Genomic DNA, 57671 nt, shown 5'->3' on the forward strand with positions numbered 1-57671 from the left:
GGATGGCTAATCCTGAATTCACGCCTGTAGAGTAGAAGGAGCCGACTCCCTACGTAGAAGCAGGAAGTAAGTTTTAAGTGTCCGAGATGTCATTCTTGTCCGCTTTATGTCAATCTTATGTAGCAGACTCTTCCTCGCCTATCTGCGTTACCAGGCTCTTCCTGGGAACGAGTAGAAAAGACTGAAATCTTTACTACAAATTCATTTTTGCGACCTCACCTGCAACCACATTAACAGTTTGTTGAATTTGAGTTCCATCAACCTTTAACTGATAAGTTCCTGGAGAAAGCTCGATCGCCCCAAACCATCCTTTACCATCCGCTCGGAGTTGACGCACCTTGCCATTACCATCGATCGCCTGTAATGTCAAGCTCGCACCGTCGCAAGTTCCAGCGCACTGTTGCAAATTGCCCGCGATCGCACCCATAGTCGGCCGCGACTTCCAAGGCATATCGGGAATCGCAGCCGGAGTAGGCCACACAGGCTGAGTTTGAACAGTTCTGCCCGTAGCACCGTCAACGTATTGACTAGGGTGGGACAGGGCGTTATAAAACCAATCATTACTCTGGGACACGAATTTCCAAGGCTGACGGGGCAAATCGCCACTACCGCCCGATCGCAGTTCGACATTAGCATAGACGTTGCTGCTAGCGTAGGAATACAGCACCGTGCCTACGACTTGATTTCCTTTGGCAGATGGCGCTTCGGCGCGGCGAATCTGGGCTAGGGTGTCTTCAATGTAGTTGAGATAATTACCAGGTCCGATCGCAATTTGGCGGTTGTATTGGTGGTCTTTAGCGTACTCGATCCAATTATCGTAACCGCGCTTCTGCTGTGGTTTGTATTCCCGCTGATAGGTCATCGGCATCGCCATGTCGATAATACCTTCTTCCAGCCAAGCGCGCCAATCCTGCAAAACTTCTCTGTAGGGTTGCGTTTTATACCAACCTTCATCATTTTTCGGGCCGTCGCCCCAGGCGATCGTCGCCGCCGTCACTTTCACTCGCGGTTTAATGGCTAGGGCTTCTACATAAAGCTTGCGCACTAATTCCGTCACGCGATCGCGTCGCCACTGCATCCAGGCGGTATCGCTTGGTTTCGGTGTACCAGTGCGCCCAGTTTGCTGGTTAAAACGGGCGATCGCCGTCGGATTGTAGCCCCAATCCGGCCCGCCATAGCGCACGTAATCCAACTGTACGCCGTCCACATCGTAGCGCTTCAGCAAGTCCAAATAGACGGAAACAGTATAATCCAAGGCATCTGGATGGCCAGGATCGAGAAAACCTTTCGATTCCCCACCGTAAGTCAGCATCGCCCAATTGTCCCTTCCTGGAGCATTTGGTCCGTGTTGTTGCCAAATGTGATTGGGAGGAAGTTTACCGCCGGAAACTACTGGTAGCGTTACCATCCAAGCGTGGACTTCCATGCCTGCGGCGTGGGCTTTGTCAATCAAATCTTGCAGTGGATCGAAACCGGCTGGAACGTTAGGATCGAGGGTGCGTGGTTCGATCGCACTGGTGTAAAAAGCATCACCACGGCGACGAACTTGGGCGACGATCGCATTGGCGTTAGCCAGTTTAGCATCTGCAATCAATTTGGTGACTTCTTGAGGTGTTTTGAAGCCCGGATTAAATGCGTCCACCCAGAAAGCTCGAAATTCCGAAGTTTGGGTTTGTGGGGGGGGATTTGCTATCGCGCGATTCGGAAACCAGTGTGATAACCAGCCTGGAGTCAGGAGAAAACTGATTGTTAAGCCGATCGAAAACAGGCTTGACAAAAAGAATGTTTTGGATTTACGCATCAGAATTGTGTGAGAGAGCGTTTAACTGTCTGTTACGGACTATTGGTTTGAGAGTCCGGTTGACATTTTCGCACAATGTTATATTAAGTGGGCAAATAAGTAAAATCCTTATTGCAAAACACACGGTATGCAGGAAAAGGCGATCCTGCCTCTTACTCCCTTCCCCGTAGAAGATTTTATTTACTTCCTCTTTCTTCCTTCGTGTCCTTCGCGTCTTCGCGGTTCAATAACACTCATCCAATTTAGGCGAAAATAAGCTCAAGTAGAGATAGACTTTTTCTCAACAAATGATATCACCACATTTTCCAACACGAACCCTTCCGGCTGACAAAAACACAACTGCCAGCAATCTCCTAGAAAGAGTAGACTTGTTGCGCCCAGAAGCAACCCGGAAGTTGCAACAAAACCAGAGAGGAGAAAAAGGACAATTTTTAACACCTTCATCCGTGGCAGTTTTAATGGCGAGAATGTTTGAATTTAACTGTCCCGATATATCGCTGTTAGATGCCGGTGCTGGTATTGGTTCGCTGCTAGCAGCAGTTGTTTGCGAGCTATGTCAGCGCCCCCAAAAACCTCGCACCTTGCACATTACAGCTTATGAAATTGACATTATTTTGATTGAGTATCTCAAACAAACTTTAGACTGGTGCAGTAGAGAATGTCACAGTGCAGGTATATCTTTTACCTATGATATTCGTCAACTAGATTTCATTCAAGACGCTGCTGATATGTTACACCCTAATCTATTTAAACAGGCATTAAAGCTCGAATTTACCAATGCAATTATCAATCCTCCCTATACCAAGATTAATGCTAAATCCCAAGTCCGAAGTTTGCTTCGTTCTATAGGAGTAGAAACCAGTAATCTCTACGCTGGTTTTATAGTTGCCACCGCTCACTTACTCAAACCAAAGGGTGAATTAGTATCGATTACTCCGCGTAGCTTTTGCAACGGTTTATACTTTCGAGATTTTCGCAAAGTATTGTTACAAATGATGGCTTTACGTCAATTACACATCTTTGAATCGCGACGGTTGCCCTTTGCCGATGATGCAGTTTTGCAAGAAACTATGATTGTTCGCGCTACCAAACAAATAGAAAAGCCAGATACTGTACTTGTCAACTCAAGCACAACTGCTGGCGATGACCTAATTTCATCTCACTCACTGCGCTATGACGAGCTAGTTAATCCTAGTGATTCAGAGCAATTTATTCGTATTTTGCCAAATTCAATAGACCAGAAAATAGTCTATAAAATGGCACAATTTAGTTTCACTCTCAAAGAACTATTTTTAACAGTTTCAACAGGCAAGGTTGTTAATTTTAGGGTTTTATCTGAATTGCGAATAGAACCAGATTATGGTACTGTTCCGCTGATTTATCCCGCCCACTTTTCTGCTGGTTATGTTGAATATCCCACACTAACGAAAAAACATCAAGCTTTAGCAGTTAACGATAAAACTGCTCCTTTGCTCGTTCCTAACGAACATTATGTTTTGGTCAAGCGTTTCTCATCTAAAGAAGAGAAAAAGCGAATCGTGGCAGTAGTTTGGGATGCTGACAAAATTAATAATTCTAGGGTGGGTTTTGAAAATCATTTGAATTACTTTCACAAACAGGGACGCGGACTAGACCTCATCCTCGCGCGAGGATTGGCAATTTATCTGAATTCCAACCTTGTAGATGGGTTTTTTCGACTCTTCAGCGGGCATACTCAAGTCAATGCTACAGATTTGCGGAGTTTGAAGTATCCTAGTCTAGAGCAATTACTCTTACTTGGTAATCAAATGGGAGAAATATTTCCGACACAATGCGAAATTGACGAACTTGTCGAAAAACAACTACTGAACGCAATAAATTAGTTATAAAATCACCAAATGACTAGCGAAAATCACATCAATGAAGCTTTAGAAATACTTGCAGCACTTGGCTTTACAATCCAGAACGTCCGGTGAATAGTCCAAAAACGGCATATCAGATTGAAGAAAGTGCTTTAGAGCTACTGCGAACTTACGGGAGTTCTGATTGGGATAAAAATGTCCGCACTTACCTCGCCTCTGTCGAAACTCTCAAACAAAGATATGCACAAGAGCGAGAAATGGCTCGGATTCCAATTACCATCGAAGGTGATATCAAAACTCTTTCGCCCGGAGGTCATAACGTCTTAATATCAAAGATTGTGAGTGAGTTTGCTTCTCGCTTTACTCCGGCTGGCAAGCTGCTTTATGTCGGAGATACAGATGAAAAATTTGCTCATTTCAACGAAGCATCGCTCACTGCATTAGGAGTGACAATAGATGCTCACGGTAAGATGCCAGATGTAATTGTTCACTTTACGGCAAAAAACTGGTTGGTATTGATTGAAGCTGTGACTTCCCACGGGCCCATTAATCCAAAACGTAAAGCTGAACTAGAAAAGCTTTTCAAATCTTCCACAATTCCTCTGGTGATGGTGACAGCTTTTCTCAGTCGCAAAGCAATGGCAGAATATTTATCTGATATTGCTTGGGAAACTGATGTTTGGGTAGCAGAAGAGGCTACTCACCTGGTTCATTTTAACGGTCAGCATCTGTTACAGGCTTATTCGACAAATCAAAGCATTTCTGAGGCGCAATGATGCTAAGATACAAAGCTTATATTGCGACCGTTGGTATCGCAATGCCATATACTGTGATGCAAGCGGTTTCAGTGACCGGAAAATGCCGATCGCACTCAGTAAATCTCATAAGCAACTAGGTAAAATATCTTGGCAATGGAAAAAAAACATAACGCTGGATTGTGGGTATCAGTATTGTATTTCGCCCAAGGTCTCCCTTACACCGTTGTTAATTTAATGTCGGTGATTTTTTTGAAAGGTTTGGGAACCAGCAACGAACTGATCGGATTGACAAGTCTTTTGTCTTTTCCTTGGGTGTTAAAAGGTTTGTGGGGCCCCGTAGTTGATTTGTATTCAACTAAGCGCAAGTGGATTTTAAACATGGAAATCCTTTGTGCTTTTTTGTTCGCTTTCCTAGCTTTTGGTGTGTTAACACCCCATCCTATCATTATATCGCTGGTCATTTTTACGGCGATCGCCTTTGTTTCGGCTACTCACGACATCGCCATTGACGGATTTTATTTAAACACGCTCAATAAAGACCAACAAGCACTATTTGTCGGCGTTCGCAACACGGCTTATAGAGGTGCTGTCATTGCCGGTAGCGGTGTCTTGGTTTTCTTGGCTGGTAAACTAGCAGAACAGTATTTAGTGACGGGAAATGGTACCGATACCAAAGTATATCAAGACATTCAGTTATCTTTTTTGGGTTCGTCTTTTAACGTGACTGCCCTTAGCTACGGATGGGCGACAGCTTTTGGCATTTGTGCCATTATGTTTGTGCTGATTTATCTGTTTCAACGGTGGTATCTGCCCTATCCTAGAAATTATGCGGAGGAAGCGGGCGCACCTCGGCAAACCACCAGTTTTCTGGAGTCATTTATAACCTATTTTCAGCAAGATAAAATTGGTTGGATTGTCGCTTATGTCTTGATTTTTCGATTGGGCGATGCCTTGACTTTTAAAATGGCTCCTCCATTTTTAATGGATAAAGTGGAAAAAGGAGGATTAGCAGTTTCTACCTCGGATATGGGCTTGTTATCTGGTACTTTAGGGGTAATGTTTCTGTTAGTTGGAGGGCTGTTAGGGGGCTATTTGATTGCGAAACAAGGACTGAAAAAATGGATGTGGCCGACGGCTATTCTGCAAAATTCTACTAACGTGCTGTATTGGCTGTTGGCAATCAATCAACCGGGGATTGAATGGGCTTATGTCGTAAATTCGATCGAGCAATTTACCTATGGGCTTGGCGTAGCGGCCTATACAGTGTTCTTGATGCGGACTGTTCGCCCGGAATACGAAGCCTCCCATTATGCAATTACCACAGCCTTCATGGCCGCCGGAGTGCTGATTCCGGGGGTTTTTAGTGGCTACTTGCAGGCGAATCTTGGCTATCAAAATTATTTCTTGATGAGTGCACTGGCTGTGATTCCAGGTATGATGACAATCTTCTTTTTGCCACTAGAAGATGAATCAAAATTAGCACCTATGCCAAGACCTGGACTGGACGATCCAGATTAATTAGTAAAGGGCAGGCTGGTTGCCTGCCACACAATCAATATTTGGGGAGGTTTCTATTAAATGGAGATGAAATCCCTAGCTGTCAGAGTGTTGGCTTGAGGACCAATGAAACTAGCAAGAACTTCACCAGTGCTGGTAAATTGGATCAGAGTTGAAAAATCGCTGGCATTAACTGTCAGTTGGTTAAAGGTAAGACCTTTGGTCAAACCGATTAAATCTTCACCCTGTTGAAAGTCGATTATTGTGTCAGTACCAGCCCCTATTCCTAACACGAACACGTCGCGTCCCGCGCCGCCAATTAACAGATCCGAACCGACTCCCCCAACGAGGGTGTCGTCGCCTGTATCCCCGTTTAAATTATCATCTCCTTTGCCGCCGAATAGCTGGTCATTACCACTACCGCCAGTAATGATATCATTGTTACGATTGCCAGTGAGAGTATCGTTTCCCCCGTTGCCAACAATCACATCGTCCCCGGCAAAACCGGAGGCTGTATTGTTGGCATCGTCGCCTACTAAGTTATTAGGTTGAGAGAGAGCTAGAGCAGCTTGCATTCCACTAATAATTCCCAAAAAAGAGGCTCCGGGTGTGAGTCTCAATTGCTCTGTGGTGCTGCGTGATTTCAGTGCTGCTCCCTGTGCTGGTAAGGCAAAATCTAAGCCAGCTAACAACTCTAAATAGTCGGAATCTGTGAAAGTAAAGTCAGGGCTGCTCAACTGGTTGACCGAGATTTCTGTCTGAATTAAACCTGGAGGGGGAGTTGTTAAGAGGCCTGATTGACTATGTTTATCTAGGACTAAGAGTGGATTGATAACCGGATCGGTAAATGTTTGTAAAATAACTTTTCCGGGCAGAAAAGCTTCTCCACCTAAACTCACAAAGTCGCCACTGACAATGTAGTGAGTTACATTTTTGCCTGCGCCCGCTTTTTGGGTAAATGTATTGACTGTATTTCGAGCAATTCCGGGGGAATTGAAAGTGACAACATCTCCGATCGCGGATGTGAATTCGGTGGCTGCTAGCTGGGTTAAAGCACCGCCCAAGCTGTGTCCCAGAACGTCTGGTGGCAAGCGGTTTGGGTTTTTTGTGGTATCTTGACTGATTTGTGTCAGCCAATTTCCTAATGCTTGTTTGTTGGCTTCAAATTGGTTGAAACCCACACCGCGCGTGTCTCCGAGTGCAACATCGTCGATCGCCGTATCACCGCCCCGAAATACTAAAACTGGCGGTTTGTCTGGGGTGGTGGAGATTAAGCCGATCGCGTGAAATCCCGTTGCTGGATCGTCGAAGGTGCGATCGATTCGATAGCCGGCTGCGGTTAAACCACCTTGAACTACAGATTGTAACTGGGGGTTGTCATCTATATAAACTAATCGCTTGGCTATATTTTCGTAAACTGCGGGGGAAGAAGGCATATTTTTGTTATTTCCTGTATTTTGATTGGGGATTGCTGTTGGAGCTACTTAATTAAGTTTACACTAGCGATCGTTTAAGTAGAAGAAAGAAGCAAGAAAGAAGAAAGAATCAGCAAGAAGGAACTATGTTCAGACAGCAAGCTTTTTAGTCACCTGTATCTTGCATTTAATTAAGTAGATTTACTTATGCACAATTTTCACTTGGGACAAGAAGGAATGGTGTGTCAATCAGGACTTTAGTCATTATCGCTCCCGATGATGAGGACTAAAGTCTTCAAGAGGAATCAGAAATTATCTAAATCTGGACAAAATCTGGCCGCGAAATCTGACTTGCAGATACGCCAGTAATATTAGCAAGAATGGAGCCATTATTCAGGAGACTAATTAAAACTCCGTCATTGCCTTGAGTAATTTTAATCTGAGCAAAAGTTAGACCCCGCGATAGTGCAATTAAATCTTGAGAGTCTTCAAAATCTACGATCGTATCTGAGCCCCCACCGGATTCTAATACAAAACGATCGCGTCCACTGCCACCAATTAAAACATCGTTGCCCAACTCGCCTGCAATCAAATCGTCTCCGTCGCCTCCGTTTAAATAATCGTTATTTCTGCCGCCGTATAAGAAGTCGTCTCCGCCACCGCCAGTGATACTGTCGTTACCTCTATTACCCCTGAGAGTATCGTTACCGCCGTTGCCGATAATCGTATCATCTCCACTGCCCCCGGTGGCTGCATTGTTGCGATCGTCTCCTAATAAATAGTTTGGTTGTAGGGGAGCTAAACCAATTTGAATTTCTTTGATGAGTTCCACCAAAGAGAATTCTGGAGATGTTCTTAAACTTTCTGCACCTGCTCTGGTTCTGATTGCTATTGACACTTCTGGTAGGGCAAAGTTCATCGCCGCTATAAATTCATTAAAATCGGAGTCGTTGTTATAGGTAAATTCTGGACTGTTCAAGTCTTCTACAGAAATTTGCCTTTGGAAAAAACCTGCGGGGGGATTAGTGAGCAGCTTTTCGGAACGATGCTTGGCTAAGACAGTTAGTGGCTCAATATTGGGGTCTGTAAAAGTTTGAACAAATACTTTTCCTGGTAAAAATTGTTCGCCAAACAGGCTGATGATATCTCCGCTGACGATGTAGTGATTAACATTTTTGTTGCCAATTCTGGTCAGATTTTTATTGAAAGCATTGACTGTAGTCTTTGAGACTCCGGGAGAGTTGAAAGTAAATATATCCCCAGTAATCGAAGTAAATTCTGTGGCGACTATTTGAGCTATGGCACCGCCTGCACTGTGACCGATCGCATCTGGCAATAACTGATTGGGATTTTGAGATTTATTTTTCCCGATTTCTTGGAGCCAGTTTTCGATCGCATCTTTGTTGTTTTCAAATTCGGCAAAACCAATGTTGCGCGAGTCGGAAAATATAGCATCGTCGCCGATAAAGTCCGTGCCCCGAAATACCAGAACGGGGGGGGTTTTGGGATCTACTGCACCGAAGCCGATCGCATACAGACCTGTTTGGGGATCGTCGAAGATGCGATCGATATAGTAGCCGTTAGTGTCCAAAAAACGCGCCACTAGATTTTGCGAGTCTGGTCGATCGTTCAAATAAACAATTGATTTGGCTAGAGCTTCATAAACCGCAGGGGAGGAACTCATAATATTATGTTTGGTGTTTGTTGGTATTGATGACCGCCCAGTCAGCGACCTAATTGTGCATTTAAATTAATTATAACCGATCGCATTTATATGGTATACTTTAAATTATCCAGTTCCAAATTAAGATTTTTGCGCTTATGACTATCATTCGTCAATACATTGCTCCATTGATAGCGGTATTAGTATTTTTCGCTGCCCTCGTAGCAGTCAGCGCTCGCATCTTTTTGCCGGCTGACATGGCGGCCCCAGCACCGATTGAGGAAGTGAGTCAACAAAAGCAAGCGGCCTCGGTGCATCAGATTTTGTTGGGCTTCAACTATTCCCCGAACTGTGTTGGCTAATCAGATGTCTGGGGATCTGATACCGGGCTATAGGCTGCGATCGGGTTCTGGACTCGATCGGGCAATTTTGGTAAAGTTTATGCACCGGACCTACGGAGAGCTTTACCCAGATGGGGAATTGGGACATTTGGCTCAAACCGTTGAGCAATATTTTTCCAAGCAGACGCCGCTTTGGTTGGTTGAGTGTCAGAACAACATGGGGGAAGAGGAAGCAAATTTATCGGCACTTCCGTCTTCTCAACCAAAGCCGAAATCTCAAGTTCAAAATCTCAAATCCGCTGTGGGATGTTTGTGGTTGGGAAATGCGATCGACCAATGCAGCGGGGAACGCTACTCTCACATTTTTCTGCTTTATGTATCACGGGAACACCGCCGTCTGGGAATCGGTAAGTCCTTAGTTAATCATGCGGAAAATTGGGCAAAAAAAAGGGGCGATCGACAAATTGGTTTGCAAGTATTTATCAGTAATCAGCCAGCATTGAATCTTTATCAAAAATTAGGATATAAAAGTCATTCCCTCTCGATGATAAAATCTCTATAATTGGTTAGTTGTTATTCGTTATTCCTGATTGGGGGCAGACAACAGATAACTGCCAACCCATAACCGCCAACCCATAACCGCCAACCGACAACCGCCAACCGACTGAGTTGCCCAGGAGCATCCTCAGTGCAGTAAAGTTTTTTTATGCACAATAACGACTACCCGATCGCCATTGATACTGACCTGGAACTGGAAAGCTATTTGGATCAACTCGACGAATCCGAACCCCCGCTGCCAGATCCAGAGGAAATGCTCCTTTTGCTCGAATCTCCAGAAGCTCAGCACCGAATGACGGCGGCGCGGGCTTTTTGCGAATTGCAAGACGATCGAGCAATTCCACATTTAATTATTTTGTTGAGAGACGGCTGCCCCTTAGTGCGGGTGAGCGCGGCCTATGCCTTGGGCAGAAATCCGAGTCCCGATGCTGTGGAACCCCTGATTGACCAACTAAACCGCGATTGGAACGGTTACGTTCGCAAAGGAGTAGTTTGGGCTCTGGGCAATTGCCGGGATCATCGCGCTTTAGTACCTTTAATTGATGCTTTGAAAACTGATATTTCAGCGGTGCGTTTGTGGGCCGCCAGTTCCCTCGGTCAGATGGCAAAGGTTGGTTACTATGTGGTGATTGCTGCGATTCCGCCGTTGATTCAATCGCTGCGGCGAGATAGTGTGTCTGCTGTGCGAAGTAATTCTGCTTGGGCGATCGGGCAACTAGCCCGCGAATTGCCGAATAATGTAGTGTATGCCGGGGCGATCGATGCTTTGATTGAATCTTTAGAAGAAGACGAAGATATGGGCGTGCGAGAAGATGCTAAATCTTCGCTGTTGCGAGTCGGCGATCCGCGCGGTTTGCAGATAATTGAAGACTTGGAAATGGAAGGAAATTTTTGAAATAATTAGTACAATAAAATACTATAGCCCTTCTCAGTCATCTTCACATTCTATGGTTGCCCAACACTTCTACATCTCCCCCGAAGACTACCTAGAAGCTGAGCGTGTCAGCCCCATCAAGCACGAGTACCGTCGGGGGCGTGTCTACGCGATGGCTGGGGCTAAAAAACCCCATGTGGTTCTCAGCTCAAATTTGAGTCGGCTTTTAGGTAATCATCTGGATTCAACTCCATGTTTAGTGATGGCATCGGATATTAAGGTGAGGCTAGAAACGGCAGACTGTTACTATTACCCCGATGTTGTTGTGACTTGCCATCCAGAGGACATCACGACCACCGAAGATTTTATCCGCTACCCTAAACTGATTATTGAAGTGTTATCAAAATCTACGGCAAATTTTGATAGTACGGAAAAGTTTGCCGATTACCAAACCTGTTCCACATTAGAAGACTATGTGTTAGTCAGCCAGACTCAGCAACAAATCGTTCATTACACCCTTAAGGATGGTCTATGGCTGCGACATGAAGTGACAGATAGAGTAGGGGTAGAGCGATCGCAGTTTCTCTATTTGCCTAGTGTGGATTGTGAGTTAACTCTGCCAGATATCTATCGCAAAGTACCAGGTTTTGAAGCCTAGATAGATATACTCACCACCCGCTTCCGCGAACAAGAAAAGCCGTCCTAGAACAACGGGGTTTTAAACCCAGTTTTCTGATAAAAAAGGATGCTCCCCTCAGATTTCGGATAAGTCCTAATGCTAATCTAACAAGTCAGGTTCCCGACGCACTATCATATTCGCTGAGGCGTAAACCTGCGATGTTTTTGCAGTCAAAGGTGGCGTTGTTGCCGGGGTGGCGTTCGATTAATTCGATGATTTGTCCGGCGGGGTTTTGCAGGAACCACTGAGTTAACAAGCTGGAATTTAGAGGCTGCTGGGATAGGGGTTTGAAGTTTTTATTTTCCCATATTATAGCAGCATTTTGCACGTTTTCAACTCGAATCGCGACGTGGTGAACTGCTTCTAATCCTCTTTGTTGTTGGAAGCGGTATGTTTGGTCGCCTGCTGCGTGGGGTGCATCTAATACGACTAAGCCGCCGGCTGGCATTAATAAGGTCATTAAATGCAGCCACAAATCCGAGGGAATATTAATGTTTTCCGCACAAAAGTTAATGGGAAATAAGTCTGGTCCTTCGACTGTTTTTGCGCCGAATGGGCGGAAAGATTGGGCGTATTTTTCTAAGGCTGTGCGACTGGGAAATGTGATGACAAAGTGGTCGATCCAAACAGGTTCTTCGTACAGGTTTGTCTCAAAATTCCAGTTGGTTAAAAATTCAGGAGTTGTAAATTCTGGGTGGAGTTCCAGTAAGCCATTTGTTTCGATGAAAGGTGAGTCAAAATGGCATTCAAAGTTGCGATGGACTTCTGGGGTTTTCAGCTTTAACTTTTTCATGTGTTTGACCCGATGTTGACTAGGCAAAACTGCGAACTTTTTCTACAGGCTGAACAGGATGCACAATTTATGCTTTACATCTTAAAACTAACACAAATTTTAATATTTGCCAGTAATTCGCCTGTTCATGTGCCGATCGCATTTCCAGCCAGCCACGCCGTAGTCCAAGCACTTTGGAAGTTGAAACCACCTGTTACGCCGTCGATATCCAAGATTTCCCCAGCAAAGTAAAGTCCCCGACAGCGGCGACTTTCCATTGTTTTGAAATCGACTTCTTTTAAGTTAACGCCCCCACAGGTGACGAATTCTTCCTTAAATGCGCCTTTTCCTGTTATCTGATATTCGCCTTGGACCAGCTCTTGGAGGAGTTTGTCGAGGGTTTTATTGGAGATATCAGCCCAGCGTTTTGGCTCGTCAATGCCGATCGCACTTGTCAAACGTTCCCACAGGCGACGCGGAATCGGAAACGGACAACTAGAGACAACCAATCGGTGGGACAACTGGGACTTCACCCCTAACAATTGCTGTCGCAAAACTTCTGGGTTGTACTGCGGAAGCCAATTTATTAACACAGGAGCTCGATAATGGCGATCGTGCAAAAATCTAGCACCCCAAGCCGAAAGTTTGAGTACAGCAGGCCCACTCACACCCCAGTGAGTAATTAATAAAGGTCCGCTTTGTTCTAATTTTGCTCCTGGCAATTTTACCTTAGCATTAGCAACAGAAACTCCAGCTAAATCTTGAATTCTGCTATCATAAATGTTAAAAGTAAATAGAGAAGGAACAGGCGGTTCGATGGTGTGACCTAAATCTTTTGCCCACTTGAAACCAGAGGGATTGCTACCAGTAGCCAGAAGCAGGCGATCGCACTTTAATTGCTCCCCCGACTTCAACTCAATTTCAAACCTAGGGGCGGTGTCCCCGCGGTCAGTGAGCGAAGCCGAACTGTGCGGGCCCTCCCCGATATCCGATGTTAATTGCTTGACCGAAACTACCGCATCACCAGTGCGAATTTGCACCCCAGCATCCTCAGCGGCCCGGATCAAACAATTAACAATTGTCGCAGAATCGTCTGTCACCGGAAACATTCGCCCATCTGCTTCAGTTTTCAATGTAACAGAATGACTAGCAAACCATTCGACAGTATCCCGCGGTTGAAATCGAGTAAATGCACCGCGTAGAGCTTTCCCTCCTCTGGGGTAATTCTGTACTAAAATAGCGGGGTCAAAACAAGCATGAGTTGCGTTGCAGCGGCCCCCACCAGAGATGCGAACTTTTGCCAGGAGTTGCCTCCCAGCTTCTAATAAAGTGACGCGGGCTTGGGGGTACATTTTAGCACAGGTAATTGCACTAAAAAACCCCGCAGCACCGCCACCGACGACTGTAATTTTAAGGCTTCGATTTGACAATTCTTTTCTCGCTTATGCTGGTTCAAAATCGGATTTTTTTGCCCCGCAAGTGGGACAAACCCAATCATCGGGGATATCCTCAAAGGCAGTACCGGGAGCTATTCCCGATTCCGGGTCGCCGACTTCTGGGTCATAGACGTAATTGCAAATTGTACAGACGTATTTTTGCATTGATCCACTGAGTTTGAGCTCGTAAATATCTATATTGTACTTGACAAAGTAACATTAGTATTATAATGATACCAATTTTAAAAAAGAATGCAACAGTAGTCCTGTCCCTCCCCTTTATAAGGGGGGGTTAGGGGGGGTCAAAGATTGTTACACGATTTTAGATAAATGGTATAATTTTCCCATAGCACCCTTGTTTAGGCAACTTTTCAACTATTACACATTCAGTTTTTCCCAATCTACCATCTAAAATTGCACAAGCCCCCAGAACCGAAGTTCTAGAGGCTAAACTCTATCTTTTATTAATTTACCACTTTCTGGGAACTAGACTTTGACTAAAGGCTTGGTCCAAACGCCATGTTCGTCTTCTTCGTACTGCTGATGAATAGTTTCCCATGCGGTGTGTTCCGCTTGTATAGAGTCTTTGCTTTCATCAAAGGCGGCGTTGTAGGATTCCATAAATGTTTTTTGAGCTGCTTCCGACAGGTGCGATCGCACTTCTGGAGACAAATCTGCCGGACTACTACAACGACCTGTGCAAGCTCGTGGCAGTGTCATTTCGCTAATAGCTATTTCTTCGCCACCCGCACTTTCTAATAATAGTTGAAATTCCCCACTTCTGTCGGCCGGAACTTCTGCCATTACCAGGAATTCTCCTGCTTCCACGCGGGTTTGATAAATAGTTGCTTTGTCTTCGGGCATTCCCAAAGCGACTAAGGCCGAGACTAAACCAGCACCCGCAGAACCGGCGATCGCCCCACTAGCTGCACCCAACAATACAGCACCCAAGGGGCCCGCCGATACTACAGCACCGACAAAGGGAATAAATAACACGCCAACACCTGTTAGCAAACCCAAAAAAGAACCGAATAACGAACCAAAAATTGCCCCACTGCGCAAGCCACCTAAAATTACATCTTTTTTAGTCAGAAACCCAGCAATTTTAGTTTTGGACTGAAAATTTTTCCCCATTACTGAAATGTGGTCGCGGGACACACCGCGATCGAGCAGCCGTCTAATCACACCGTCTAATTGTTCTTCTTCTTTAAATACGGCTGACACTGTACGTTCTGCTAAATATGCTTCTGTCATTTTTCGGACCTTCAGTTTTGGTTGATTAGTTACGATTTTTAGTATATGATTACATCCTAGGCTAATCGCATCGACCTTGAGATAGAGGTCTCTAGCTAGCAGTTCTCTGGGTACTCTATCAAAGGAGTTAAAATTTAATTAAGCTGATTCAACCTGTCAGAGCGTGGTTTTTCTGAAGATTTATATAGTAGAGTAACTCAATTTTTATAGGTTAATTAATGCAGCTAGCACCTTTATTTCCAGTTGTTCACCCGATTCTCAAAACAGCTTTTCCCGGATGCTTGTGGACGGGAGATGTCAACAGTCGCAAAATAGCCCTAACTTTTGATGACGGACCCCACCGACAGCACACACCTCAACTCTTAAAAGTTTTAGACACATATAATATTACAGCTAGTTTTTTCTGGCTGGGTTTTTGCGTTGACAGACACCCAGAAGTGGCTAAACAAGTTTGCGATCGCGGACACTGGATCGGTCTCCACGGCTACCAACACGTAGCCTTTCCCAAACTCAAACCACAGGAATTAAAGCAAAGTTTAGAAGATACGCAAAAAGCTATTTCCAAAGCTTGCAATTTAGACCCAAAATTAATCCGCGATGTGCGGCCTCCCAATGGCTTTTTTACACCTCAAACACTCCAGTTATTAAAACAGTGGGAATATCGGCCTGTGATGTGGAGTGTTGTCCCGGAAGATTGGGTGCGGCCGGGGGTTTTGACAGTTGTCAACCGCGTCATGGAGCAAACTGGAAACGGTTCAATTATTGTACTGCATGACGGTTATTGCGGTGGCGAAGATGTGGCGGCGGCTGCGGCAAAAATTATTCCCTTGCTTTTGGCAAGAGGTTACAATTTTGTTAGTATAGAACAACTTTGGCAACAGGTCAAAAATTAACTCATTTCAGCATTAATTCATGAAAAAAGCACTGTTTATGGCATCTATTGGTTTTTTGAGTGCCGGAAGGGCGATCGAGCTGATGCCGGCTGTCGTTATTGCACAGCCTCCAATTGTAGCACAGCAGCCAGTTAGGGACAACTCCATACCCATTCGCACCTCCCAACCCCCTCAAATCCAAATCATCAACCTGGGAGCAGAACCGCGACAGCAAATGCGTTTAAAACCCGCTCTGAATGTCAAGCAAACAACCTTGATGACTCTCAAAATGGGCATGAAAATATCTGCTGGCGGTCAGTCTACCCAGGAAATAAAAGTTCCCACATCGGTGGTGACTATGGAAACAGAAGCTACTAAGATTGATGCCAATGGCGATATTCACTATCAGTTTTCTTACACGAAGGCAGATGTCACGAGCGATAGTACCAATGCTCCCCCTTCTGCCCTGGAAAGTATGCGTTCCGCTATCAAAAAACTGGTAGGATTGAAAGGCTCTTTCATCATGGACAGTCGCGGTTTCAGTAAAGGAGGTGACTTTATTGTGCCAGAAGGAGCTGACAATAACTTCAAGCAAATAATTAGACAAATGTCTCAATCTATAGAGCAACTTTCAGTGCAACTGCCAGCAGAAGCAGTCGGCAAAGGAGCTAAATGGAGATTGGATTTTCCGCTAAATTCTAACGGAATTAATGTCAACAATATTGCTACCTATGAATTGATGAGTTTTCAAGAGGGAGTTGCAGTTTTGAATATAGGTTTAGAACAGCAAGCAAAACCCCAAAGTGTCAACTCGCCCCAACTTCCGGCCGGCTCTAATATAAATCTCCAATCTTTGGCTTCTCAAGGTAGGGGAGAATCCACAATCCGGTTGGATAAATTAATGCCTGTTCGCTCTGCTGTTTCTATGAATTCCAATAGCGAAATGAGTGTTAAAAGTGCTGGTAGTCCTCAAGAATCGACAATAAAAACTCAATTAACGATGGAGATTACTTTAGATTCTCAATAAGTGCTAAATCAGGGTAGAATACCTAATACTATGTAAACCTTGCGTAAGTTTCGATCGCAAATGTGGTGACAAAGGAGGATGCTGTATGGTTCGATCGCACAAAAGTCAAGCATTCATTGCTTTCCTGGTAGCTTTGGGGATAATCCTGGGAAATTTGCTGCTTCCGGGCACAAATCTAAGTCCGGCATTTGCTCAAGCTAAATTCAAGGATGTGAAAGACCATTGGGCTCAAGCTTGTATCGAAGATTTAGCGGATAAAAAAATCATTACCGGCTACTACGAAGACGGCACTTTTCGACCAAATCGCCCTGTCAGTCGCGCTGAATTTGCGGCGATGCTTCGCAAGGCTTTTCCTGATGCAAAAACTGTCCGTAATCCCATTACTTTTGTAGATATTCCTACGAATTATTGGGGCTTTCAAGCTATTCGAGAAGTTTATCAAACAGGCTTTATGTCCGGTTACAGTGGCAGTATTTTTAACCCAACTTTGAATATTTCTCGCTGGCAAGTTTTAGTGGCTTTAACCAGCGGATTGAAATATACACCCACTGGACCTGCGGCTGAAATTTTGGATGCAACTTTTGAGGATGTGCGGGAAATTCCAGAACCAGTAAGAAATGCGATCGCCGCCGCCGCCGAAAAACAACTGGTGGTCAATTATCCCGCCGTCAAACAACTAGAACCAACTCGCAACGCGACTCGCGCCGAAGTAGCAACTTTCCTGTGTCAAGCAGTTGCGAAACCAGGACAAACAGCCTTAGTTCCCTCCCAATATGTCGCCCAAGTTCCACCTAATGTTGGGCCACCTAGAACCACAGAAATCTCGGAATTAGAGAAAGTTCGGGCGGAATTTTCCTTTGTGAGGGAAGCGGAAAATGCTAAAAATATGCGAATTAAAATTATCCGCGATGGTCAAACTTTATTGGAAGAACCTGTGCTAATTCCGACCCGTTCTCTAGTAGACTACCCAGACAGAAAACCCAGCGAAGAAGTTTCAGAAGGGCGGTTTTTATCACTGCGAGTCAGGGATTTTGATGGGGACAAGGAACCGGAAGTGTTGGCCGAGTTGGTCTCCACCAAGAGCGGCTCTAACTGTTGCAATTATTCGTTTATTTATCGCTACGACTCGGCGACCAAAAAATACACTCATATCAAGCATTTCTGGGGCAATGTGAGCTATGAAATTGTCGATTTTGGCAAAAATGATATCCCAGAGTTCAAAAGTCTAGATGGGCGATTTGCCGAGGCTTTTACAAGTTATGCTGATTCGCGGCTACCACTGCAAATTTGGCAATACCGTCAAGGTAAAATGCAGGATGTAACTAAGCAGTATCCGGTGGAAGTCTATACCAACTCCTGTGAACTTTGGTTGGAATCTAACAAGCGTTTAAGTGAAAACAAGGAGGCTAAAGGGGTTTTCGCTGCTTATATGGCGAACCAGTATGTACTGGGACAGCAGGTGGAAAGTTGGCTGTTATTGGAGAGGGTTTATCAAGGGCGCGATCGCACTGAGTTTTTTGGCAAGTTGCGCGAGTTTTTGGTAAATACTGGTTACGCTACTAAGTAGATTGTGAGGTTTTTAGCCACAGATTAACGCGGATATTAGGGGCGGGTTTTACGAAAAATATCTAATTCCCACTTTCAATCAACCCGCCCCCACACAACTAATTCAAAGAATTTACCAAAAAACTGGGTCTAAAGCCCCGTCCTTCAGGACGGATTTAATTCGAGTGTAAAGATTCTTGAATCAGTCGATTTATACCCACAATTGCTAGTAAACGTGATAGAATAATTCCATGATTGTACTAGAGTTCAAGTTAAAAGGCAAGCCGCAGCAGTACCGGGTCATCGACGAAATGATCCGTACAGCTCAGTTTGTCCGAAACAAAGCTCTTAGATATTGGATCGACAATCAGGGAGTTAAGCTACTTGACCTCTACAAACAATGTGCCATCATGGCAAAAGAGTTTGAATGGGCAGGAAAACTTAACTCAATGGCGCGTCAAGCGATGGCCCAACGCGCCATTTTTGCTATCCAACGTTTCTTCTCTAATTGTAAGGCTAAGAAGCCAGGGAAAAAAGGATATCCGCAGTTTAAGAAACACACTCGTTCTGTAGAGTACAAGACATCAGGCTGGAAACTTTCTACCGACAAAAGATGTCTGACATTCACCGACGGTTTCGCTGCTGGAACATTTAAGTTGCTTGGCAGTCGGGACTTGCATTTCTACTCACCCAAGGAAATCAAACGAGTTAGGGTAATTCGTCGCGCCGATGGCTACTACACTCAGTTTTGTATAAATGTGGAACGGACAGAGGAAGCCATTCCGACTGGTAAAGCGATTGGGATAGATGTGGGATTAAACCATTTTTATACCGACAGCAACGGTGAAACCATGACGAATCCTCGACATCTCCGTAAAACTGAAAAAGCTTTAAAACGGTTGCAGAAGCGAGTTTCTCGCAAGAAGAAAGGTTCCAACAACCGCAAAGGCGCCATCAACAGGCTAGGAAGGAAACACCTGAAAGTCAGTAGGCAGCGCAAAGACTTCGCCATTAAGACGGCGTTGTGCGTAGTGAAATCTAGCGATTTTGTAGCCTAGGTCGACCTTCAAGTGAAGAATATGGTAAAAAACCATAAACTTGCTAAATCAATTAGCGATGCAGCGTGGTCGCAGTTTGCCCAATGGTTGCAATACTTTGGGAAGGTGTACGGTAAAACAGTTGTTGCTGTTGCTCCTCAGTACACTTCTCAAAATTGTTCAAGTTGTGGGAATCGCGTTCAGAAATCGCTGTCAGTCAGGACTCATATTTGTAGTTGTGGTACGGTGTTAGATCGTGACCACAACGCAGCTTTGAATATTCTGGCTAAGGGATTAAAGCAATCAGGAATTATTTTAAATACGGTGGGGCACACCGGAATTAACGCTTGGGGACAGACCGACCTCTACTCGCTGGTGGTGACATCAACGGGCAAGTTGACTGATTGATCCAAGAATCCCCGTGCGTTCACGCCGGGGAGTGTCAAATGATGATTTACCGCTTGGTGGGGGCGGGTTTGTTTTAATCTTTAGTTATAGCCATGTATTGTTGGTGAAACCCGCCCCTACAGAATTTAGATATTCATCTAATTTCTGATTGTGTGGCTGGAAATACTCCCGCAATCGCTGATTTGCTACTTGATTCCCTGGCTGATAATTAGCACCATTATATTTTTGGTAGTGATTGAGTTGAAAATCCGGCACACCTAAGAATTCAAAAACTTGTTGGAGTGAAATAGCTGGATTCGCATAAAAATCTTCGCTTTGCAAAATTAAAAACTGGTCTTTGGGGAAAATATTCAGCCACTGCTTGAGACTGTAAAAATAAAGGCTTTTGTAAATATAATGACAATCTTTCCAATTATTTCTATCTGCTAAACTTGTTTCTGTAGCGCCATGCAACAATTGTAATTCTGCCTCGATCGCACTTTCAAAACTCCGGCTTTCCGTACCGCGCCTGACAAGCATTTGATAGTGCGAAAAAGCCCGATCGCCCGGATGTCTCAAAATCACAATCAGCTTCATTTTTGGTAAGCACCCGTACAGTCTTTCTGCCGCCAGCGGGTGCGTGAGATAGGTAGGAGTTGCTTCTCCTGTCAAAAAATCCTGCCCCTCTGTTTCCGGGGGAAAATGCGCTTGATACCAAGCAAGTCCTTTGTTGAAATGTTCGGAAAAAAAACAGATTTCTTTATTGGCCGCGGCTAAAATTTGAGGGTGGGAAGTGATATATTTGTATAGCGAAGTTGTGCCGCATCTCGGAGAACCGATGATGGTGAAATCGGGCGATCGCAATTTTTGAGAATTCCACTCTATTTTCGACAATTCCGGGCGAGATGCTACAGTTTGTAAACGGACTGCGGTTTGAAAAAGTGCGATCGACTCCTGAATTTTTCCCTGCTTGCTCAGCGCCACTGCCAAGTTAATATAAGCTAACGGAAAATTTGGCAAATTTTCAATAACTTGGCGGTAAACAGCGATAATATCGTCAATTAGCGGAGAATTTTTAGGCAGTGGCGCGTATAGTAGAGGGAAGTAAGCAGGTGTAAAGTTTGGTTGCAGGATAATAGCTTGTTGCTGACAGGCGACTGCCTTTTCAAGTTGCCCATTTTGTTGCAGCGCTTTTCCCAAATTGTGGTAAGCTAAGGGCGATTTTGGATTAAGTTTAACCGCAGTTTCATAAAGGGCGATCGCCTCCTCCAATTTCCCCTCTAGTTTTAGTGAATCTGCCAAAGTACAGTCATCAAAACTCATAATGGAATCCTGTAATAACCCCGCATCATTACCTTAATATCTAAATGCTTCATTTGAGCAGTGGAAGCATCATGAATCATATTCTCAGTCGGAGCAATGTAAGCCTCTCCCGGTGCAATTCTCAGTTTCACAACAGGATAATCTGGATAGCGCTGCATAAACTCATTGGTTAACTGTCTCGTCCAAGGTTGGTTAACATCCGAGTCGCGACAGCCCAACATTTCAAAAATATCCATTTCAGTCAAATTAATAAACAAAAAGTAACGGCTGTCTAAACCTAAGTTGACACAAATTCTATTAGTTGACTCCTGCTTTTTCACCAGCGGCAGTCCGTCCCAACTATCAGTATGCAAACCGTTGCGACATCCCCGTTTATTATCAATTGTCGCCGTACTCAATCCCGACTGTCTTCCTCCCATACCGCCGATAAATGGTGGCGCATCCGACATACAAAAAGGCTTAAAATACTCAATTAAGTTGTCAAGCACCTGTCGGCATTTTGGCTCAGTTTTAAACTCAGCAACCTGTAGCGGAGTTGTTAGCGCAGCCATACCGGAAGCAGCAAACAAAGCTAAAATATCCGACGGTAAACGCACAATTCCTACACCTGAATAACTTGGCGGTGGTTCCTGTGTCCACAGCAAAGCCGACTCCTCGATTGTCGGTTCTCTCCAAGGTTCTTGAGGCATAAAAGCCCCTTCACAATATTGAATTCTCCCTGGTACGTTATCAAAAGCTGACTGCGTACCTGAACTCAGCCACACTCTAGGAATTTGCAAATCTGGTTCTGTAGTTTCTAATTCCAGATTTTGACACCGATAAATTACTATACTCCGGCGAAGATGGGACATTTTTGCTCAATCATAAAAACCAGTTTGTAGTAAGGAGTTTAGTCCTTTATTCTGAATATCTACAGTCAGGACCGATCTCCTTACTACGAACTGGGAAGGACTCAAGTCCTGACTACAAAATCATTGCCTTATTGCCGCAATTTTGTTTAATGAGTGCAGTGAGTGCAGTGAGTGCAGTGAGAGCACATAGCCCCTACTTCAAACCCTTCTGCATTCGGAAACTGCCAGAGAGTTTGCGTTAAAGTTGCGGGGTCAATATCCGGGCGGGGAACTGATGAAAAAGTCAAGACGCGGGCTTCGTCGTCTGTACTTTCTACCAAAATTTCGCCGTCAGCAACTTTAATTGCATCTCGGTGTAAAATGCTGATCCCAAACATATTAGTCATGCCCAATTCTGACAATTTCTCCGCAATTTCCTGAAGAAATTCAGCATTGTTGACCACTGCTTCTGACCGTTCCACTGCTGCTGATACAGAATCAGTAACTCTGACAAACTCTAAGGGAAACCAAACCGATTCGCCAGATATTGGATTGTGTTCTACCTTCCACATATAGGGAATAGCATCACTGTATTCTGCCGTGGGCTTGATATAAGCATTGTTGCCATCAAATTCTTCAACCAATCTTTCGTTATCGAAAAGGTCGAAGTGTTTGTGCAGCAAACAGATACCAACCTGCTTTTGCAAACCGTGACGGCGGACGATCGCGCCCAGTTCTGTCATTTTGTCTTTGGCTTGCTCTAGCAGGTCTTTCGCAGTGAAAAAATGATCTAAACAATCGAAAACATCTGGTTTGTAAGATGTCAGCATATAGGTTTAGGTTCCCTTTTAAGTATCCACAACTAGAGAATATGTAAATTTTGAGTAAATGTCAACTATTTAATAAAAATAAACATATTGACATTTTTATACACGTAAAATTATTGACAATATGTGAAGAAATACAAAGGGTTGTTACTTTTTAGACCCTAAGCTAAAATAAATATAAAGTATTCAGGTTAAAATCACTTAAAATGATATATCCACCTGCACCTTGGAAGTTGCAAGGGTACGCGATCGCCACTTTACAATTAGTAGATGTTGCACTCGTGCGCCCCCTGGTTCCTGCGGAGTTAGAAATCATCTCTGTGTTTCCCGGCAAAACCCTGGGTGGAATTTATATATCCTCCTATGGGTTAGGTTCCGTAATGGAATATAACGAATTAATTATAGTTAGTGGGATAGTTAATTATGGTGGCAAATGGGGCGCTTGGATTTCCCACATTTACGTAGACAATCCTAACTCTGTAGCAGGCGGGCGCGAGATTTGGGGACTACCTAAAGAAATAGCTCAATTTAGTTGGGAAGGCAGCGATTCGAGCCCAGCATCATCCCTGGGATACCGCATCACTGTGCGTCAAGGAAACTGTCAACTGTGCAGTCTCAGTTACAGTCAACAAGGTTGGGCGTTACCGCTGTCTTTGAGTGGCAATGTTTTCAGTGCCAACAGGAATAATTTGCTATTTTTTCAAGGACAATTTCAATGTCGCACCGGATTGATTCGAGGCGAATTAGAAATACCTCAAGAGAGCCCTTTTGCCCGGTTAAACTTAGGTCAGCCTTTGCTAACTGTTGGCTGCGAAGAGCTACATTTAATCGCAAATGCGCCGGAAGTTGTCGGTAACAAAGCAGTTGAGTTCAGCTATTAAGTAGAAGGAAGAAGGAAGAGGTCACCCCCCCCTGCCCCCCCCAAGGGGGGAAGGAAAAAGGAAGAATAGCAAGCCCGTAAGCTTTTGAGCGATTTGGATCTTGCATTTCATTAGGTGGACTTACTGAACTAAGCAATTGCTAAAATCAAGATAAAACTCAGAACCCCTAATTATTAAATAATGAGGGGTTCTGAGAGCACAAATTATGTAAAAATTGCTAATTTTTTAAATGCCAGCGCCTGGAGCAGCTTCTGCACCCATTTCTAGAACAGTACCGCGCAGAAAATCAATTTGCTGCTGAAAGTCCATGCCTTCAATCTTGCCTAATAATGCTTTTCCTGCTTCTGGTAGCTGATAGTCAGCAGGCATGGGAATAATAGTTCCTTCGTCCATTCCGACTGCTAAGAAATACCAAAAAGCTAGCTTTGTTTCTGGACTCAGGGAGCCATAAATGCGACTAATCTCAGTATTGGCTTTTGAGGCAATATCGCGCATCACTTGCAGTTGTTCTTCGTGGGGCAATTCCTTGACGCGATCGAACAAACCCTGAGCGATTTCGGAACCAGCAGCACCGGGAGCAGCAGGGGTAACAGATTTGCCCATTTCTGTGTAAACAAACCACAGTAAACCTAATTGGTCGTCTACACTCAAGGTTTTGATGTCTGCTTTTCCTTGGTCGTAAGCGCTGGTGGTGGTAAATGTCATTTGAGCCTCCAAAGGGTAATTTATTGCTCAGTTTTCTGATTAATTTGGAAAACTGTTTTTACTTCTTAATAAAAGTTAGCGAATAAATACTGCACCTAGAATCTTGCTTAAGACAGAGATGATCCCCAACCTAATTTATGGCAGTAAATTCGCCCAAAACTGAAAAAATTGCAACCAAAGAATGAGGCGGATTGGACAACATTGTTGTACCTGCTACTGATTAAGATTGTTTAGTAGATCGATCGGACCTCAAAAAATAGATCCCAGACTTCTTGAAGAAGGCTGGGATCTAAAGCTGACGCATCGGGTTTCATTCAAAAAAAAGGCTAGCTTTTGGCTAGCCTATAATCAGGAGAATTGTAGATCAAACTCTTTTAAACTTTAGCTAAGCAAACCTGAAATGCCGCCCACTGCGATCGCACCTGCTAAAGCCGAAACAGCTACAGAAGTGAGAGCCGTACCGAACAACCACCAAGCAGCACTTGCAGCAGCTTCCCGCGCTTCTTCTGCTTGGTGTTTAGCCTTCTCCTTAAGTTGTTTGATGCGTTTTTTCGCTGACTCTTGCAGGCGTTCTGAGCGCGACAGAACCGTGTCCCGTGCTCCTTCAATCTGGTCGATAATTTTGTTAGCATTAGCTTCGGAAATATCTGGACGAGAGCTAATTACAGCAACTAAAGTTTCCCGATCGAACTGACTTACACGTTCCTTAATCGCCTCAAATCCTGCCTGGGGATCGTCAAATACTTTGCGGAAATCGCGCTTGATACCTTCATAATTAAGTTCTGGGCGCTCCAGGGAATTGAGATAATCCCGAATTTTTCCGAAAATACCGTCTAGTGCTGACTGAAACTTGTCCTGAACCATTTGAACTTGTTCGACAAATTGGTTGCGAACGGTTTCAATTTGGTCGGCAATTTTGTTAGCTTCTTCTTCCGAAATATCCTCCCGCTGTGACAGCAAGGCTACCAGAGTCGATCGATCGAACTGCTTGAGGCGATCGCCCAAATTCTGTATCCCCATTCCGGGTTCGCTAAACAACAATTGTAAATCCCGTTTAATACTTTCAGGATTGAGTTCTTCCTTGTTAGTATTCCGCAAGTAATTTTCGAGACTTCCTTGGAAATCCCGCACCGTTGCTTGAGCGCGAGAGGCCAACCGGCGCGGAGATTTAACAATGCTGCGGATCTCATCCAAGATGCGATCGATCGTCCGATTGATCTGTTCTTCGCTCAAATCTTCCCGTTGTGAAAGCAACTTGACCAAAGTTTCGCGATCGACATGAGAAAGTCTTTCGCGCAGTGCCAAAGCACCCTCTTTCGGATGCTCAAACAGTTTGGTCAAATCCCGGTTGATACCTTCTGGATCGAGTTCTTCCAAGTTGGTATTCCGCAGGTAATCGCCAATCTTAGTAGTAACTTCTTCGTACTGCTCCTTAGCTTTATCTGCAACTATTTGCGGCGCGTGGATAATGTTGTCGCGTACAGATTCAATCCGGTCGATCGCCTGATTTACCTGTTCTTCGCTGAGGTCTTGGCGCTGTGACAGCAATTGCACCAGGGTATCGCGATCGAATTGAGATAAGCGTTCCTTCAGCGCCTTAAAGCCTGCTTGCGGGTCTTCAAACAAAGTTTGGAACTCGCGCTCAATACCTTCAGGATTGAGTTCTTCCTTGTTAGTATTGCGGAGGTATTCTTCTACCTTTTGGCGCAATTCTTGCGCTTTCGATTTCGCTTGTTCTTGCAATTCCTGAGCTTTAGAAATCACTCGATCGCGCGAACTTTCGAGGCGACTGATTAATTGGTCGGCTTCTTCGGGGCTGAAATCTTCCCGCTGACCTAGCAACTGTACCAAAGTATCGCGATCGAATTGCGACAGGCGATCGCGCAAAGCCTCAAAACCAGCATCCCGGTCTTCCAAAAGCGCTTGAAAATCCTTCTCGATACCTTCAGGATTCAATTCTTCCTTACCAGTCGATCGCAAATAATCTTCAATCCGACTCCGCAAATCTTGAGACTGTTCTTGACCCGCAGCAGTTTGCAGAGTTTCCAAAACTTCCATGCGGATACTTTCAAGCTGTGCTGTAATTTCCGCAGCCTGTTCTGGATCTAACCCCTCGCGACGGTTGAGCACCCCTACAAAATACTCTGGATTCAACATCTCTAACTGGCGCAAAACAGCCCTAGGAGAAGCGTCAGGATCGTAGATCACATCCCTAAATTCCTGTTTGATTGTCTCTCTGTTTAAATGCCAAGGCTGAGCGTTAACCAAATAATTTTCTACATCAGCCTTAACAGTATTGAAAGGCAAAGCAGGCACTTTTTCTGCCACCTTAGACCCCAGAGATTTAGCTTTTTCCGTTCCTTTAGCGGTGAATTCCTGTAACTTACCGGAAATTTTTTCCACATCTAAATCCGACAAATCAGTCCGCGACAGCAAAGTTCCGACTAGAGCTTCGACACCCAACTGCATCGCTCGGTTCATGCCATTGCTAGACTCAGATTTGTTTTCTGGAGTTGCCAAAACTTGAGATAATTTGGCATTCAGTTCATCCGACTTCAGCAAATCCGGTGCCGCCGACTTCAGAAAATTAACCAACTCTAACTTGGGGTCTTGTTGCTGTTGGTGCTGACCGAATGCTTGCTTCCACACGCCTTCAAGTTGGTCTGCTACTTGATTTATTTCATCTTTGGAAAAATCAGTGCGACTGCTAACTAAATCTACAAAAGTCTGGCGGTTAACATTTTTCAGAACATCGCTTCCCGCCAAAGATTTGATATCCGCATCGCCCAGCAACTTTTCAAATTGACTGCGAATTTCTTTGACATCTAGCTTCGGTAACTGCAAAGAACCAACATAATCTTGTACCGTTTCGCGAATGCTATCCGGGTCTACCGCCGAACTCAATTCGCGGCGGACAGCGGCTATAGATGCCTCTACAGTATTGACCATTTGGTCGCTGGCCATCTTCCCGCTCATGGCTGCACCGGCAGTACCCATGACGCCTTGAACGCCGGAAAATGCTGTTTTCATCAAGGAACCAATCAAGGAACCAACTGCGCTAGAACCCAGCCAGACAAGAGTTAAAAAGTAGGCAGCCCAGATGACAACACCAATAATTGCCGCTCCATCTACGCTAGCAATAGAAGTTAGTTTGACTGCGAGAAAACAAGCCAAAAATAAGGCTATGTTGACTGTCACTAAAATCCAACCGCCTACTAGACCTTCAGTTTTGCGAAATTTAGTACCTAAACTTTCTGAGTCGTCATCGTCATCGGGTAAAGCCTCATCCCAATTAGATATTTTGGCGGCGATCGAGAAATTAGTTAACAAAAATTGAAAGCCGAAAGCCATAATGACTCCGGCGATTAATGATACAAAAAACTGCGGGCTTAAAAACATCAGCCCTGCGAGTTCTGGGTGGTCGTATGGTACGTTTTCCAACATGATTTACCTCCTAAATTTTTCAGCCATATTAGGCATAGTGAAACCTATCCCCAGATTTATGCAAGGGAATTTTGCAATCTTTAGATGGTTTTTTGCCTGTTTCAAAAGTTGTGACTTCTGAGTTACTCACTACTGAGCGGAAGTCTCCTATTTTGGCAAATATATCAGTAGGGATGCTTCTAATCTCAGCAATTAAAAGTCATAACTTTTTAGCGTTCTCATTCTCTCTCTATACTTATCATCGGGGTTGAGGCTTATAAATGAATCCATCTAAAGTCTGAAATCAATTTTTCAATAAGTATCAAAATAAGTAGAAGATGCAGAGTTTGTTGAAGAGCTGCAAATCCGACGCGGAGGGCGCGCCACCAATTATCTATAGTAGGTAAAGTACGATTCAGCGCACCCTACATATCGCAGAGTGCGCTGCTGAGTTAAGATTCTGTTTGATTGTTAGGGTCAAAACGAGCTAGTAATTGCGATCGATCGAGCAGCATAATCAGCCGCGTGCGATCGAGGGGTTCTAGTTGAATCAAAGGCTCGATTATTTGGGCTAGTTCTTCATCAATCTCACTAAATTTTACTTGTAGCAGATTCTCAACCATCAGGCGTTGAGCGCGCTGAATACCTTGCTGAATACCTTGCTGGATACCGCGCTGAGTTGCATCTTCCAGCCGTTGCAAGTAGAGGGGTGACAGTTCCATAATTAACTCCCGATCTTCTCGATCTATGTCTTGGCGGACTTCTAAAATCGTTCGCAAGTTGTACAACAATTCTAACGCATTCAAGCGAAAGACGTTATCTGAGGGTAATTCTCTCAATTCGGCAACAGCTTGCTTCTGCTCCTATTTCATCTGTTAAGGCAACCCACTGCGATCGCACCGTAGAATTGTGACAATCATCAAATACTGACATACCTTTTTGGTAGTTTTGCAACATTTTATTCATATATTCAATCAAATTAGCCTTACCTCTGATAATATCAGAGCTTAATCTGAGATTAAAATCATTTAGTCATTAAAGGAAATCACCGATGCGACTCTCTCAAATGCTTTTTGTCACCCTGCGGGAAGATCCAGCAGAAGCAGAAATTCCCAGCCACAAACTATTACTCCGTGCGGGATACATCCGCCGCATCGGTAGCGGGATTTACGCTTATCTGCCTTTGATGTGGCGTGTCCTCAAAAAAGTCTCCCAAATTGTGCGGGAAGAAATGGACGCTACAGGCGCTCAAGAATGCCTCTTGCCACAACTCCAACCGGCTGATTTGTGGCGGGAATCGGGGCGCTGGGATACCTACACTCAAGCTGAAGGTATCATGTTTGCTCTCACAGACCGTCGGGATACAGAATTGGGATTGGGTCCAACTCACGAAGAAGTAATTACTACAGTTGCTAAGGATATGATTCGTTCTTATCGGCAATTGCCTACACATCTGTATCAAATTCAAACTAAATTTCGTGATGAAATTCGCCCCCGTTTTGGCTTGATGCGCGGTCGTGAATTTATTATGAAGGATGGTTATTCTTTCCACACTAACGAAGAAAGCCTGAAAAAAACTTATCAGGATATGGCTCAAGCTTACAGCAATATGCTGAGGCGATCGGGCCTGCAATTCCGAGCAGTAGATGCTGATTCTGGAGCCATTGGCGGCTCTGGTTCCCAAGAGTTTATGGTGTTGGCGGAAGCTGGGGAAGATGAAGTTCTCTACACCGAAGATGGTCAGTATGCTGCTAATTTAGAAAAGGCTGTGTCTATACCTGCTGATGCGAAAACCTCGCCTTTTACAACTTTTGAAAAGCGGGAAACACCGGGAACTGAAACCATTGAAAAACTCTGTAAGTTTCTCAAGTGTTCTCCTACTCAAGTTGTCAAAAATGTACTTTATGAGGCAGTTTATGACAGCGGTACGACTGTATTGGTACTGGTCAGTATTCGTGGCGACCAAGATGTCAATCAGGTAAAATTGCTGAATGAATTAACCAAATTAGCGGAAAATTATCAAGCAAAAACTATCCTATTTTTGACTGTTCCAGATGCGGAAGCTCAGCAAAAATGGGCCGCTAAATCTTTGCCTCTGGGTTATATGGCTCCCGATGTTGCTGATGATTACATTGCCTCGAACCCCCCCCAACCCCCCCTTGGTAAGGGGGGGCAACAAGACTCAAATCCCCTCCTTGGTAAGGGGGGGCAACAAGACTCAAATCCCCCCCTTGGTAAGGGGGGGCAACAAGACTCAAATCCCCCCCTTGGTAAGGGGGGGCAGGGGGGGGTATCTCCCAAGTTTTTGCGTTTAGTCGATCGCACCGCAGTTGACTTGACAAACTTTGTCACTGGCTCGAACGAATCAGGATACCACGTTGTGGGAGCAAATTGGGGCAAAGAATTTGACCTACCGAGTTTAGCAGTAGATGTCAGGAAGGCCAAAAAAGGCGATCGGGCTGTGCACAATCCCGAACAAACACTGCAAACAGCCAGAGGCATCGAAGTCGGGCACATCTTTCAATTAGGGACAAAATATTCTCAAGCAATGGGCGCTACCTACACCAACGAACAAGGCGAAGAAATGCCCTTAGTTATGGGTTGTTACGGCGTTGGTGTGTCGCGGTTAGCTCAATCTGCCGTAGAACAATCCTACGACAAAGACGGGATAATTTGGCCAGTGGCGATCGCCCCCTATCACGTTATCATCAGCATCCCCAATATTTCCGACACTCAACAAGTCGAAGTCGCCGAAAAACTCTACGCAGAACTCAATCAATCTGGCATTGAAACTCTGTTAGATGACCGCGATGAACGTGCAGGAGTTAAATTCAAAGATGCGGATTTAATCGGCATTCCCTATCGAATTGTTCCCGGTCGTTCCCTGAAATCGGGTAAAGTTGAAGTAGTTGAAAGATCGACTCACAAATCCCAAGAAATTCTCATTGAAGAAGTAAATTGTACCTTGAAACAATGGATTAAGGAAGCTATCCAATGACAAAATTTCCGGGAATTTAAGGTTAGTAGTAAGGACTTAATTCCTTTACTGTGAAAAATTAAAGCAATAAAGTCCTCACTACCAACGATATTTTCATCAGAGCTAAGGTTCGTAGTCAAGACTTCAGTCCGTTTGTGTTAGGATGGACAGGACTATAGTCCTCACTACAAAGGATTTTTTCATCGGGGCTAAGGTTAGTAGTAAGGACTTCAGTTGTTTCCTGTTAGCATGGACAGGACTAAATTCCTTACTACAAAGGATGTTTTTTAATCTTATTTTATCAATGGCATCAAATGAATTAATTTAAATTATCAAACTAAGTATGAACCCAAACAATAGTCAGTTTAGTCGATTTATTCAATCTATAAATTGGCAATATTTAGGCAAAGTAGCTGCCATTGCCCTCGTTTATATTTTAGGAGCAAAACTGGCAGTTTCCATTCCCGGCATCAATAAATTAGCTACCTGCGTCTGGCCCCCCGCAGGAATTGCCCAAGCTGCACTTTTATTGTTTGGGTGGCGCTTTTGGCCAGGAGTAGCATTAGGGGTTTTCTTTTTTGAAAAAATCGACATGAATGTCTCCTTAATCCTGTCATTAGTCTCTGCTTTTTGTGCTTGTTTGCAAGCTTTGTGCGCCTTTATTTTACTAAATAAATTAAAATTTCGCCCCTCACTGAATCGGCTGATAGATGTTGTCAATTTAATTTTTTGTGGTGCCGTAGTTGCTACTCAAATAAACTGCACTCTGGGGACAATGCGCTTATGTTTAACTGGTCTAGTTGAGTGGAGGGAATATTGGGAAATTAGGTGGAATTGGTATCTGGGAGATACGTTAGGAGTTTTGATTTTTGCTCCCCTGTTGTTGATTTTATACCAAAAACCAGCAATAGCCGATCGCCAAATTAGCAGCATCAATCGCATCTGGGCGGGAATAGGCCTGATGTCATTAATCGCAGTCAGTTGGGTAGTATATAGTTCCAAAGCAACGCCTACTTTTTCCGGGTATCCCCTGGAATACTTGCCATTTCCCTTAGTAATTTGGGCGACAATTCAATTCGGTCAACGTGGTGCTGTCATATCATCTTTCCTAGTATCCAGCATCGCGATTTGGGGGGGGTCTCAGGGTGCTGGCCCTTTTATTACTAAAGCACAAAGTATCAATCAAGCAATCTTATTTTTGCAGGCTTTTATGAGCGTAATTGTGATTACCTCTCTGCTGTTGGCAGCAACTGTAGCTGAACGTGCTTCAGCGGAGAATGCACTGCGGCAAAGCGAAATTAAGTATCGGGAATTAGTGGAAAATGCTAATAGCATTATTTTAAAATTAGACCGGGTAGGAAATATTACCTTTTTTAACGAATTTGCACAGGATTTTTTTGGTTATGAAGAAGAAGAAATACTAGGTAAAAATGCAGTAGGAACAATTATCCCCCCTACAGATACCATAGGAAACGACTTGACAGTAAAGTTGAGAGATATTTTACAAAATCCCGAAAAGTATACGCGCAATGAAAATGAAAGTATCCGGCGTAGTGGCGATCGCGTTTGGGTATCCTGGGCAAATAAACCGCTGTTTGACGAGGCGGGAAAGTTCGCAGGAATGCTGGCAATCGGTACGGATATCACGGACCGCAGGCGGGCAGAAATGGAGCTTTACAAGCTCAATGAAGAGTTAGAATTTAGAGTGAAAGAACGGACTAATGCTCTGAATGATACTTTAAGTGCATTGCGAGTGCAGCAGGAACAATCAGAACGGTTGTTGTTGAATATTTTACCAGAACAAATAGCCGAGCGTTTAAAGCAAGGAGACAGTACCATCGCCGATACTTTTGCTGAGGTTACTGTTTTATTTGCCGACATCGTAGGTTTTACCCAACTCAGTGCGAGAGTTTCTCCAACGGAATTAGTTTCCTTGTTAAATGAAATTTTTTCCACCTTCGATCACCTCGCAGAAAGACACGGTTTGGAAAAAATTAAGACAATTGGTGATGCTTACATGGTAGTAGGAGGACTGCCAATTCCTTGCTTAGATCATGCAGAAAAAATCGCCCAAATGGCCATAGATATGCAACAGGCAATTACCGAATTTAGTAAGCAGCACAATCAACTTTTTAGCATCAGAATCGGCATCAACACAGGTCCGGTGGTGGCGGGAGTGATTGGGATTAAAAAATTCATCTATGATTTGTGGGGAGATACTGTTAATACCGCTTCCCGCATGGAATCCCACGGCTTGCCAGGGAGCATTCAGGTGACATCCACAACCTATCATAAATTGCAGGAAAAGTATATATTTGAAATTCGTCCTGCAATCGAAGTTAAAGGCAAAGGTGTGATGGATACTTATTTATTAAAAAGTAGAAATCAGTATTAAGGACTAAAGTCCTTACTACCAACCTAAACAAGAGGTTTGTAGTAAGGACTTTAGTCCTTTCTTGGTCCTGAAATTTCTTACATTTTGTAGAGGTTAATTCCAGCTTCCTTCGCCATAATTTCCAAACCCTTGTGTTGCAAGGTTTTAATGGCCTTTGTGGAAAGGTGAAGTTTCACCCAGCGTTTCTCCTGTGGCCACCAAACCCGCTTCCACTGTAAATTTGCTTCTTGCAACTTGTGAGTGCGGTGGTGTGAGTGAGAAACTGCAAAACCATTATTCGCTTTCTTCCCCGTTAGCTGACATTTCCGTGACATATTGCCCTCCAGATTAGTGTTTTTTGCGTGCAGCCTTTCATTATAGCCGAAGGAAGAAGAAAGAAGGAAGAAGCCTTAATTTATCCCTTTATCAGTGGAAATAAACTCTGGCTCCTTCCTCTGGTTCCCCACCTTAGCAAGGGAGGGTTGGGGGGTTAATTAGAGTGCACGTTCGGTCAATTTTGTCAATACTTGATTCGATCGCTCCACAAACTCCTTCATCCCCTCAGCATCAAAACCCTTCTGAGCCATCAAGGCCAAGTCGTAAACGTGGTGACAAATCATGCTCGCCAATTGGGCCGACGGAGACTCGCCACCGCCTTGAATAATCGAACCTTGACTCAAATTAGCCAGATTTTGAATCAACGGGTGGGCTGTATTCACCAGCAAAACGTGCTCTTCGGGGAATTCGGCTGCTTGCTGCTGCAATAGAGCCGTCATGTCGCGCATCCGGCGCAAAGCTTCGGGTAACAGGACGATCGCAGGTGGTGTCGCCTCCGCAGCGTCTGACTTTAATGCTTCTGTGCGGATATTCACTTTTGGCTTATTCAGAGCTTTTTGGAACAATTCTTTAACTTGTTCGCTGCGAGTTTTATTGGTAGTCGGATCGACAATTTCCGCTTCTTTTTCTTTGTCAATTAGGGTATCATCTAAGTCGGAATCCACTCGCGAGAATTTGACATCGGAATATTCTCGTTCGAGGAAACTAATGAAGTGCGTGTCAATGAAAGAATCCATGAACAACACTTCTAAACCTTGGCTTTTGTGCAGTGCGACGTAAGTTGCTTGTGATGCCGGCTCTGTACAGTAAAATACACGATTTTCGTGACGTTTTTGATTGCGTTCTAAATACTCTTTCAGGGTGGTGTAAGGTTGGGTTGAACCGGAAGTTTCGGACTTGGGATTGACATCTTGCCACAAATCTCCTTCCTCAGCTTGCACCTGCACTTCTGGTGTCTCGGTTTCTGGCTTGACTGCTGTTGGTTCGTAGGTGCTGCGATAGATTAAGATATCTTCAATTTGCTTTTTGAACTTGTCATCGTTGAGTGCTCCGAACTTGACAAAAGTGCCGATATCTTGCCAGCAACGGATGTACTCGTTCCGATCGTCCCGGTAAAGTTCCTTTAGGCGATCGCCCACTTTTTTGGCGATATAATCAGCTATTCTCCGCACCGTGCGATTGCTTTGCAGCGAACTGCGAGACACGTTCAGCGGAATGTCGGTACTGTCAATGACTCCCCGCAGTGGCATCAAGAATTTCGGAATAATTTCTTCGCAATGATCGCTGACAAAAACCTGATTGCAGAAGAGCTTAATGTTGCCTTGGGTGACATCGACATCAGGCCGCAGTTTGGGAAAGTAAAGAATGCCGTTGACAATAAAAGGATAATCGGTATTCAGGTGTACCCACAGCAGCGGCTCTTCTTGGAACGGATAAAGGTGGCGGTATAGTTCTAAGTAGTCTTCTTTTTGTAAATTGCTGGCTGATTCCCGCCAAATTGCCTTGTGTTTGTTGAGTTCCTCTCCCTCAAATTTGATGGGAACTGGCATGAAATCGCAGTAGGTTTTGATTAACTGCTTAATGCGGCTTGGTTCTAGATATTCTTGTTCTTCTTCTTGGAGAGTGAGGGTAATTGTAGTGCCGCGTTGGGTGCGGGTAGATTCTGATAGTTCAAAAGCGGGTGAACCGTCGCAGGACCAGTGTACAGCTTGGGCGCCTTCTTGGTAAGAAAGGGTTTCGATATCTACTTTTTGAGCGACCATGAAAGAAGAGTAGAAACCGAGGCCGAAGTGACCGATAATGGCGTCGTCGCCACTGCCTTGATATTTTTGAATAAATTCTTCAGCGCTGGAAAAAGCGACTTGGTTAATGTATTTTCTAACTTCATCGGCTGTCATGCCGATGCCGTTGTCGGTGATGGAGAGTGTTTTGTTTTCTTTGTCGATCGCAATGGTGATTTCTGGTTCGCCAATGTCGCCGCTGTATTCGCCGGAACGGGAAACCATTTTGAGTTTGGCAATTGCGTCTACGCCGTTAGAAATTAGTTCCCGCAAGAAGACTTCATGGTCAGTGTATAGCGACTTCTTGATAATCGGGAAAATATTTTCGGTATGGATTGAGATTGTTCCCTGTTCTAAAACTGTCATAATTTTACGCTAGGTAGTTGTAAGGAGTCAGTAGTCAGTAGTCAGTAGTCAGTAGTCATTAGTCAACTATCAACTATCAACTGCCAACTATCAACTGTCAACTGTCAACTGTCAACTGTCAACTGTCAACTGTCAACTGTCAACTGTCATCGGTTTCCCCCACATGATAGCTCACAGCGGCAGCCGTAGCAGGAAAGTGGTGCCGCGCCCCAAGTCGCTGCGGGCGGTGAGGCTACCGCGATGGGCGCGGGCTATGGTTTGGGCGATCGCCAATCCCAATCCCGAACCGCCGGTATGGCGCGATCGATCGCTATTTACTCGGTAGAAGCGATCGAAAATTCGCCCTTGTTCAGTCGTCCCAATCCCAATCCCGGTATCCTGCACCTGAATTATCGCCTCGGTGTGAGTGCAATCTACAATAACTGTTACTTTTCCCCCAGCCGGAGTGTATTGAATCCCATTCACAATTAAATTAGCAACGAGGCGATAAAGTTGGTCGGAATCGCCGACAACATTTAATTGCTGCTGTACGCGCAATTCGGATGTTAGCGCTACCCCGCTAGCGATCGCCATGGCGGCTAATTCCTCCACCAAATCGTTCACCAAGTCATTTAAACAACACCATTGAGGGCGAGGAGGTATGGGTTGATTATCCATGCGGGCCAGCAACAACAAATCGGCAACTAACTGAGTCAATCGTCGGTTTTGGCGATCGATCGTCCGCAAAATTTCCCGCGCCTCTTTTTCATTCAATTGAGGCATCAACAGCGCCGATTCAACTGTCGCCTGAGAAGCAGCTAAAGGGGTGCGTAATTCGTGGGCAGCATCCGCTGTAAACTGTTGAATTTGTCGGTAAGAAGCATAAATCGGTTTCATCGCCAATCCTGCCAGCCACCAACTAGAAAAACCCACCAAAATTAATGCTGTCGGTAATCCTAATTTTAAAACTAATTTCACTGTATTGAGATATTCATTGAAGTCTTGCAGACTGCGACCCAATTGAAAATAACCCCAATCCTCCTGTTCTTTTGTATGTAAAAATACCGAAACTTGATGATAGAGATTGCCTTGCCTATCAGTCACGGTTTGCCAATATTTAGAATTAAATTCTGGGGGTAATTCATCAGGAACGGCCCCGGCTGTAGCAATCAATTTCCCGGAAGCATCAAATAAACGAATATAGTAATAGCCTTGATTAATAGCGCTTAAAATATGGCGAGGGCGAATCGGTTGCTTAATGCCGTTAATTCCTATTACGCGCAGGTTGGGCAAAAGTTCATTTACGATGGGTTCCAACCGTCCTGGCTGCTGCAATTTGAGTTCTAGACTGTCGTGCAGCGTCCCGGCTACCGATTCTAATTCGCGATCTATGGCTACCCAATGAGCGTGGGCGATCGCCTTATATACCCCAAATCCCAACAAGCTTAAAATCAAACCCATGACGGCGGCATAGGAAATTGCTAATTGCCAGCGTGTTCGATTAAATAGTTTATTTTGATTCATTTTTCATAACGACAAGTGACCCGGAGATCCCCCCTAACCCCCCTTAACAAGGGGGGGGACAAGAAGTATTCTTTTCTTAGTCCGCGCAGGCGGACATTGTTTGACAAGACGCGGTTTCAACCGCCGAGTATAAAACTTTAATTTCTCATCCGGTATCCTACGCCATGCACAGTTTCAATTAAGTTCGCGCAGCCTGCTGATTCCAGTTTGCGCCGCAGCAAGCGCACTTGAGCCGCTACCACATTGCTAAAAGTATCTGCACTAACATCCCATAGCTGATTCCTAATTTGTTCTGTGGCGACAATTTGGTTGGGATGTTTCATGAAGTATTCTAGTAATTGAAATTCTTTGTTTGTCAAGAAAATGCTCTGATTTTTGCCCCCGCCATCCAGCCGAAAAACTGTGCGATTTCCGCAGTCTAAAATGAGATTTCCTACTTCTAATTGTTGCGGCTGAATTTGGGGCGATCGCCTTTGCAAAGCCCGCAATCTTGCTAACAGTTCCGCCATCCCAAAGGGTTTAACTAAATAATCGTCAGCCCCGGCATCTAGTCCCGCTACTTTATCTTCCATCCGGTCTTTTGCTGTGAGCATTAATACTGGCAGAGCGCTATTTTTCCCACGTAATCTACGCAGCAGTTCTAATCCTGACAATCCTGGGAGCAACCAGTCAAAAATAGCCAGGGTATATTCCATCCACTGATTTTCCAGATAACCCCAAGCTTCTTTGCCATCCTGGGCCCAGTCCACTATATATCTTTCCTGCTTCAAAGTGCGATCGATCGCCTTCCCTAAATCTGGCTCATCTTCAACTAGCAAAACTCTCATAACTCTAATTTACACAAAAATATGGTAAAAAACAGGCTGGAGAGCCTGTTACACAGTAATTATGGGAGATGTTTATTGATTAAAAGTAAAACGACCGTCTACTTTTTGTCCGTTAACATCCGCCGTCACCTTGAGTGGATAACTGCCGGGATTTTTGCCTGGAAAAACAACAGCATAATGTTTGCCATCAGGATCGTATTTGAGGGTTAGAGTTTGCTGTTTTCCATTTGGTAATTGCACTTGAGCTGACACTTTTGCATTGGGAATTGGTTCGTGGTTATCACCTTTTTGCAAATAAAGATCTAAGTGAGTTCCGGTAGCTTCTTTTTGAGTTAAAAGTTCTAAGTGGTAAGCTCCCGACTCGACAACTTGACCCCCTTTAGATGCTTGAGGATGGTTTGTTGTCGCACTACCCGCAGGAGGAGCAGCCTTGGGAGCTGAAGACGCAGGTGCAGAGGCTACAGGAGGGGGTGTTTGGCTGCTATTGGGAGCGCTGGCTTCGTCGCCTTTACTGCAAGCTCCTACAAACAACAATCCGACACTGCCTAGAATAACTAAGTTTGATTTGAGCGCTTTCATTTGATTTAATGTTTGCGTACTATGGTTATAGATTAGCACGCACAACAATGAAATTATCAGGACTTACACTATCGATACTTCGACTATGCTCAGCACAAGTGCCTCATTACCCATTACCCATTACCCATTACCCATTACCCATTACACGCTCACCTCACCTAACCTAACTGAGAAAGGCTATATTTTAGGGGTGATTACTTTCTGTTAATAAATGTTCACTGAATTGAACATACAAAGCTGGTAAAACTAACAGAGTCAGTGCTGTAGAAGTAAACAATCCTCCTAAAACTACAACAGACAGCGGTTGCAGAATTTCCTTGCCCGCCCCACCTTCTAAAACTAAAGGTGCTAAACCTAAAGCTGAAGTGGAAGCCGTCATCAAAATAGCATTGAGCCGTTCCATCGAGCCTTTAATAATTGCTTCATTAAAAGGCATTCCCTGGGCAAATTTAGTATTGTAGTTGTCTACTAATAACAAGCCGTTGCGAGTAGCAACGCCAAATAAAGTGACAAAACCAACTAAAGAAGCTACAGAGATGATGCCCCCAGTCAAAGCTACTGAAATTACACCTCCCACTAATCCGATCGGCAAATTAATCATAATCATAGCAGTTGAAGGAATTGACTTGACGGAAAGGTACATTAATACTGTAATGACCACAAAGGCGATCGCACTAAACATCATAATATTTTGCGAAGCTCTTTGCTCGGCTTCAAATTGACCACCGTATTGGATAAAATAGCCAAAAGGTAACTGTACCTCTCGTTTAACTTTAGCTTGAATTTCATTCACAACCGATCGCAAATCTCGACCTTTCGCATTTGCCGCCACCACAATTAACCGAGAAACATTCTCGCGGTTAATCGTATTTGGGCCCGTACCGTATTTAACAGTCGCAACTTGGGCGAGGGGAATTTTACCCCCCCTTTCATCCCCCCCTTTATAAGGGGGGGAAAGAGGGGTTTCATCCCCCCCTTTATAACGGGGGGAAAGAGGGGTTTCATCCCCCCCTTTATAACGGGGGGAAAGAGGGGGGGTATCCACCAACAAATTTTCAATAGTTTCTAAGTTATTTCTGGATTCAGGCTGCAACCAGACAACTAAATCAAAAGTTTGCTGCAATTCCAACACCTGAGAGACAACTTTGCCATTCAAAGCTGTCTCAATTATTTCCGAAAGTTCTCCCACTTTCAAACCGTATCTCCCCGCCGCTTGGCGGTTAAACTTAATTTGAATTTGCTGCACCGGCACTTGCGGTTCCAGTTGCAAGTCTACAATTCCTGCCACAGTTTTCATTTGCTCTTCAACTTGAGCGCCGATGGTGCGAAGTTGATTCAAATCCGGGCCAAAAACTTTGACAGCAATTTGACTCCTCACACCGGATAAAACCTCATCCATTCTGTGAGAAATAAAACCGCCGATATTTGGTGCAACTCCCGGTAATTTCCCAAATTCCTGCCGCAATGATTCCAAAGTTTTCGGCCGATTTTTCATTCCTTCCTCGCTCAAACCGATATCAATGTGAGCTAAATTGACACCCGCAGCATCAGCATCACCGGGAGCTCTGCCCGATCGCACTTGCACGTAAGCAAACCTGGTATCATCCTTAAGAGCATCTTCCATCGCAAAAGCCGCACTATTTGTCGCCTCCAAAGACACCCCCGGATACAGTAGAATCGTATTCACCAAAGTTTGCTCCTGAAACTCCGGCAAAAACACTCGTCCAAAAGAAGGCAAAATAATTAATGCAGCCACCATGCTCGCGGCAGCTAAAGTTAAAATAATCGCCGAATAGCGCATTGACAATTTTATAAAAAAATGATAGACTTTCTTGCAAAATCTCGGCAACCAAGGTTCCGCAGCACTCATGTTTTTGTTAGGCAATAAAATAGCGCAAAGTGCCGGAGATATGAACAGCGATTCCAGACTAGAAATCACAACAACTACCAGATAAGTAATCCCCATCGGCGTAAAAATTCGACCTTCTACACCCGGTAAAGTAAAAATTGGCGAAAACACCACAATCCCAATTACCGTTGCTCCAATTAACGAATCTCGTACCTCCTGAGAGCCATCAAAAATCACATCCATCACCGGGCGAGGGTGAACAGATGATGTATTTTCTCTCAGGTTGCGGTAGGTATTTTCGGCATAGACGATCGCATCATCGATCGCAGTGCCGATCGCCACCGACAACCCACCCAAAGTCATCGTATTCAATCCCAGCCCCAGCCAATACATTGCCAGCAGCCCCAAAAGCCAAGTTAGGAAAAAATCCAGCAAAACCACCGTCAGAGTCCGCCAATTCATCAAAAACGGGATCAGAATAATAGTGACAATGATGCTGCCTTCCACTAAAGCCGATCGCACATTTTCCACCGAAGAATTGATATACTCTTCCTGGCGGAAAGTGACAGTAACTTTAATATCTTTGGGCAAAGCTTGCTGCACCTGGGCCATTGCCGCTTCCACAGCTTGAGTTACCGTAGGAGTATCAGCGATCGGCTGTCTGTTTACCATCACAATCACAGCTTTTTTGCCGTTAAAACTGCCATCGCCCCGCTTGATAGCAGCACCAATTTTGACATCAGCGACATCCCCAATTCTGACGACGCTTCCTTGGCGAGAGGCGATCGCAGATTGCTGCAAATCTGCCACCGATTCAATCCGCCCCACACCCCGAATCAAAGTTTCTTTATCCGGCGTAATCAAATAGCCACCGGGCGCGTTAACATTCGCAGCAGCCACAGCTTGCGATACTTGCTGTAACGAAACATTAAAAGCTTTCAATTTCGCAGGTTCAACTAATACTTGATACTGCCTTTGTTCACCGCCATAAACTACCACTTGAGCCACACCATTCACTGCTAACAGGCGATTAGTAACTTGCCAATCAACCAGACGGCGCACTTCCATTAAAGAAGTAGTTTCTGATGTAAAAGCATAGGTAATCGCAGTGCCTACCGGAGAAGTTGTCGGAGAAATTTGCGGTGCTTCTACTCCTACAGGAAGCTTGCTTTGAGCTTGCTGCAACCTTTCTGTAATCAACTGCCGCGCTTGATAAATTTCTGTTCCCCAATCAAAGATAACTTTAACCACAGAAACACCCACAGCAGAGGAAGATCGCACTGCTGTTACCCCCGGAGTGCCATTAATCGCACTCTCGATCGGCAATGTTACCAAAGACTCGATTTCTTCCGGCGCTAAACCCGGTGCTTCCGTTTGGATTTCCACCTGTGGCGGTGCGAAAGGCGGGAAGACATCGAGAGGCATTTTGGGGATGATATATACTGTCCAAAGACTAATAATAATAGTGGCTAGAACGACTAGCCAGCGGCGGTTGATTACCCATCTGAGAATAGTGCTGAACATTTTATAATTTTATATAAGCGATGATTAGCAGCTACCGTTTGGCGATCGAACACTTAACAATAAAAGTGAGCAGATATTCAAGGCTTCTACTGCTGTAGTTTTCACCTGTAGGACTAAGACTAAAAAAACTGGTTTCTTCCAAAAATTGTCGATTTATTCGACAAATATTCACGCAGGGTTTCGACGGAGTTTATCCTGAGCGAAGCCGAAGGGCTCAACCACCAGGGGTTTTTGGTTCCCCGTGCGTCTAGGACTGAACTGAATTCCTGGGATGAACAGTGTTAAATAGCCATTCAATTTAGATTGACACCCAAAAATGAAATTAGGATGAAATATTTTGATTTTTAACCTTGATTCATAAGTTATTTAAAATCTCAAATATAAAATCTAATGTTTAAAATGATATAACCTGCGTTGCTCTTTTTGACAAAGCAGTTTAGAATAGTTAGTATGCAACCACCAAAACACTACTCACACGCCCCCATCACCGAAGCCTTGATTGATATACAAGTTAGACTTCCAGCAGAAGTTCTACTTGACAACTTGGCGCAGGTGTACTCTAGCATTCAGGCTGAGTATCCTCAGTGTGAAGAGGTGTTACTTTTTCAGGGACAAATTATGGCAGGTGCTAGTGTTGGGGCAACAGCGAGTCAATCTCCAATTGGCTATATAGCCTCCCACAGTGACCAAAAACAAATTCTTCAACTGCGTTTAGATGCTTTCGCATTTAGTCAGCTTGCCCCTTACGACTGTTGGGAAAATTTTCGGAATGAAGCAAAGCGACTGTGGAATATCTATCAGTCTCTGACACATCCAGAAGCAATTGTTCGCTTAGCACTCAGGTATATTAACAGGCTAGATATTCCTTTGCCGATTGGCGATATCAAAGAGTATTTGAGGACATTTCCCGAAGTTTCTTCTGATTTACCACAAGGATTAAGTGGCTACTTTATGCAGCTACAAATTCCGCAGGAAAACTTAGGAACAATGCTGGTTATAAATCAAGCAATAGTTCCACCTCCTACACCTGATTTTGTTTCTATAGTATTAGATTTAGACCTATTTCTAGAAGGGGATATTCCTGATGATGAAATAGCGCTTTGGCACATTCTAGAACAAATGCACGAACAAAAAAATATAGCTTTTGAAGCTTGCATTACAGAACGCACAAGGGAGTCGATTAACTGATGGCTACAATTACCCCCCTACGTCCTAAAGGTGTTTCACCATCACCAAAGTTGCTGGTATTAGAGCCAAAAGCCACAACTCAATTACAAAGTCCTGAAGGACGAAAACTCGCAGCACTAGCTGATGAAGTATTGCATAATCTAACCGTTGTAAAACAATACTTACAAACTCTAGAAAGCATTGGTGAAATAGACTGGCAGCCAGTACCGCCAAAGCGTTCGGAACGAGTAATCATGCGCGCTCAGTTTAAAGGGCGTAAAAAACCTCTGCCGTATATTTTCGATGAAGAATGATCGTAGAACCTTTCTGGGTGCAGGTAAATGAATCAACACTCAGGCAAGGTGATTATCTGCCTGGTTGTCTGGTACTAATACCAGTATTTGATCCAATAAATTTCGGAAAAAATAGTGAAATTCAAGATGTACAAATAGAACTAAATGAACTAGATTTAATCATTCTCACCCAAAGCTGCGATCTGGATAGTAAAAAAGTAGCTCAGGTAGTGCTGTGTGCAATTTACCCTATTTCAGAATTTGAGGAAAATAACGAAGCATTTAAGAAAAAAGGAAAATGGAATGAAGTTTTAAGAGGGAGAATAGAAGGTTTGCACCTGCTGGCATCACCAGCGAACCCAGATAATAACAAAGAAGCACTGGTTGTAGATTTTAGAGAGATCCAAACCTTGCCTTACGAATATGTATTGAAACACGCTAGTAATTTAAACGATCGCTGGCGGTTAAAATCTCCTTACCTAGAACACTTTTCTCAGGCGTTTGCACGTTTATTTATGCGAGTTGGTTTACCATCTGCCATTCCACCTTTTTAAGTCATTTCATGTAGTTATAATTGCTCGATTTAACAAAAATTTTACTTTAAAATCTTGGCTTCTGCCTCCTGAATTTTAACGCGGTGGTTGTCATCACGCGGTGGCAATTCATCTACTGTACTCGCATTTAATGCCGATGCAGAGATGGAAAAACTATTGTTTTCTGAATCCGTTGCTACTGCTGGCAATTTGCGCCGATTTCCCCACAATGCCCCGATCGCAAAAGTCAGAGATGCGATCGCCATTCCGCCCCCTATACCCGCCCACAAAGGCAAGGAAAAGCTATTAAAACCAGCCTCCGCAACCTTTTGAGTTACTTCTTTCTTATCCTCAGTTTTTGAGTGTTTGCTACCGCCCCGCAAAGATTGAGCATAAAGTTGAGGTGCGCGCTGAGTGACTATCAAATCTCCCTCAAACAAACCGCTCTTAATTTCCACTAAATCCCCGGAAGTTTGACCGAGTTCGACTTCAAGAGCTTGATAAGCATTACCATTTTTGACATAAACTAACTGTTTGCCATTTGCTTCTACCGCTGCTGAAACAGGAATTACCAAAATATTTGTTGCTGTTTTTGCGGTTAAGATTTCCAACTCGGCAAACATTCCCGGTTTCAAAACTTGCTCGGCATTATCCAATTGAGCTTTCACCGCCACAGTGCGGGTTTCTCCTATAACTGCCGAGCCAATTAAGCTAATTTTTCCATTGAAAGTGCGGTTTGGCAAACTGGTAATTTTAACCCTAACTTGCTGACCAGTTTTTATCTGATTTAGGTCTTTTTCGTATATATTTGCCGTGGCAAAAACGCTGCTATCATTTAATATACTCATCAGGGGTTTTTCCGCCGAGTTGACTGATTCGCCTGGGGTGATTTCGCGATCGGCTACAGTCCCTGCAATCGGAGCAACTACGGTGACAAGTCCTTTATCGTTGGCGGCAATCCCTAGTTGTTGCAGCCGCGCTTGATAGGCTGAACTGCTGAGGCGAACGCGGGACTGAGCTACTTCTAAAGCAGCTTTAGCCCCCTTGAGTTGAGCCTCGGCTTCTAGAACTTCCCGCCGACTCAAAGCTTTGGTAAGTTGAGCTTTGACTTCTGCAACTTTGCCTTGAGCATCTCGCAATTCTCGCATCGGCAGGTCTACTTGGGCTTGTTTAATTTCGGTTTCGGCTTTGATAACTTCGGGACGGCTTTTTGCTTTGGCAACATTGGCTTTTGCTGCGGCGAAATGGGCTTCCGATTCCAGCATTGTCCGTCGCGCGATCGCCCCTGCTGCTACCAATTCTTTGTCCCGTTCAAACTGTTCTTTAGCCACTGTTAATTCGGTTTCTGCCTGGGCTATTTCTGCCTGGGCTATTTGTAGTTGGCGCTGATAGTTTTCTTGAGCAACTTTCACTACAGAGCGGTTGTTTACCAATTCTTGCTCTCTTTCGTATTGCTGAGTTGCTGCTGTCAGTTGGCTTTTGGCTTGGGCGATTTCTGCGGCGGATATTTGCAGTTGGCGATCGTAATTTTGTTGAGCTAACTTAAACTGAGCCTGCGCCTGCTGCAAATCGCCTTCCGCTTCGGCTCGTTTGGCGATCGACTCCACGCGCAATTGGCCTAATTCCGAACTCGATAACACAACCACAGGTTGACCTTTTGATACTTTGTCCCCCGGTTTAACGAGCAACTCAACCACAGTGCCGCTAACGGGAGCCCGAACTTCTACTTTTTGATTTGGCAGAGTTTCAATTTGTCCGGTAGTTTTAATCCCGACAGACAACCGCTGAGCTTTCACAGGCTCAACTTTGATTCCGATGCGCTTCGAGGTTTCAGTATCGACAGAAATAGCAGCCGGAATTTGAGTTGTTTCGCCACTTTGGTGAAATTCATCTCCGTGTCCCGCGTGGGCGAAAACAGCGGCCGGAGAACTTAGCAAAATCAGGCTGAATAAAGTTGCAGAACCACTGCTAATAATTGCGGCAGATGGAGCATATTTGTGAAATATCATCGTTGGCATTGTCCTTGAAATCGGGTTGAGTGCCACCGGTTTAGCGATTGGTATTTTTCCCAACTAAGTAAGTAAACTGAATTAACCAGATCTACTTATTAGGGTTTTCCCAGAAGCGATCGCTAAGCAATGACCAAGAGCTAAACATACTCTCCTCAACCTAGTCTTTCACAGCCAAATGAAATTAGGATGAAATTTCACCTCAGCAACCCAGATGCCCGCCGGCTTCTAAAATATCAATATAAGTTTTGCCTAGTTTGAACCGTTGCTGGTGTAATTTTTTTTCGGTTTCTGATTGCGCTTCAATTTCCTTGGTCAAGGCGCTCACTAACTCTTCTACGGCTTCCTTAGATTGATGAGTAGTGTTTGATTCCAAGCTGGTCAAGATCATTAATTATTCCCCTGTCATGATAGCTTTTGAGTTATTCTCATACTTTAGAGGGATGCCTTTTAAATTGTCTACAGTATTTTTACGTAAAAAAATCAACTTAGGTGTATCTAAACAGGTTGTGACCGCAATCATAGATTTAAGTGACTATTAATACAACACTTTGCGCCATTTTTTGATTGCCTCGATTGCCGGATTTTGCCAAGCAAAATTTTCCTGAACAATAGACATAGTGTGATTACTGCTATTGTTCAGGCTTTTTTACTTGATAATTTAGGGAATTATGTTATTGTTTATACCACGCTTTGCGCCACTCTTTCATTTGCTCAATTTCTTGCTTTTGTGAAGTCAGAATTTCTTGGGATAATTTCCTCATTTCTGGCCGCTTCGACTTTTTCAAAGCATCTTGGGCCATCACCAAAGCTCCTTCGTGGTGGGGAATCATCCCATTCAGAAACCGCAAATCAAATTCAGCATCCGCAGCACCTAAATCCATACTCATCATCATGCTTTGCATCTGTTCGGGAGTCATGGCCATCATGTGACCCATGGGAGCGTGATAAGCCATGGGCGTATTGCTGGCTTTAGGATACCAAGTTTTTCGCCACTCTTTCATTTGATTAATTTCACGATTCTGAGCGACAATCATGTTATTTGCGAGTTTTTTCATTTCCGGGCGTTTGGATTTATTCAACACGTCTTTCGCCATGTTTACAGCACCTTGATGATGCACTGTCATCCCATCGATAAATCGCAAATCATAGTCGGCATCAGCAGGTCCTAAGTCCATGGACATACTGTGATTCATGCCACCCATTTTGTGGTCCTGCGCCACCTCTTGTTTACTGCTGGCTGGGCTTGCTGCTGTAATATTTGGGGCTTGAGTTTGACTTACAGTGTCTTTGGAACAAGCAGCCAGCACTCCAGTGCTTAGGGCTGCTGTGCAGGTGAATATCAGGGCTGTCATTCCTGTTTTTAATGGCATTGGTTTCATAAATTTTATCTTGTTAAAATTGGGATTTATATCTACTTTATCACCGAGATATGAAATTAGGATGAAAACCGAGAAAAACTTTAATCTAAAATAGACTAGACTATTATGCTAACATGAGACTGTATAATGAAATTAATTAAGATAACTAGCAAAGTGTTTTATGCTGAGGTTGAAATTATGACTCTACAGTTAAAAGTTCCCAAAATTGCTTGTTCGGCTTGTGCCAATACGATCGCACAAGCAGTCAAAACCATCGATCCAGCCGCAGTGGTTGAGGCAGATATTAAGACGAAATTGGTGACAATTCAAAGCGTGAAGCCGGAAAATGAAGTGAGAAAAGCCATCGCATCTGTTGGTTATCCAGCCCTTTGACAGCAGAATCTTATACCAATTTTAAAAAAGAATGCAACAATAGTCTTGTCCCTCCCCTTTATAAGGGGGGGTTAGGGGGGGTCAAAGATGATTGCACGATTTTAGAGAAATGGTATTAGCAACGGCCAATTTCCTATTCCCAATTCGAGAGTGCATATATGGATAATCTCACAGTCAAACTCCAAGGCATGAGTTGTGCCTCCTGTGCCTCTTCCATTGAACAAGCAATTAAATCTGTTCCTGGTGTCATGGAGTGCAATGTCAACTTTGGCATGGAACAAGCAAGTATCCAATACGACTCCCAAAAAACTAGCTTAGCAAAAATTCAAGCAACTGTTGATGCGGCGGGATACAAAGCTTTCCCGCTTCCAGAAATATCCCAGGGCGAGGATGACACCGAGCAAATAACTCGTCAAGCTGAATCTCAAGTTTTGCAACGTAAATTGTGGACAGCAGGTATGATTAGCCTGTTACTATTTACAGGTTCCATTCCAGCTATGACTGGTTGGCATTTGCCATTTATTCCCGGATGGCTGCACAATTTTTGGCTGCAATTAGTGCTGACAGCACCAGTACAATTCTGGTGTGGTAACTCATTTTATATAGGAGCGTGGAAATCGCTAAAACGCCGCCTAGCCACAATGGATACCCTGATTGCTTTGGGAACCAGTTCTGCTTACTTTTATTCTGTATCTGTAACACTTTTTCCCGGATTTTTCCTAGCCCAGGGTTTGATTCCTAGCGTTTATTATGAAGTTGCAGCGAGTGTGATTGCCCTAATTTTGCTTGGTAAAACCCTAGAAAATCGGGCGAAGGGAGAGACTTCTGAGGCGATTCGGAAACTCATGGGTTTGCAAGCGAAAACGGCTCGGATTGTTCGCAACGGGCAAGAGTTGGAAGTGCCATTAGCCCAAGTGGAAATTGGCGATATCGTGCAGGTGCGGCCAGGGGAACAAATTCCCGTAGACGGAGAGGTGATTGAAGGCTATTCCACCATAGATGAAGCAATGGTAACAGGGGAAAGTTTGCCAGTCAAAAAGCAAGTCGGTGACGAAGTTATCGGCTCGACAATTAACAAAACTGGCAGCTTTAAGTTTCGCACTACTAGGATTGGTCAGGATACATTTTTAGCTCAAATTGTCAAGATGGTGCAGGATGCCCAGGGGTCTAAAGCACCGATTCAAAAGTTGGCAGATGAGGTGACTGGTTGGTTTGTTCCCGCCGTAATAGCCGTTGCTTTAGCTACTTTTATTATTTGGTTTAATGCTACGGGCAACTTGACTTTGGCAACCGTTACCATGGTGGAAGTGCTGATTATTGCCTGTCCTTGTGCTTTGGGTTTGGCAACTCCGACGGCGGTGATGGTGGGTACTGGTAAAGGTGCAGAGAATGGAGTTTTAATTAAAGGAGCTGAGAGTTTAGAACTGGCTCATAAAATTCAAGTCATTGTGTTAGATAAAACTGGGACTCTCACGGAAGGTAAGCCGACTGTCACTGATTTTGTCACAATTAAAGGAAGTGCGAACAGCAATGAATTAAAACTGCTGAAATTGGCAGCGTCTGTGGAGCGAAATTCCGAGCATCCTGTGGGTGAAGCTGTGGTGAGATATGGTGAATCTCAAGAGGTAATTTTAACAGATGTTAAGGATTTTGAGGCGATCGCCGGAAGTGGTGTCCGGGGGGTTGTGGAGGGAAAGTCGATCGCCCTGGGAACACTCAGATGGATGCAGGAATTAGGCTTTGATACTGATTATTTGGAACTCCGCGCCAAAGCTTGGGAATCTGCCAGTAAAACTGTGGTTTGGATGGCTGTAGAGGGCAAAATTGAGGCGATTCTGGGCATTGCTGATGCCCTCAAACCGTCGTCAGCGCGGGCGGTGAAAGCACTGCAAAAACTCGGTTTAGAAGTGGTGATGCTCACAGGAGACAACCGCACGACTGCGGAGTCCATCGCCCATGCTGTTGGGATCGATCGCATTTTTGCAGAAGTTAGACCCGACCAAAAAGCAGCTCAAATCCAAGCACTCCAAGCACAAGGCAAAATTGTAGCGATGGTGGGAGATGGAATTAACGATGCTCCAGCTTTGGCCATAGCGGATGTGGGAATTGCGATCGGCACCGGGACAGATGTGGCGATCGCAGCGAGCGACATAACCCTAATTTCTGGAGACTTGCAAGGCATAGTTACAGCCATTCAACTTTCGCGCGCCACCATGCGAAACATCCGCGAAAACCTCTTTTTTGCCTTTATTTACAACATCGCTGGAATTCCGATCGCAGCAGGTATTTTATATCCGATTTTTGGCTGGCTACTAAGTCCAATCATCGCTGGTGGTGCCATGGCTTTTAGTTCAGTTTCCGTCCTGACTAATGCTTTGCGGTTGCGCAATTTTAAACCCAAATATATCACCTAAATTAGGAGTAATCAAAAAAATGTTGCACCCCCGTCAAATTTGGGTAACTCTGGCGAGTGTAGGAATTGCGATCGGAATCGCATCGGGAGTTCAAGCTGCGGAAATGTCTACCGAACCTTCTCATTCAACCACTAAATTTCAGACTATTGAACAGCCTTTAGGTTTAAAAGTGGGTGTCACCCTAGGTGGATTGACACTAATTGGTTTGGAGTTGTGGTGGTTTTTGTTCAGTAAAGCTAATAGATAGTTATCAACTTGCGACAATGGTGACGCTACCGGCGCGAGTTTTTTTCGCAAGAAATCGGTAAAATTGAATCTAGCTTAAAAAATTTGGAGTGAGCTAAATGCAATTATTACACACCATGCTCCGAGTCGGAAACTTAGAAGAGTCCCTCAAATTTTACACCGAAGTGCTGGGCATGAAAATGCTGCGACAAAAAGATTATCCCGACGGTAAATTTTCTCTGGCTTTTGTCGGCTACGGTGATGAATCTGACCATACAGTTTTGGAACTAACATACAACTGGGGCGTTGAAGAGTATAATTTAGGCAATGCTTACGGTCATATTGCGATCGGGGTTGACGACATTTACGGTACCTGCGAAGCAATTAGAACTCGCGGCGGTAAAGTTAGTCGCGAACCAGGCCCCATGAAACACGGTTCAACAGTCATTGCCTTTGTGGAAGACCCCGATGGATATAAAGTTGAATTAGTGCAACTGAAAAATCGATGCGACTAGAAACGGGGTTGGGTGCATCTCAATGAGTGCAAATATATTCGTAGGGGCTTTCGCATGACCGCTGTAAATCTCTGGTTATCACTAGCTAAATAGGAAAATGCTCGCGCTCTAGCTGTTTCCTAGTTCCCAGGCTGAGCCTGGGAACCCAGACTGCTCGGACTGGCTCCTTCACAATTTAGATAATCTGATTTACAGTTGCTTTTTAGGAATTTGTAAGACTCGATCCGCCACCATTTTGTCAACGATTAAGTCGCTGATAATCTCAGCGCCGTGGGAGGTAAAGTGCAAACCATCATTCACTTTTACATAGCCTCGTTTCCCTGATTTGTCAGCAACTACCGGAGTAAATTTACCACCTTCTGCAAAAATTTCCCAAGTTGAAATAAAAGTAATTTTTGGGGAAATTTTCATCGCATTTTTATAAATATTGTTCATAATTGGAAAAGCCTCAAGGTACGCCGATTTGTTAGAGTTAGATTGACCAACCCAGTACACTTTCCGCACGGAGGAATTATGTAATAGTTTGGCATATTTATCAACTCTTTCTTGATAGGCTTGTTGCCATTCTTTAGTCAAAATTACCCTGTATTTTCCTTGGGAATCAGCGATATCTTGAGTGTCATTCCCTCCAAATAAAACTATCACGACATCGGGCTGATAGTCCTTAATAATTTGACTGGTTCTGGCATACCAATCATAATAATCTATCCGATTTAAGCCACTGGATACTTTGTAGTCAATTTTGGTATCGGCCATATTATACTTTTGCTTGAGACTGTACTGAAGTTGAGTCCCTAAGTCGAGCATTACGGAATCTCCAATAAATAAAAATTTACGATAAGGTCTGGTCAGTTTTGGTTTGGCTGCGGTGGTTTTTTTAGGTGATTTTAGAGTTAGCTTTTTGGGTTGTAGGGCAGTTTTTTTTGCTGTTTCTACCGGATTTTTTGCTGACTTGACTGGGAGGCTATCTAAGTTAATATCTTTGATTTTGCTCCAAAAATCTTGCTCCGATTTCCTAAAACCTTCTAGTTCTATCTGTCTTGCTGCTTGTTTTATTTCTGGACTAGCGAAAGGGGTTGAGGAAAAACTTTTGAGAAATAAGGAGAGATTGGTAAATATTAAAGTTAGAATTACAGAAGTAGCGATTAGCAGAATTTCCCTGTCTCTCATATTTCTTAGAAATTAAAGTATATAAAAGGCGGAACTGTACTGGGTCCCAGCATCAAAATAGCATACACGAACAGGGAAACTAAGACAACCCGAAAAAAAATGTTTTTTAATGAAAATACGATCAGCAATATTTTGGCGATGCGATCGCCCCAAAAATTAATAGCCCCTATAACTGCAATGACTAAATATAATTGCCAAAAGTTAAATTGAAAACTCTTGACGGCAGAATGGATAATTCCTTGGAACACATGGATGGCTGTTTCCCAGTTGGGAGTGCCGAAAAATATCCAACTACCACTGACAAAACTAAAGGTAAATAACCAACTCAAAAATCTCGCTGTTTTCGGATATAAATAGTCAATTTTGAAGTGGATAGCTTGGGGTATATCTCTGCATAAATGGTTGACAACTAATCCTAAGCCATGAATAGCACCCCAGACAAGAAAGTTTAAACCAGCACCATGCCAAAATCCACCGATCGCCATTGTGCATAATAAATTCAGATATTTTCTCAATTTGCCGTGTTTGTTGCCACCTAACGGGATGTAAACGTAATCTCTCAGCCACTCGGAAAGACTGATGTGCCACCTTTTCCAAAATTCTTGGAGGCTTAAGGATTGGTAAGGCATATTAAAATTGACAATAGGTTTAAAACCTAGCAAACAGGAGATACCGTTGGCTAAATCTGAGTAGCCGCTGAAATCTACATAAATCAAACAGGAATAGGAAATTACGGCGAGAATTAAATCAATGCTACTATACTGTTGTGGAACTTTGAAGGGCAGTTGAGTGAAGTTAAACAAAAAGCTCGATAAAGTATATTTTTTAAACAGTCCTGACAAAATTAAAACTATAACTTCTTCGATTTTATAGTCGTATTTTTTGGGTGAATTTAGCTGGGAGTAAAATTCTGGAGCTCGCGATATGGGCCCGGAGGCAATTTGGGGGAAGTAGGTGATGTAGGTGGCGTAGTCTATAAACTTGGGACAGGAGATTTTTTTCTGGTAGCAGTCGATTAAATGGGAAATCATTCTAAATGTGTAGAATGAGACACCGACGGGGATGAGAATTTGCAATACTTGAAAACTGGCGGAGATTTTGAGTTGGTTGAGGAGGTCAAATAAAGAAGTTACGAAAAAGTTGCAATATTTAAAGATGCCGAGGTTGGCAATGTTGAAAATTAGACCGGATATTAAAGCAAGTTTTTTGTGTTTTCCGTGGCAAACAGCCCGGAGAATGATATAATTGTAGGTAGTACCTAAAATTAGCAAAAATAAAAAATCGAAGCTCCAAAAGGAATAAAATAATAAACTGGAAAGTAGGAGGACAATTTTATATAAGTCCACTTGGTGTTTTAAAGAGACGATCGCACTAAAGAGAATTAGAAAAAAAACTAAAAACTGGTAAGTGGGAAATAGCATGATTGTCAGTAAATAATAAACATTTGGGTGAACTTAATATTTTCAAAAGAAGAAGAAGCTATTTATAATAGTAAAAATCCCTGTGATTGCGAGGAACCAAAGTGCAGCCAACAGACCCTAGCAAATTTACCGATGAAGCCTGGGAATCCATTGTCAAATCCCAGGATGTAGCGCGCCGTTTTGCCAATCAGCAGCTAGAGGTTGAACATTTAGCGATCGCCATTCTAGAACAGCTTGGTTTAGCAAACACGATTCTCAGCCTGGCCGGAATAGATGTCACCCGCTTTGGGCAACAGTTAGAAGCCTTTGCCAAACGACAGCCGAGAGTTACCAACGCTGAACAACTCTACCTCGGTCGTGGCTTAGATGTGATGTTAGATGTTGCCGAAGCCACCAGAGTGACTTGGCAAGATAATTTTATCGCCATTGAACATTTATTAATTGGCTTAATAGAAGATGAACGAGTTGGTAGGCGTTTGCTGACTAGGGGCGATGGGCCACCGGGACGCCCTGGTTACGATCGCAGACCGGCATCCGGTACGATCGATCGCCCAAAACTCGAAGAAGCCATCAAATCTGTCCGCGCTACTGCAAAAGTCCCAGAAAAAAATTCCGAAACCAACAAATCCAGCCTCCGCAACCCTAAAACTCCCGATCGAGATGGGGAAGCTAACTCCGACGCCCTGAGTAAATACGGCCGCGATTTAACCGAAGCTGCAAAAGCAGGCAAACTTGACCCCGTAATCGGCCGCGATGAAGAAATTCGCCGGGTAGTCCAAGTTCTTTCCCGCCGCCAAAAAAACAATCCGGTGTTAATTGGCGATCCCGGAGTCGGCAAAACGGCGATCGCCGAAGGTTTGGCCCAACGCATTGTTAACGGTGACGTCCCCGAATCTTTGAAAAATCGCCAACTATTTAGCCTTGACATGGGCAGTTTAATTGCTGGGGCAAAATTCCGGGGCGAATTTGAAGAACGACTGCGATCGGTCCTGCGAGAAGTCATCGATTCCGACGGGCAAATAGTCCTATTTATTGACGAATTGCACACCGTTGTCGGTACTGGCGGCGGCGGTAGTTCCGGTTCAGGAATGGATGCGGGCAATTTGTTGAAACCCATGTTAGCCCGCGGCGAATTGCGCTGTATCGGCGCTACAACTCTCGACGAATTCCGCAAGCATATCGAAAAAGACCCGGCTTTGGAACGCCGTTTTCAACAAGTATTTGTCGGCGAGCCCAGCGTTGAAGATACTATTTCGATTTTGCGCGGATTGAAAGACCGTTACGAACGCCACCACGGGGTAAAAATCACTGATTCGGCCTTGGTGGCTGCTGCAACTTTGTCTTTTCGCTATATTTCCGATCGCTTTTTGCCGGATAAGGCGATCGACCTGGTAGATGAAGCCGCCGCCCACTTGAAAATGGAAATTACTTCTAAACCTGTGGAATTGGAGGCGATCGACCGCCGCGTGATGCAGTTGGAAATGGAAAAATTGTCCATCGAAGGTGAGGGAAAAGGTACTCAAGCCTTGGGAATAGGTCCCCGCATCGAACGCATCAAAACTGAGATTGACATTTTGAAAGTCAAACAGGAAAAATTGTCTTCTCAGTGGTCTGGCGAAAAGCAGTTGTTGGATGCCATCAATAAATTGAAAGCAGAAGAAGACCAATTGCGAGTGCAAATAGAACAGGCAGAAAGAGCTTACGATTTGAATAAAGCAGCCCAGTTAAAGTACGGCAAATTGGAAACTGCGGTGCGCGATCGGGAAGCCAAAGAAGCCGAACTTTTGAAACAACAATCTCAAGGTTCTTCCCTACTGCGCGAAAAAGTTACTGAGGGTGATATTGCAGAAATTGTTGCCAAATGGACTGGGATTCCTGTCAACAGGTTGCTGGAATCGGAACGCCAAAAATTGCTGCAATTGGAGAAGCATTTGCACCACCGGGTAATCGGTCAACAGGAGGCTGTGACAGCCGTTGCTGCCGCCATTCGCCGAGCTCGTGCGGGGATGAAAGACCCCGGAAGGCCGATCGGCTCTTTCTTGTTCATGGGCCCGACAGGTGTCGGTAAAACTGAGTTGGCGCGGGCTTTAGCGGAGTTTTTATTTGATAGCGATGATGCGATCGTCCGCATTGATATGTCCGAATATATGGAGAAGCAAAACGTTTCTCGGTTAGTAGGAGCTCCCCCCGGATATGTCGGTTACGATGAAGGGGGACAACTTTCCGAAGCAGTGCGGAGACATCCTTATTCGGTGGTGTTATTTGATGAAGTGGAAAAGGCACACCCGGATGTATTTAACATTTTGCTGCAAGTGTTGGATGATGGCAGAATCACAGATTCTCAAGGTCGATTGGTGGACTTTAGAAATACCGTGATTGTGATGACTAGCAATATCGGAAGCGACCACATTTTAGAAGTCTTTTCTAAGAAGGGAAAAACACCTAAAAAAACTACCGTTCGCAAGCAGGAAGTCCCGGATTTTTCCAGTCAAAAGACCAACTATAAAGTTGATGATGATGGTACGGTTGAAATTTCGGCTTCGCGAGTTTCTGATGTTGTGAATCCTCCCATTTCTCAGGAACCAGAAAGTTTACCTATTTCTGAACGGGAGACTGACGAAGAGTACGAACAAATGTTAAAACGGGTGATGAATGCGTTGCGATCGCACTTCCGGCCGGAATTTCTAAATCGGGTGGATGAGACAATTTTGTTCCACACTTTGAGCAAAACTGAACTCCGCCAAATTGTCACTATTCAAGTCAAGCGAATTGAACGGTTGTTGGCGGAACAAAAGATTACCTTGGAACTGTCGGATGCTGCCAAAAACCATATCACAGATGTTGGTTACGACCCAGTTTATGGTGCTCGTCCTTTGAAACGGGCTATTCAGCGCGAGTTGGAAAACCCACTGGCTAATAAGATTCTGGAAAATGCGTTTGTGGAGGGTGATACAATTGCGATCGATTGTGAAAATAATAGTTTGCAATTTCGCAAAATAGAGTCTCGTCCGGCCTTAGTTGGTAACAGTTTGTAGCTTGGTTAGGAACAGGCAAAAAAGCCTGTTCCCCAAATGATTTCAGGACTTATACCAATTTCATAAATATTTGCTACAGATGCCGTTCAAAGCCCCCCCTTACTAAGGGGGGGTTGGGGGGGTAGTTATGTCGCACTACTTTATGAAATTGGTATTACCTATTATTGAAAATGGTTCAAATTAGGAATTGGACATGGTGCTGCTACCATAGGCATCCAGGCTGTAGGCGGGAACGCGAAGGCTGTAATCAATCTCTGTTCCGGTGACGGTTACAGCCAATTTTTCAAAAGATTCTGAGTTCCAATTGCGATCGTGGATGGGCTTGGACTGTTCGCCCAGGAAGTATGCTTGAGTGCCAATTACTGAGGCTGCTACCCAACCGACGATTAAAAGGGCGATTACGATAGTCATGGCGGCTTTTCCTTAAGTTTTGTTGTTTTATGTAAACAAATGTAACAAATGTTTGCAGAGGATGTCAAGATAGTGTATTGTCGTGCCAACCGTCCAATAGGTACGGAATGCCACACCTAATGCTTCCAACCGCCGACATCTAGTAATTTCAGATGGAGAGAGACGGAGGGAGATGGGGGTAAATTAGCTATAACTAGCAGTAGGCATTTCCATTATTGACAATATTGATGCCGAAGGAAAAGTTACCAGCAAACAGATTAGGACTTGATTTCAGGATAGGATATATCGCAGATTAGCCAAGTTTTTTGTTAATAATTTATAAGTTTCGCCTTCATAAACCATCGTGAACGACTCAGCCTTTAGTATGAGAAAGTGCTAGGGTGTTATGAGTTATAATCAACAAGTTTGGATTTGAAAAATAGCAAGCATTACAGGATTTATCAACCTGTCGATCGATTTGAGCGCGCATCAGTGTCTGAGCGGTTCCTGAAACCAAAAAATCTCGATCGCCAATGAAATCTGATTGCTATCACAATTCCCTCTACCCTCTTCCTTCTTCCCCAGGATAATTATGCAAAACTCAATCTTAAATGACGACCCTTTGTGGTTCAAAGATGCGATCATTTACGAAGTACCAATTCGCGCTTTTGCCGACAGCAATGGTGATGGTATCGGCGACTTTCGTGGGTTAACTGAAAAACTGGATTACCTGAAAAACTTGGGAGTAACAGCAATTTGGGTACTGCCCTTTTTTCCCTCCCCGCTCCGAGATGATGGCTACGATACTTCCGATTATATGAGTGTCAACCCGATTTATGGCACTTTAGAAGACTTTAAACATCTTTTAGAAGAAGCCCACCTG

General features: G+C 44.2%; 47 protein-coding genes and 2 pseudogenes (1 of these 49 running past the window's edge). 23 read left to right on the forward strand and 26 right to left on the reverse strand.

Annotated elements, in window-relative coordinates:
- Positions 1-193: 193 nt before the first annotated feature.
- Entirely contained in the window at positions 194-1801 is a 1608-nt protein-coding gene (locus ACBR23_RS11475; RefSeq protein WP_371119643.1) for a family 10 glycosylhydrolase, read from the reverse strand.
- Positions 1802-2088: 287 nt separating this feature from the next.
- On the opposite strand from ACBR23_RS11475, the gene ACBR23_RS11480 reads away from it, so the two are divergent.
- The 3 genes from ACBR23_RS11480 (at position 2089) to ACBR23_RS11490 (ending at position 5918) form a co-directional block, all read left to right on the forward strand.
- Positions 2089-3663: an Eco57I restriction-modification methylase domain-containing protein gene (locus ACBR23_RS11480; protein ID WP_371119642.1), complete on the forward strand. Its 1575-nt coding sequence runs from the start codon at positions 2089-2091 to the stop codon at positions 3661-3663.
- 89 nt (positions 3664-3752) lie between these two features.
- The gene (locus ACBR23_RS11485) at positions 3753-4418 is read left to right on the forward strand and encodes a BsuBI/PstI family type II restriction endonuclease (RefSeq protein WP_371118007.1); all 666 of its coding nucleotides are present in this window, start codon (positions 3753-3755) and stop codon (positions 4416-4418) included.
- Positions 4419-4553: 135 nt separating this feature from the next.
- Positions 4554-5918, forward strand: a complete 1365-nt coding sequence (locus ACBR23_RS11490; protein WP_341737362.1) for an MFS transporter — start codon at positions 4554-4556, stop codon at positions 5916-5918.
- Positions 5919-5974: 56 nt separating this feature from the next.
- Here the strand turns inward: ACBR23_RS11490 and ACBR23_RS11495 are convergent, their stop codons facing one another.
- Together ACBR23_RS11495 and ACBR23_RS11500 are read right to left on the reverse strand one after the other, a co-directional pair.
- Positions 5975-7333 (reverse strand): calcium-binding protein, encoded by a 1359-nt coding sequence (locus tag ACBR23_RS11495; RefSeq protein WP_371119641.1) that lies wholly within the window; start codon positions 7331-7333, stop codon positions 5975-5977.
- Positions 7334-7628: 295 nt separating this feature from the next.
- The gene (locus tag ACBR23_RS11500) at positions 7629-8996 is read right to left on the reverse strand and encodes a calcium-binding protein (RefSeq protein ID WP_371119640.1); all 1368 of its coding nucleotides are present in this window, start codon (positions 8994-8996) and stop codon (positions 7629-7631) included.
- 137 nt (positions 8997-9133) lie between these two features.
- Between ACBR23_RS11500 and ACBR23_RS11505 the strand changes: the two genes are divergently transcribed.
- From ACBR23_RS11505 to ACBR23_RS11520, 4 genes are all read left to right on the forward strand, one after another.
- Positions 9134-9337, forward strand: a complete 204-nt coding sequence (locus ACBR23_RS11505) for a hypothetical protein (RefSeq protein ID WP_341737359.1) — start codon at positions 9134-9136, stop codon at positions 9335-9337.
- A gap of 4 nt (positions 9338-9341) precedes the next feature.
- Positions 9342-9878, forward strand: a complete 537-nt coding sequence (locus ACBR23_RS11510) for a GNAT family N-acetyltransferase (RefSeq protein WP_341737358.1) — start codon at positions 9342-9344, stop codon at positions 9876-9878.
- Positions 9879-10022: 144 nt separating this feature from the next.
- The gene (locus tag ACBR23_RS11515; protein ID WP_371118008.1) at positions 10023-10769 is read left to right on the forward strand and encodes a HEAT repeat domain-containing protein; all 747 of its coding nucleotides are present in this window, start codon (positions 10023-10025) and stop codon (positions 10767-10769) included.
- Between the two features lie 52 nt (positions 10770-10821).
- On the forward strand, positions 10822-11406 hold the full coding sequence (locus ACBR23_RS11520; protein ID WP_341737356.1) for a Uma2 family endonuclease: 585 nt from the start codon (positions 10822-10824) through the stop codon (positions 11404-11406).
- A gap of 133 nt (positions 11407-11539) precedes the next feature.
- Here ACBR23_RS11520 and ACBR23_RS11525 read toward each other — a convergent pair whose 3' ends face one another.
- The 4 genes from ACBR23_RS11525 to ACBR23_RS11540 all read right to left on the reverse strand — a co-directional run bounded on the left by ACBR23_RS11525 (position 11540) and on the right by ACBR23_RS11540 (position 14889).
- Positions 11540-12220, reverse strand: a complete 681-nt coding sequence (locus tag ACBR23_RS11525) for a hypothetical protein (RefSeq protein WP_371119639.1) — start codon at positions 12218-12220, stop codon at positions 11540-11542.
- Between the two features lie 125 nt (positions 12221-12345).
- A complete protein-coding gene (locus tag ACBR23_RS11530; RefSeq protein ID WP_371118142.1) occupies positions 12346-13629 on the reverse strand; it encodes an NAD(P)/FAD-dependent oxidoreductase in 1284 nt (427 codons plus the stop codon).
- 12 nt (positions 13630-13641) lie between these two features.
- On the reverse strand, positions 13642-13800 hold the full coding sequence (gene rd / locus ACBR23_RS11535) for a rubredoxin (protein WP_341737353.1): 159 nt from the start codon (positions 13798-13800) through the stop codon (positions 13642-13644).
- Between the two features lie 321 nt (positions 13801-14121).
- On the reverse strand, positions 14122-14889 hold the full coding sequence (locus ACBR23_RS11540) for a ChaB family protein (RefSeq protein WP_341737352.1): 768 nt from the start codon (positions 14887-14889) through the stop codon (positions 14122-14124).
- A 218-nt stretch (positions 14890-15107) separates the two neighbouring features.
- Here ACBR23_RS11540 and ACBR23_RS11545 point away from each other — a divergent pair, with 218 nt between their 5' ends.
- The 4 genes and pseudogenes from ACBR23_RS11545 (at position 15108) to ACBR23_RS11560 (ending at position 19778) form a co-directional block, all read left to right on the forward strand.
- Positions 15108-15782, forward strand: a complete 675-nt coding sequence (locus ACBR23_RS11545) for a polysaccharide deacetylase family protein (protein ID WP_371118139.1) — start codon at positions 15108-15110, stop codon at positions 15780-15782.
- Positions 15783-15801: 19 nt separating this feature from the next.
- The gene (locus ACBR23_RS11550) at positions 15802-16788 is read left to right on the forward strand and encodes a hypothetical protein (protein WP_371118138.1); all 987 of its coding nucleotides are present in this window, start codon (positions 15802-15804) and stop codon (positions 16786-16788) included.
- 85 nt (positions 16789-16873) lie between these two features.
- Positions 16874-18355, forward strand: a complete 1482-nt coding sequence (locus ACBR23_RS11555) for an S-layer homology domain-containing protein (RefSeq protein WP_371118137.1) — start codon at positions 16874-16876, stop codon at positions 18353-18355.
- Positions 18356-18584: 229 nt separating this feature from the next.
- Positions 18585-19778 (forward strand): annotated as a pseudogene (locus tag ACBR23_RS11560) (RNA-guided endonuclease InsQ/TnpB family protein).
- Positions 19779-19862: 84 nt separating this feature from the next.
- On the opposite strand, the gene ACBR23_RS11565 reads toward ACBR23_RS11560, so the two are convergent.
- From ACBR23_RS11565 to ACBR23_RS11575, 3 genes are all read right to left on the reverse strand, one after another.
- Positions 19863-21080: a tetratricopeptide repeat protein gene (locus ACBR23_RS11565; RefSeq protein WP_371116910.1), complete on the reverse strand. Its 1218-nt coding sequence runs from the start codon at positions 21078-21080 to the stop codon at positions 19863-19865.
- Positions 21077-21931, reverse strand: a complete 855-nt coding sequence (locus ACBR23_RS11570; RefSeq protein WP_371119638.1) for a hypothetical protein — start codon at positions 21929-21931, stop codon at positions 21077-21079. Before ACBR23_RS11570 ends, ACBR23_RS11565 begins: the two co-directional genes overlap by 4 nt.
- 146 nt (positions 21932-22077) lie before the next feature.
- The gene (locus ACBR23_RS11575) at positions 22078-22740 is read right to left on the reverse strand and encodes a glycerol-3-phosphate ABC transporter substrate-binding protein (protein ID WP_371119637.1); all 663 of its coding nucleotides are present in this window, start codon (positions 22738-22740) and stop codon (positions 22078-22080) included.
- Positions 22741-22943: 203 nt separating this feature from the next.
- Here ACBR23_RS11575 and ACBR23_RS11580 point away from each other — a divergent pair, with 203 nt between their 5' ends.
- On the forward strand, positions 22944-23618 hold the full coding sequence (locus ACBR23_RS11580) for an acetoacetate decarboxylase family protein (protein ID WP_371116907.1): 675 nt from the start codon (positions 22944-22946) through the stop codon (positions 23616-23618).
- 225 nt (positions 23619-23843) lie between these two features.
- Here the strand turns inward: ACBR23_RS11580 and ACBR23_RS11585 are convergent, their stop codons facing one another.
- The 4 genes and pseudogenes from ACBR23_RS11585 to ACBR23_RS11600 all read right to left on the reverse strand — a co-directional run bounded on the left by ACBR23_RS11585 (position 23844) and on the right by ACBR23_RS11600 (position 28712).
- Positions 23844-24323: an orange carotenoid protein N-terminal domain-containing protein gene (locus ACBR23_RS11585; RefSeq protein WP_371116906.1), complete on the reverse strand. Its 480-nt coding sequence runs from the start codon at positions 24321-24323 to the stop codon at positions 23844-23846.
- 381 nt (positions 24324-24704) lie between these two features.
- On the reverse strand, positions 24705-27767 hold the full coding sequence (locus ACBR23_RS11590) for an MFS transporter (protein WP_371119636.1): 3063 nt from the start codon (positions 27765-27767) through the stop codon (positions 24705-24707).
- Between the two features lie 431 nt (positions 27768-28198).
- Positions 28199-28606: pseudogene (locus tag ACBR23_RS11595) on the reverse strand (hypothetical protein); the annotation flags it as partial.
- Positions 28563-28712 (reverse strand): hypothetical protein, encoded by a 150-nt coding sequence (locus tag ACBR23_RS11600; RefSeq protein WP_371116904.1) that lies wholly within the window; start codon positions 28710-28712, stop codon positions 28563-28565. The pseudogene ACBR23_RS11595 and the gene ACBR23_RS11600, both read right to left, overlap by 44 nt.
- Before the next feature lie 85 nt (positions 28713-28797).
- On the opposite strand from ACBR23_RS11600, the gene proS reads away from it, so the two are divergent.
- Both proS and ACBR23_RS11610 read left to right on the forward strand, forming a co-directional pair.
- Complete coding sequence (gene proS, locus ACBR23_RS11605; RefSeq protein ID WP_371119635.1) at positions 28798-30744, forward strand: proline--tRNA ligase; 1947 nt, start codon at positions 28798-28800, stop codon at positions 30742-30744.
- A 322-nt stretch (positions 30745-31066) separates the two neighbouring features.
- Entirely contained in the window at positions 31067-33118 is a 2052-nt protein-coding gene (locus tag ACBR23_RS11610; RefSeq protein WP_371119634.1) for an adenylate/guanylate cyclase domain-containing protein, read from the forward strand.
- 77 nt (positions 33119-33195) lie between these two features.
- Here ACBR23_RS11610 and rpmB read toward each other — a convergent pair whose 3' ends face one another.
- From rpmB to ACBR23_RS11640, 6 genes are all read right to left on the reverse strand, one after another.
- Positions 33196-33432, reverse strand: a complete 237-nt coding sequence (gene rpmB / locus ACBR23_RS11615) for a 50S ribosomal protein L28 (RefSeq protein ID WP_341732957.1) — start codon at positions 33430-33432, stop codon at positions 33196-33198.
- Positions 33433-33591: 159 nt separating this feature from the next.
- Positions 33592-35580, reverse strand: coding sequence for a molecular chaperone HtpG (gene htpG / locus ACBR23_RS11620; protein ID WP_341737338.1), 1989 nt, complete (start codon positions 35578-35580; stop codon positions 33592-33594).
- A 171-nt stretch (positions 35581-35751) separates the two neighbouring features.
- Positions 35752-37083: a two-component system sensor histidine kinase RppB gene (rppB, locus tag ACBR23_RS11625; protein ID WP_371116901.1), complete on the reverse strand. Its 1332-nt coding sequence runs from the start codon at positions 37081-37083 to the stop codon at positions 35752-35754.
- 137 nt (positions 37084-37220) lie between these two features.
- Entirely contained in the window at positions 37221-37910 is a 690-nt protein-coding gene (gene rppA / locus ACBR23_RS11630) for a two-component system response regulator RppA (protein WP_371116900.1), read from the reverse strand.
- 72 nt (positions 37911-37982) lie between these two features.
- Entirely contained in the window at positions 37983-38489 is a 507-nt protein-coding gene (locus ACBR23_RS11635; RefSeq protein WP_341737335.1) for a hypothetical protein, read from the reverse strand.
- Between the two features lie 184 nt (positions 38490-38673).
- Positions 38674-41862: an efflux RND transporter permease subunit gene (locus ACBR23_RS11640; RefSeq protein ID WP_371119633.1), complete on the reverse strand. Its 3189-nt coding sequence runs from the start codon at positions 41860-41862 to the stop codon at positions 38674-38676.
- 450 nt (positions 41863-42312) lie between these two features.
- Between ACBR23_RS11640 and ACBR23_RS11645 the strand changes: the two genes are divergently transcribed.
- The 3 genes from ACBR23_RS11645 to ACBR23_RS11655 are packed head-to-tail and all read left to right on the forward strand — an operon-like array spanning position 42313 to position 43876.
- Positions 42313-43050 carry a TIGR04255 family protein gene (locus ACBR23_RS11645; protein WP_371116898.1) on the forward strand — a complete coding sequence of 246 codons (738 nt, stop codon included), beginning with the start codon at positions 42313-42315 and terminating at the stop codon, positions 43048-43050.
- The gene (locus ACBR23_RS11650; protein ID WP_371116897.1) at positions 43050-43343 is read left to right on the forward strand and encodes a hypothetical protein; all 294 of its coding nucleotides are present in this window, start codon (positions 43050-43052) and stop codon (positions 43341-43343) included. The genes ACBR23_RS11645 and ACBR23_RS11650 overlap by 1 nt, the downstream gene beginning before the upstream one ends.
- Complete coding sequence (locus tag ACBR23_RS11655; RefSeq protein WP_371116896.1) at positions 43340-43876, forward strand: hypothetical protein; 537 nt, start codon at positions 43340-43342, stop codon at positions 43874-43876. The genes ACBR23_RS11650 and ACBR23_RS11655 overlap by 4 nt, the downstream gene beginning before the upstream one ends.
- A 41-nt stretch (positions 43877-43917) precedes the next feature.
- Here the strand turns inward: ACBR23_RS11655 and ACBR23_RS11660 are convergent, their stop codons facing one another.
- From ACBR23_RS11660 to ACBR23_RS11670, 3 genes are all read right to left on the reverse strand, one after another.
- On the reverse strand, positions 43918-45873 hold the full coding sequence (locus tag ACBR23_RS11660) for an efflux RND transporter periplasmic adaptor subunit (protein ID WP_371120938.1): 1956 nt from the start codon (positions 45871-45873) through the stop codon (positions 43918-43920).
- 193 nt (positions 45874-46066) lie between these two features.
- Positions 46067-46255, reverse strand: coding sequence for a hypothetical protein (locus ACBR23_RS11665; protein WP_371119631.1), 189 nt, complete (start codon positions 46253-46255; stop codon positions 46067-46069).
- A 283-nt stretch (positions 46256-46538) separates the two neighbouring features.
- A complete protein-coding gene (locus tag ACBR23_RS11670) occupies positions 46539-47246 on the reverse strand; it encodes a DUF305 domain-containing protein (protein ID WP_371119630.1) in 708 nt (235 codons plus the stop codon).
- Between the two features lie 126 nt (positions 47247-47372).
- Between ACBR23_RS11670 and ACBR23_RS11675 the strand changes: the two genes are divergently transcribed.
- From ACBR23_RS11675 to gloA, 4 genes are all read left to right on the forward strand, one after another.
- Complete coding sequence (locus tag ACBR23_RS11675; RefSeq protein ID WP_371116892.1) at positions 47373-47618, forward strand: heavy-metal-associated domain-containing protein; 246 nt, start codon at positions 47373-47375, stop codon at positions 47616-47618.
- A 158-nt stretch (positions 47619-47776) separates the two neighbouring features.
- On the forward strand, positions 47777-50032 hold the full coding sequence (locus ACBR23_RS11680; protein ID WP_371119629.1) for a heavy metal translocating P-type ATPase: 2256 nt from the start codon (positions 47777-47779) through the stop codon (positions 50030-50032).
- A gap of 19 nt (positions 50033-50051) precedes the next feature.
- A complete protein-coding gene (locus tag ACBR23_RS11685) occupies positions 50052-50279 on the forward strand; it encodes a hypothetical protein (protein ID WP_371119628.1) in 228 nt (75 codons plus the stop codon).
- 97 nt (positions 50280-50376) lie between these two features.
- Positions 50377-50772 (forward strand): lactoylglutathione lyase, encoded by a 396-nt coding sequence (gloA, locus tag ACBR23_RS11690; RefSeq protein ID WP_371116889.1) that lies wholly within the window; start codon positions 50377-50379, stop codon positions 50770-50772.
- A gap of 189 nt (positions 50773-50961) precedes the next feature.
- Here gloA and ACBR23_RS11695 read toward each other — a convergent pair whose 3' ends face one another.
- Complete coding sequence (locus ACBR23_RS11695) at positions 50962-51942, reverse strand: DUF459 domain-containing protein (protein WP_371116888.1); 981 nt, start codon at positions 51940-51942, stop codon at positions 50962-50964.
- 5 nt (positions 51943-51947) lie between these two features.
- Complete coding sequence (locus tag ACBR23_RS11700; RefSeq protein ID WP_371120937.1) at positions 51948-53288, reverse strand: MBOAT family protein; 1341 nt, start codon at positions 53286-53288, stop codon at positions 51948-51950.
- A gap of 176 nt (positions 53289-53464) precedes the next feature.
- Here ACBR23_RS11700 and ACBR23_RS11705 point away from each other — a divergent pair, with 176 nt between their 5' ends.
- On the forward strand, positions 53465-56398 hold the full coding sequence (locus ACBR23_RS11705; protein ID WP_371116886.1) for an ATP-dependent Clp protease ATP-binding subunit: 2934 nt from the start codon (positions 53465-53467) through the stop codon (positions 56396-56398).
- Between the two features lie 180 nt (positions 56399-56578).
- Here the strand turns inward: ACBR23_RS11705 and ACBR23_RS11710 are convergent, their stop codons facing one another.
- Positions 56579-56809 carry a photosystem II protein, Psb35-related gene (locus tag ACBR23_RS11710; RefSeq protein ID WP_341737324.1) on the reverse strand — a complete coding sequence of 77 codons (231 nt, stop codon included), beginning with the start codon at positions 56807-56809 and terminating at the stop codon, positions 56579-56581.
- A gap of 571 nt (positions 56810-57380) precedes the next feature.
- Here ACBR23_RS11710 and treS point away from each other — a divergent pair.
- Positions 57381-57671, forward strand: the start of a protein-coding gene (gene treS / locus ACBR23_RS11715) for a maltose alpha-D-glucosyltransferase (RefSeq protein WP_371119627.1). The gene runs 3090 nt beyond the window's last position; 291 of the gene's 3381 nt are visible here — the first part of the coding sequence; its start codon is at positions 57381-57383; its stop codon lies beyond the right edge, outside the window.

Origin of the sequence: Microcoleus sp. (genome assembly GCF_041354475.1) — a bacterium.
GTDB lineage: Bacteria > Cyanobacteriota > Cyanobacteriia > Cyanobacteriales > Microcoleaceae > Microcoleus.

Excerpts from the sequence above, each read along its gene's own strand:
- ACBR23_RS11475 (WP_371119643.1), bottom strand. The coding sequence starts at position 1,801 with ATGCGTAAATCCAAAACATTCTTTTTGTCAAGCCTGTTTTCGATCGGC.
- ACBR23_RS11480 (WP_371119642.1), top strand. The coding sequence starts at position 2,089 with ATGATATCACCACATTTTCCAACACGAACCCTTCCGGCTGACAAAAAC.
- ACBR23_RS11490 (WP_341737362.1), top strand. The coding sequence starts at position 4,554 with ATGGAAAAAAAACATAACGCTGGATTGTGGGTATCAGTATTGTATTTC.
- ACBR23_RS11495 (WP_371119641.1), bottom strand. The coding sequence starts at position 7,333 with ATGCCTTCTTCCCCCGCAGTTTACGAAAATATAGCCAAGCGATTAGTT.
- ACBR23_RS11500 (WP_371119640.1), bottom strand. The coding sequence starts at position 8,996 with ATGAGTTCCTCCCCTGCGGTTTATGAAGCTCTAGCCAAATCAATTGTT.
- ACBR23_RS11505 (WP_341737359.1), top strand. The coding sequence starts at position 9,134 with ATGACTATCATTCGTCAATACATTGCTCCATTGATAGCGGTATTAGTA.
- ACBR23_RS11510 (WP_341737358.1), top strand. The coding sequence starts at position 9,342 with ATGTCTGGGGATCTGATACCGGGCTATAGGCTGCGATCGGGTTCTGGA.
- ACBR23_RS11515 (WP_371118008.1), top strand. The coding sequence starts at position 10,023 with ATGCACAATAACGACTACCCGATCGCCATTGATACTGACCTGGAACTG.
- ACBR23_RS11520 (WP_341737356.1), top strand. The coding sequence starts at position 10,822 with ATGGTTGCCCAACACTTCTACATCTCCCCCGAAGACTACCTAGAAGCT.
- ACBR23_RS11525 (WP_371119639.1), bottom strand. The coding sequence starts at position 12,220 with ATGAAAAAGTTAAAGCTGAAAACCCCAGAAGTCCATCGCAACTTTGAA.
- rd (WP_341737353.1), bottom strand. The coding sequence starts at position 13,800 with ATGCAAAAATACGTCTGTACAATTTGCAATTACGTCTATGACCCAGAA.
- ACBR23_RS11540 (WP_341737352.1), bottom strand. The coding sequence starts at position 14,889 with ATGACAGAAGCATATTTAGCAGAACGTACAGTGTCAGCCGTATTTAAA.
- ACBR23_RS11545 (WP_371118139.1), top strand. The coding sequence starts at position 15,108 with ATGCAGCTAGCACCTTTATTTCCAGTTGTTCACCCGATTCTCAAAACA.
- ACBR23_RS11550 (WP_371118138.1), top strand. The coding sequence starts at position 15,802 with ATGAAAAAAGCACTGTTTATGGCATCTATTGGTTTTTTGAGTGCCGGA.
- ACBR23_RS11555 (WP_371118137.1), top strand. The coding sequence starts at position 16,874 with ATGGTTCGATCGCACAAAAGTCAAGCATTCATTGCTTTCCTGGTAGCT.
- ACBR23_RS11565 (WP_371116910.1), bottom strand. The coding sequence starts at position 21,080 with ATGAGTTTTGATGACTGTACTTTGGCAGATTCACTAAAACTAGAGGGG.
- ACBR23_RS11570 (WP_371119638.1), bottom strand. The coding sequence starts at position 21,931 with ATGTCCCATCTTCGCCGGAGTATAGTAATTTATCGGTGTCAAAATCTG.
- ACBR23_RS11575 (WP_371119637.1), bottom strand. The coding sequence starts at position 22,740 with ATGCTGACATCTTACAAACCAGATGTTTTCGATTGTTTAGATCATTTT.
- ACBR23_RS11580 (WP_371116907.1), top strand. The coding sequence starts at position 22,944 with ATGATATATCCACCTGCACCTTGGAAGTTGCAAGGGTACGCGATCGCC.
- ACBR23_RS11585 (WP_371116906.1), bottom strand. The coding sequence starts at position 24,323 with ATGACATTTACCACCACCAGCGCTTACGACCAAGGAAAAGCAGACATC.
- ACBR23_RS11590 (WP_371119636.1), bottom strand. The coding sequence starts at position 27,767 with ATGTTGGAAAACGTACCATACGACCACCCAGAACTCGCAGGGCTGATG.
- ACBR23_RS11600 (WP_371116904.1), bottom strand. The coding sequence starts at position 28,712 with ATGAATAAAATGTTGCAAAACTACCAAAAAGGTATGTCAGTATTTGAT.
- proS (WP_371119635.1), top strand. The coding sequence starts at position 28,798 with ATGCGACTCTCTCAAATGCTTTTTGTCACCCTGCGGGAAGATCCAGCA.
- ACBR23_RS11610 (WP_371119634.1), top strand. The coding sequence starts at position 31,067 with ATGAACCCAAACAATAGTCAGTTTAGTCGATTTATTCAATCTATAAAT.
- rpmB (WP_341732957.1), bottom strand. The coding sequence starts at position 33,432 with ATGTCACGGAAATGTCAGCTAACGGGGAAGAAAGCGAATAATGGTTTT.
- htpG (WP_341737338.1), bottom strand. The coding sequence starts at position 35,580 with ATGACAGTTTTAGAACAGGGAACAATCTCAATCCATACCGAAAATATT.
- rppB (WP_371116901.1), bottom strand. The coding sequence starts at position 37,083 with ATGAATCAAAATAAACTATTTAATCGAACACGCTGGCAATTAGCAATT.
- rppA (WP_371116900.1), bottom strand. The coding sequence starts at position 37,910 with ATGAGAGTTTTGCTAGTTGAAGATGAGCCAGATTTAGGGAAGGCGATC.
- ACBR23_RS11635 (WP_341737335.1), bottom strand. The coding sequence starts at position 38,489 with ATGAAAGCGCTCAAATCAAACTTAGTTATTCTAGGCAGTGTCGGATTG.
- ACBR23_RS11640 (WP_371119633.1), bottom strand. The coding sequence starts at position 41,862 with ATGTTCAGCACTATTCTCAGATGGGTAATCAACCGCCGCTGGCTAGTC.
- ACBR23_RS11645 (WP_371116898.1), top strand. The coding sequence starts at position 42,313 with ATGCAACCACCAAAACACTACTCACACGCCCCCATCACCGAAGCCTTG.
- ACBR23_RS11650 (WP_371116897.1), top strand. The coding sequence starts at position 43,050 with ATGGCTACAATTACCCCCCTACGTCCTAAAGGTGTTTCACCATCACCA.
- ACBR23_RS11655 (WP_371116896.1), top strand. The coding sequence starts at position 43,340 with ATGATCGTAGAACCTTTCTGGGTGCAGGTAAATGAATCAACACTCAGG.
- ACBR23_RS11660 (WP_371120938.1), bottom strand. The coding sequence starts at position 45,873 with ATGCCAACGATGATATTTCACAAATATGCTCCATCTGCCGCAATTATT.
- ACBR23_RS11665 (WP_371119631.1), bottom strand. The coding sequence starts at position 46,255 with ATGATCTTGACCAGCTTGGAATCAAACACTACTCATCAATCTAAGGAA.
- ACBR23_RS11670 (WP_371119630.1), bottom strand. The coding sequence starts at position 47,246 with ATGAAACCAATGCCATTAAAAACAGGAATGACAGCCCTGATATTCACC.
- ACBR23_RS11675 (WP_371116892.1), top strand. The coding sequence starts at position 47,373 with ATGAAATTAATTAAGATAACTAGCAAAGTGTTTTATGCTGAGGTTGAA.
- ACBR23_RS11680 (WP_371119629.1), top strand. The coding sequence starts at position 47,777 with ATGGATAATCTCACAGTCAAACTCCAAGGCATGAGTTGTGCCTCCTGT.
- ACBR23_RS11685 (WP_371119628.1), top strand. The coding sequence starts at position 50,052 with ATGTTGCACCCCCGTCAAATTTGGGTAACTCTGGCGAGTGTAGGAATT.
- gloA (WP_371116889.1), top strand. The coding sequence starts at position 50,377 with ATGCAATTATTACACACCATGCTCCGAGTCGGAAACTTAGAAGAGTCC.
- ACBR23_RS11695 (WP_371116888.1), bottom strand. The coding sequence starts at position 51,942 with ATGAGAGACAGGGAAATTCTGCTAATCGCTACTTCTGTAATTCTAACT.
- ACBR23_RS11710 (WP_341737324.1), bottom strand. The coding sequence starts at position 56,809 with ATGACTATCGTAATCGCCCTTTTAATCGTCGGTTGGGTAGCAGCCTCA.